At 40.6% G+C, this 57,671-nt stretch carries 50 protein-coding genes, 1 riboswitch and 1 other annotated feature (2 of these 52 cut by a window edge); of the genes, 48 read left to right on the top strand and 2 right to left on the bottom strand.

The genetic code is table 11. The features are described 5' to 3' along the window. The 26 genes from plsX to G603_RS0109540 form a co-directional block, all read left to right on the top strand. Positions 1 to 84, top strand: partial view of a phosphate acyltransferase PlsX gene (plsX, locus tag G603_RS0109665; protein WP_026525757.1) — the 3' end only. The gene continues 927 nt to the left of window position 1, outside the view; only the last 84 of its 1,011 coding nucleotides appear in the window; its start codon lies off the left edge, out of view; the stop codon is at positions 82 to 84. Positions 85 to 214: 130 nt separating this feature from the next. Next, the gene (gene acpP, locus G603_RS0109660; RefSeq protein ID WP_026525756.1) at positions 215 to 451 is read left to right on the top strand and encodes an acyl carrier protein; all 237 of its coding nucleotides are present in this window, start codon (positions 215 to 217) and stop codon (positions 449 to 451) included. A gap of 70 nt (positions 452 to 521) precedes the next feature. Then, positions 522 to 1,214, top strand: coding sequence for a ribonuclease III (gene rnc / locus G603_RS0109655; protein ID WP_026525755.1), 693 nt, complete (start codon positions 522 to 524; stop codon positions 1,212 to 1,214). Between the two features lies 1 nt (position 1,215). Further along, entirely contained in the window at positions 1,216 to 4,773 is a 3,558-nt protein-coding gene (gene smc / locus G603_RS0109650; protein ID WP_026670104.1) for a chromosome segregation protein SMC, read from the top strand. Continuing rightward, positions 4,773 to 5,687, top strand: a complete 915-nt coding sequence (ftsY, locus tag G603_RS0109645; protein WP_026494801.1) for a signal recognition particle-docking protein FtsY — start codon at positions 4,773 to 4,775, stop codon at positions 5,685 to 5,687. Before smc ends, ftsY begins: the two co-directional genes overlap by 1 nt. A 20-nt stretch (positions 5,688 to 5,707) precedes the next feature. Next, a complete protein-coding gene (ilvA, locus tag G603_RS0109640) occupies positions 5,708 to 6,934 on the top strand; it encodes a threonine ammonia-lyase (RefSeq protein WP_026525753.1) in 1,227 nt (408 codons plus the stop codon). Between the two features lie 3 nt (positions 6,935 to 6,937). Further along, positions 6,938 to 7,813, top strand: coding sequence for a YitT family protein (locus tag G603_RS0109635; protein WP_035792698.1), 876 nt, complete (start codon positions 6,938 to 6,940; stop codon positions 7,811 to 7,813). Between the two features lie 5 nt (positions 7,814 to 7,818). Further along, positions 7,819 to 8,925, top strand: coding sequence for a GH25 family lysozyme (locus G603_RS0109630; RefSeq protein ID WP_196808060.1), 1,107 nt, complete (start codon positions 7,819 to 7,821; stop codon positions 8,923 to 8,925). Position 8,926: 1 nt separating this feature from the next. After that, positions 8,927 to 12,205, top strand: coding sequence for a glycoside hydrolase family 2 (locus G603_RS0109625; protein WP_026670101.1), 3,279 nt, complete (start codon positions 8,927 to 8,929; stop codon positions 12,203 to 12,205). A 104-nt stretch (positions 12,206 to 12,309) separates the two neighbouring features. Next, positions 12,310 to 12,654: a YlxM family DNA-binding protein gene (gene ylxM, locus G603_RS0109620; RefSeq protein WP_026525749.1), complete on the top strand. Its 345-nt coding sequence runs from the start codon at positions 12,310 to 12,312 to the stop codon at positions 12,652 to 12,654. Between the two features lie 3 nt (positions 12,655 to 12,657). Next, positions 12,658 to 14,037: a signal recognition particle protein gene (gene ffh, locus G603_RS0109615; protein ID WP_026670100.1), complete on the top strand. Its 1,380-nt coding sequence runs from the start codon at positions 12,658 to 12,660 to the stop codon at positions 14,035 to 14,037. Between the two features lie 81 nt (positions 14,038 to 14,118). After that, complete coding sequence (gene rpsP / locus G603_RS0109610; RefSeq protein ID WP_026525747.1) at positions 14,119 to 14,361, top strand: 30S ribosomal protein S16; 243 nt, start codon at positions 14,119 to 14,121, stop codon at positions 14,359 to 14,361. 50 nt (positions 14,362 to 14,411) lie between these two features. Further along, a complete protein-coding gene (locus G603_RS0109605; protein ID WP_026494794.1) occupies positions 14,412 to 14,642 on the top strand; it encodes a KH domain-containing protein in 231 nt (76 codons plus the stop codon). An 86-nt stretch (positions 14,643 to 14,728) separates the two neighbouring features. After that, complete coding sequence (gene trmD / locus G603_RS0109600) at positions 14,729 to 15,514, top strand: tRNA (guanosine(37)-N1)-methyltransferase TrmD (protein WP_026670099.1); 786 nt, start codon at positions 14,729 to 14,731, stop codon at positions 15,512 to 15,514. 51 nt (positions 15,515 to 15,565) lie between these two features. Next, positions 15,566 to 16,099 carry a ribosome maturation factor RimM gene (gene rimM, locus G603_RS0109595; protein ID WP_026670098.1) on the top strand — a complete coding sequence of 178 codons (534 nt, stop codon included), beginning with the start codon at positions 15,566 to 15,568 and terminating at the stop codon, positions 16,097 to 16,099. A 56-nt stretch (positions 16,100 to 16,155) separates the two neighbouring features. Then, a complete protein-coding gene (udp, locus tag G603_RS0109590; protein ID WP_026670097.1) occupies positions 16,156 to 16,938 on the top strand; it encodes a uridine phosphorylase in 783 nt (260 codons plus the stop codon). A gap of 160 nt (positions 16,939 to 17,098) precedes the next feature. Continuing rightward, positions 17,099 to 17,446, top strand: a complete 348-nt coding sequence (gene rplS, locus G603_RS0109585) for a 50S ribosomal protein L19 (RefSeq protein ID WP_026494790.1) — start codon at positions 17,099 to 17,101, stop codon at positions 17,444 to 17,446. Positions 17,447 to 17,554: 108 nt separating this feature from the next. Next, the gene (gene lepB, locus G603_RS0109580) at positions 17,555 to 18,148 is read left to right on the top strand and encodes a signal peptidase I (RefSeq protein ID WP_026670096.1); all 594 of its coding nucleotides are present in this window, start codon (positions 17,555 to 17,557) and stop codon (positions 18,146 to 18,148) included. 12 nt (positions 18,149 to 18,160) lie between these two features. Next, positions 18,161 to 19,036 (top strand): ribosome biogenesis GTPase YlqF, encoded by an 876-nt coding sequence (gene ylqF, locus G603_RS0109575; protein ID WP_026525742.1) that lies wholly within the window; start codon positions 18,161 to 18,163, stop codon positions 19,034 to 19,036. Further along, positions 19,037 to 19,594, top strand: a complete 558-nt coding sequence (lepB, locus tag G603_RS0109570; RefSeq protein ID WP_026670095.1) for a signal peptidase I — start codon at positions 19,037 to 19,039, stop codon at positions 19,592 to 19,594. Between the two features lie 19 nt (positions 19,595 to 19,613). Then, complete coding sequence (locus G603_RS0109565; RefSeq protein ID WP_081669882.1) at positions 19,614 to 20,378, top strand: ribonuclease HII; 765 nt, start codon at positions 19,614 to 19,616, stop codon at positions 20,376 to 20,378. 23 nt (positions 20,379 to 20,401) lie between these two features. Next, positions 20,402 to 22,318 (top strand): flagellar hook-length control protein FliK, encoded by a 1,917-nt coding sequence (fliK, locus tag G603_RS0109560; protein ID WP_026670093.1) that lies wholly within the window; start codon positions 20,402 to 20,404, stop codon positions 22,316 to 22,318. Between the two features lie 17 nt (positions 22,319 to 22,335). Beyond that, positions 22,336 to 22,656, top strand: a complete 321-nt coding sequence (locus G603_RS0109555; protein ID WP_026525738.1) for an EscU/YscU/HrcU family type III secretion system export apparatus switch protein — start codon at positions 22,336 to 22,338, stop codon at positions 22,654 to 22,656. A 43-nt stretch (positions 22,657 to 22,699) separates the two neighbouring features. After that, positions 22,700 to 23,086, top strand: a complete 387-nt coding sequence (locus tag G603_RS0109550; protein WP_026525737.1) for a YraN family protein — start codon at positions 22,700 to 22,702, stop codon at positions 23,084 to 23,086. Between the two features lie 18 nt (positions 23,087 to 23,104). Continuing rightward, a complete protein-coding gene (locus tag G603_RS0109545) occupies positions 23,105 to 23,812 on the top strand; it encodes a response regulator transcription factor (protein ID WP_026670092.1) in 708 nt (235 codons plus the stop codon). After that, positions 23,812 to 26,361, top strand: a complete 2,550-nt coding sequence (locus tag G603_RS0109540) for a sensor histidine kinase (protein WP_026670091.1) — start codon at positions 23,812 to 23,814, stop codon at positions 26,359 to 26,361. The genes G603_RS0109545 and G603_RS0109540 overlap by 1 nt, the downstream gene beginning before the upstream one ends. Positions 26,362 to 26,463: 102 nt before the next feature. Here G603_RS0109540 and G603_RS0109535 read toward each other — a convergent pair whose 3' ends face one another. Continuing rightward, positions 26,464 to 27,642, bottom strand: a complete 1,179-nt coding sequence (locus G603_RS0109535) for a ribose-phosphate pyrophosphokinase (protein ID WP_026670090.1) — start codon at positions 27,640 to 27,642, stop codon at positions 26,464 to 26,466. Positions 27,643 to 27,750: 108 nt separating this feature from the next. Here G603_RS0109535 and G603_RS0109530 point away from each other — a divergent pair, with 108 nt between their 5' ends. From G603_RS0109530 to G603_RS0109495, 8 genes are all read left to right on the top strand, one after another. Then, the gene (locus tag G603_RS0109530) at positions 27,751 to 29,106 is read left to right on the top strand and encodes a DUF512 domain-containing protein (RefSeq protein ID WP_026670089.1); all 1,356 of its coding nucleotides are present in this window, start codon (positions 27,751 to 27,753) and stop codon (positions 29,104 to 29,106) included. Between the two features lie 18 nt (positions 29,107 to 29,124). Continuing rightward, a complete protein-coding gene (gene der / locus G603_RS0109525) occupies positions 29,125 to 30,453 on the top strand; it encodes a ribosome biogenesis GTPase Der (protein ID WP_026525732.1) in 1,329 nt (442 codons plus the stop codon). Between the two features lie 22 nt (positions 30,454 to 30,475). Beyond that, entirely contained in the window at positions 30,476 to 31,141 is a 666-nt protein-coding gene (plsY, locus tag G603_RS0109520) for a glycerol-3-phosphate 1-O-acyltransferase PlsY (protein WP_026670088.1), read from the top strand. 17 nt (positions 31,142 to 31,158) lie between these two features. Beyond that, positions 31,159 to 32,181: an NAD(P)H-dependent glycerol-3-phosphate dehydrogenase gene (locus G603_RS0109515; protein ID WP_026670087.1), complete on the top strand. Its 1,023-nt coding sequence runs from the start codon at positions 31,159 to 31,161 to the stop codon at positions 32,179 to 32,181. Positions 32,182 to 32,242: 61 nt separating this feature from the next. After that, positions 32,243 to 32,337, top strand: a riboswitch (THF riboswitch). Positions 32,338 to 32,404: 67 nt separating this feature from the next. Then, positions 32,405 to 32,983 carry a folate family ECF transporter S component gene (locus G603_RS0109510; protein ID WP_051207691.1) on the top strand — a complete coding sequence of 193 codons (579 nt, stop codon included), beginning with the start codon at positions 32,405 to 32,407 and terminating at the stop codon, positions 32,981 to 32,983. 198 nt (positions 32,984 to 33,181) lie between these two features. Further along, positions 33,182 to 33,856 (top strand): hypothetical protein, encoded by a 675-nt coding sequence (locus G603_RS0109505; RefSeq protein ID WP_026670085.1) that lies wholly within the window; start codon positions 33,182 to 33,184, stop codon positions 33,854 to 33,856. Between the two features lie 185 nt (positions 33,857 to 34,041). Then, entirely contained in the window at positions 34,042 to 38,043 is a 4,002-nt protein-coding gene (locus G603_RS0109500; protein ID WP_026670084.1) for a leucine-rich repeat domain-containing protein, read from the top strand. A 195-nt stretch (positions 38,044 to 38,238) separates the two neighbouring features. Further along, positions 38,239 to 39,990, top strand: coding sequence for a sensor domain-containing diguanylate cyclase (locus G603_RS0109495; protein WP_026670083.1), 1,752 nt, complete (start codon positions 38,239 to 38,241; stop codon positions 39,988 to 39,990). Between the two features lie 171 nt (positions 39,991 to 40,161). Here G603_RS0109495 and G603_RS21500 read toward each other — a convergent pair whose 3' ends face one another. Further along, entirely contained in the window at positions 40,162 to 41,220 is a 1,059-nt protein-coding gene (locus tag G603_RS21500) for a fibronectin type III domain-containing protein (RefSeq protein ID WP_026670082.1), read from the bottom strand. A gap of 367 nt (positions 41,221 to 41,587) precedes the next feature. Here G603_RS21500 and G603_RS19875 point away from each other — a divergent pair, with 367 nt between their 5' ends. The 14 genes from G603_RS19875 to G603_RS0109420 form a co-directional block, all read left to right on the top strand. Beyond that, positions 41,588 to 42,625: a DUF3089 domain-containing protein gene (locus G603_RS19875; protein ID WP_051207690.1), complete on the top strand. Its 1,038-nt coding sequence runs from the start codon at positions 41,588 to 41,590 to the stop codon at positions 42,623 to 42,625. A gap of 95 nt (positions 42,626 to 42,720) precedes the next feature. Further along, positions 42,721 to 43,025 (top strand) — a binding site (T-box leader). A 59-nt stretch (positions 43,026 to 43,084) separates the two neighbouring features. Further along, complete coding sequence (tyrS, locus tag G603_RS0109480; protein ID WP_026670081.1) at positions 43,085 to 44,308, top strand: tyrosine--tRNA ligase; 1,224 nt, start codon at positions 43,085 to 43,087, stop codon at positions 44,306 to 44,308. A 333-nt stretch (positions 44,309 to 44,641) separates the two neighbouring features. Beyond that, entirely contained in the window at positions 44,642 to 44,899 is a 258-nt protein-coding gene (locus G603_RS0109475; RefSeq protein WP_026670080.1) for a type II toxin-antitoxin system Phd/YefM family antitoxin, read from the top strand. Beyond that, positions 44,889 to 45,218, top strand: coding sequence for a type II toxin-antitoxin system RelE/ParE family toxin (locus G603_RS0109470; RefSeq protein ID WP_026670079.1), 330 nt, complete (start codon positions 44,889 to 44,891; stop codon positions 45,216 to 45,218). The genes G603_RS0109475 and G603_RS0109470 overlap by 11 nt, the downstream gene beginning before the upstream one ends. A gap of 429 nt (positions 45,219 to 45,647) precedes the next feature. Beyond that, positions 45,648 to 45,965 (top strand): ArsR/SmtB family transcription factor, encoded by a 318-nt coding sequence (locus tag G603_RS19870; protein WP_051198087.1) that lies wholly within the window; start codon positions 45,648 to 45,650, stop codon positions 45,963 to 45,965. Between the two features lie 99 nt (positions 45,966 to 46,064). Further along, on the top strand, positions 46,065 to 46,280 hold the full coding sequence (locus tag G603_RS0109460) for a cation transporter (protein WP_026525721.1): 216 nt from the start codon (positions 46,065 to 46,067) through the stop codon (positions 46,278 to 46,280). A gap of 98 nt (positions 46,281 to 46,378) precedes the next feature. Continuing rightward, on the top strand, positions 46,379 to 48,259 hold the full coding sequence (locus G603_RS0109455; RefSeq protein ID WP_026670078.1) for a heavy metal translocating P-type ATPase: 1,881 nt from the start codon (positions 46,379 to 46,381) through the stop codon (positions 48,257 to 48,259). 84 nt (positions 48,260 to 48,343) lie between these two features. Then, positions 48,344 to 50,359, top strand: coding sequence for a serine hydrolase domain-containing protein (locus tag G603_RS19865; protein WP_051207688.1), 2,016 nt, complete (start codon positions 48,344 to 48,346; stop codon positions 50,357 to 50,359). Further along, complete coding sequence (locus G603_RS0109445; protein WP_026670077.1) at positions 50,359 to 51,186, top strand: purine-nucleoside phosphorylase; 828 nt, start codon at positions 50,359 to 50,361, stop codon at positions 51,184 to 51,186. Before G603_RS19865 ends, G603_RS0109445 begins: the two co-directional genes overlap by 1 nt. 29 nt (positions 51,187 to 51,215) lie before the next feature. Next, positions 51,216 to 52,523 (top strand): amidohydrolase family protein, encoded by a 1,308-nt coding sequence (locus G603_RS0109440; RefSeq protein WP_026670076.1) that lies wholly within the window; start codon positions 51,216 to 51,218, stop codon positions 52,521 to 52,523. A gap of 12 nt (positions 52,524 to 52,535) precedes the next feature. Then, positions 52,536 to 54,224 carry a MutS-related protein gene (locus tag G603_RS0109435; protein WP_026670075.1) on the top strand — a complete coding sequence of 563 codons (1,689 nt, stop codon included), beginning with the start codon at positions 52,536 to 52,538 and terminating at the stop codon, positions 54,222 to 54,224. After that, positions 54,221 to 54,715 (top strand): ribonuclease HI, encoded by a 495-nt coding sequence (gene rnhA / locus G603_RS0109430; RefSeq protein ID WP_026525716.1) that lies wholly within the window; start codon positions 54,221 to 54,223, stop codon positions 54,713 to 54,715. Before G603_RS0109435 ends, rnhA begins: the two co-directional genes overlap by 4 nt. A gap of 145 nt (positions 54,716 to 54,860) precedes the next feature. After that, complete coding sequence (fsa, locus tag G603_RS0109425; RefSeq protein WP_026494758.1) at positions 54,861 to 55,514, top strand: fructose-6-phosphate aldolase; 654 nt, start codon at positions 54,861 to 54,863, stop codon at positions 55,512 to 55,514. A gap of 152 nt (positions 55,515 to 55,666) precedes the next feature. Next, positions 55,667 to 57,671 carry the 5' portion of a sensor domain-containing diguanylate cyclase gene (locus G603_RS0109420; RefSeq protein ID WP_026670074.1) on the top strand. Its footprint extends 1,130 nt past the window's final position, so 2,005 of the gene's 3,135 nt are visible here — the first part of the coding sequence; it begins with the start codon at positions 55,667 to 55,669; the stop codon falls past the right edge of the window.

Here is a 57,671-nt window from a genome sequence, read left to right as displayed (position 1 = left end):
AAGAACAGCATTCTTCAGTGCGTAACCTTTAAAGAGCAGAATATTGCTGAGAAGATTCAGCAGGCTATATCTTCAGAAGAATAAAGCGCTTGGGATCAGGCTTTTAGCGCATACTACAGAAAATACTTGTAAGGCTAATTAAATGGTATTATAGTTTTTGTTACTACAATTACTTGTAATAAATAAGAAATTTTGCAAAGGATGGACCAATAATATGGAATTCGAAAAGTTAAAGAAAGTTATTGCTGATGTACTTAATGTTGATGAGGGTGAGATCACTCTTGAGTCTACATTTACAGACGATCTTGGAGCTGATTCACTTGATGTTTTCCAGATCATCATGGGTATTGAGGATGAGTTTGATGTGAAGATCGATGCAGAGCTTGCTGAGAAGATCACAACAGTAGGCGAGGCAGTAGAGCTTCTTAAGAAGGCTAGAAACGAGGCCTAAGATAAATAAAGCGAGTAGGGTGTGATTTAATCTTCCCTACTCGAATTTTAGAAAAAAGTGGGAGTTGTTTATGATAGGGGAGCAGGAACTTACCGAACTTGAAAATAAAATAGGCTACAAATTTAAGGATAGGAACCTTCTTCTACAGGCTCTTACCCATAGCTCTTATGCTAACGAACAGAAGATCAATAAGCGCAAGGACTACGAGAGAATCGAGTTTTTGGGCGATGCTGTTCTTGAGTTAGTATCCAGTCATTATCTGTATGAGAAATATCCCGACAAAAAAGAAGGAGAGATGACCAAGCTTCGCGCATCCATGGTATGTGAGCCTGCGCTTTCTTATTGTGCACAGGAAATAGAGCTTGATAAATACATCTTCCTTGGAAAAGGTGAAGAGGCCACAGGCGGACGTCACAGAGAATCCATCATCGCTGATGTTATGGAGGCTTTGATCGGCGCTATCTATCTTGACAGCGGACTTGATGCAGCCAAGAAGCATATAGAGAAATATATCCTCGACAACCCGGAGGATAAAAAGATATTTTATGACAGCAAGTCAGTTCTTCAGGAAATGGTACAGAAGGACGACAAGGGAGAACTTCGTTATGAAATTTGTGGCGAAAAAGGTCCCGAGCATGATAAAATATTCGAGTCTGCCGTTTACGTGGGCAGTATCAAATTGGGAGAGGGGTCAGGAAAGACCAAGAAGGCAGCTGAACAGAAGGCGGCTTATCAGGCTATCCTGAAACTAAAAGAAAAGTAATATGTATTTAAAAAGCATTGAAATTCACGGCTTTAAGTCATTCGCAAATAAAATAAAACTTGAATTTCACAATGGAATATCCGGCATAGTTGGACCGAACGGATCAGGTAAGAGTAATGTCGCTGATGCAGTGAGATGGGTTCTCGGTGAACAGCGTATTAAGCAGCTCCGTGGCGGCACTATGACGGATGTTATTTTTGCAGGAACAGAGCTTAGAAAGCCTCTGGGCTATGCATATGTCGCAATTACGCTTGATAATTCAGATCATGCGCTTCCTATTGAATATGATGAAGTAACTGTCTCCAGACGCCTTTACAGGTCCGGAGAGAGTGAATATATGATAAATGGTAATACCTGCAGGCTCAAAGATGTAAATGAGCTTTTTTATGATACAGGTATCGGTAAAGAGGGCTATTCCATAATCGGACAGGGTCAGATCGATCAGATCCTTTCAAGTAAGCCCGAGGATAGACGTAATCTTTTTGATGAAGCTGCAGGTATCGTTAAGTTTAAATCAAGAAAAGATACCGCAATCAAGAAGCTTGAACAGGAGAAGCAGAACCTTACCCGTGTAAATGATATTTTATCCGAGCTTGAGAAACAGGTTGAGCCTTTAGAGAAACAGTCTGAGGTTGCCAAGGTTTATTTGAAGCACAAGGAAGAGCTCAAAAGCCTTGATGTGAATATGTTCCTTCTTGAAAACGAAGCTCAGAAGAAGAACCTTGCTGAGTCCGAGGAGAATCTGGAGGTTGCATCCAAGCAGCTTACAGAAGCTCAGGAGAAATACGAGGATACCAAGGCTGAGTACGAGGGAATTCAGGAGGAGATCGAGACTCTTGATCATGAAATCGAAGAGGCAAGAGCCAAGATCACAGATACCTCCGTTAAGAGAGAAAAGCTCGAAGGTCAGATTGGTATCATGAATGAGCAGATTCGTTCTGCAACCAATGACTCTGAGCATTTCGAGAGACGTAAAAAGGACGAAGAAGCGAAGATAGCTGAGAAGGAGAAGGAAAGAGATAAAGTCCTTGCCGAGAAAGAGGTTATTGATAAAGAGCTTGAAGTCCTCTCAGGAGACAGAGCAAAAGCCAGAGAGAAGCTCGATGGCATAATGACTCAGATAAATGAGATAAATACTGAGGTTGAGAATTGCAAGAGCAAGATTATCGAGACCTTGTCCGAGAGATCTACCATTAAGTCACGTATCAGTTCCCTTGATACCAGACAGGAGCAGATCAATATCAGAAAAGCTGAGCTTACAGGTAAACTCGTAAAGGCCCGTTCCGATGAATCTGCACAGGAAGAGATTATCCAGAAGCTGAATGCACAGTTCGAGCAGATCACAGATGAGATCAGAACCATGAATCAGAAACAGAAAGATTCTGAGAATGAACTGGCAGGAATAAGGGATAAGCTTTCACAGAAGGATGCAAAGCTCCGTGATGAGCAGAATCTTTACACCCAGGCTAAGTCCAAGCTGGATGCACTGAGTAATCTTACAGAGAGATATGAAGGCTACGGCGGCAGTGTTAAGAAGGTTATGGAGCACAAGGCAGACACCCCTGGAATCATCGGTGTTGTTGCCGATATCATTAAGACTCAGCCCAAATATGAGACAGCTATTGAGATTGCCCTTGGCGGTAATATTCAGAATATTGTAACGGATGATGAAGAGACAGCTAAGGAAATGATTGCTTTCCTTAAGAAGTCCAAGGCAGGACGTGCAACATTCCTTCCTCTTACAAGTATCCGTGATCCTCAGGAGTTTAAGGCTCAGGAAGCTCTTAATGAAAAGGGCGTTCTTGGTATGGCAGATGAGCTGGTTGATACCGAGGATAAATACAGAAGTGTTGCCAAGGCAATGCTTGGAAGAATTGTGGTTGTAGATACAGTTGATAACGCTGTTTTAATCGCAAGAAAATATAAGTACACTATTCGTATGGTTACTCTTGAAGGAGAACTTCTTGTTCCCGGCGGTGCCATCAGTGGTGGTACTTTCAGGAATAATTCCAATCTTCTCGGAAGACGAAGAGAGATGGATGAGCTTGAAGCTGATGTTAAGAAGCACAAAGAAAACATCGCTCTTTTCCAGAAGGAGATTGAGGATACCAAGAAGCACAGAAACGAACTTCGCGTAACTGTTGAGGAACTTAGAACAGCTCTGCAGACCAAGTTTATCGAGCAGAATACTGCACGTATAAATGTTGAAAATGAGAAGGAGCGCCAGGCTCAGCAAAAGGGCAACTACTCAGACCTTAAGGCTGAGAGCGAGTCCATCGAGCAGCAGATGCTGGATATCCAGAAGGAGCGCGAGGATTCCAAGGCAGCTCTTGAACAGTCTGAGAAAACTGAAGCAGAGCAGTCTGCAAAGGTATCTGAATTCCAGACCAGGTTAGAAGCTCTTCACGAAGAGGAAGAGAAGGAATCTGAGAATGTATCCGCCTGGGATATTGAATATGAGAAGATTCTTCAGAAGGAGACCTTCGAAAAGCAGAATCTTGATCGTATCGAAGGCGAGATCAAGACAGAGCAGGATGCTCTTGATGAAATAATTGCATCCATCAAACAGAATAACGAGATTTTAGAACAGCGTAAAAAGGACATCGAAGAGATTAAGCTCACAATCGAGAGCTCTAAAGATGTTCAGACTGATGTAAGTAAAGCACTTGAAGAAAAGAGAGCAAAGAAGGAAGAACTTACCGCATCTCAGAAAAACTTCTTCAAGATGACTGAGGAACTGAATCAGACTATCAACGGTCTTGATAAGGAAGTTACAAGACTTACTGCAAGATGCGAGAGAAGTAAGGAAGCAATCGAGACTCAGATCAACTATATGTGGGATGAGTATGAGATAACTCTTACAGATGCAGCATCCATGCGCAATGAGACCATGACAGACATGCCTGCGATGAAGAGAAAGATTTCTTTACTTAAGGATGCTATCAGAAAGCTTGGCGATGTAAACGTTAATGCTATCGAGGATTACAGAGTACTCATGGAGCGTTACACCTTCATGAAGACGCAGCATGACGATCTTATTGCAGCTGAGGAGCAGCTTCGCGAGATCATCACTGAGCTCGATGAGTCCATGAGAAAGCAGTTCATCGATCAGTTCCAGAAGATACAGACAGAGTTCGATAAGGTATTCAAGGAGATGTTCGGAGGCGGTAAAGGTACTCTTGAGCTTGTTGAGGATGAGGATATCCTTGAAGCAGGTATCAGAATCAACGCTCAGCCCCCGGGCAAGAAGCTTGTTAATATGATGCAGCTTTCCGGTGGTGAGAAGGCCCTTGCTGCGATTGCACTTCTTTTTGCAATTCAGAACCTTAAGCCTTCACCCTTCTGTCTACTTGATGAGATTGAAGCGGCACTTGATGAGAACAACGTTGTTCGTTTTGCACATTATCTTCATAAACTTAAATCCACGCAGTTTATTGTCATCACACACAGGCGTGGTACAATGGAAAGTGCTGACAGACTTTATGGTATTACAATGCAGGAGAAGGGTGTATCTACTCTTGTTAGTGTTAATTTGATTGATAAGGAGCTTACGGATTAATGGCAGGCGGTTTTTTTGCAAAACTACAGGATGGACTCACTAAGACCAAAGAAGGTGTGGTTAAGGGTATAAACAATGTTCTTAGCAACTTCTCAAGTGTCGATGAGGATTTCTACGAAGAGCTTGAAGAGACTCTCATAATGGGCGACATTGGAATCAATGCCACAAGCCGAATTATGGACAAGCTCAGAGAACAGGTCAGAGACAGACATATCACTGATACTGCTGAGTGTAAGGAGCTTCTCATAGAGAACATCCGCGAGCAGATGCGTACCAAAGAGAACGCTTATGAATTTGAGAATCAGAAGACGGTTATCTTTGTAATAGGTGTTAACGGTGTTGGTAAGACAACATCAGTTGGTAAGCTTGCTGCCCATTTCAGGAAAAAAGGCAAAAAGGTTCTTGTGGCTGCAGCGGATACATACAGAGCAGGAGCTACAGAACAGCTTAGGGAGTGGACAAACAGAGCCGAAGTTCCGCTTGTTGCAGGAAAAGAAGGTGCAGATCCCGCAAGTGTTATTTATGATGCGGTATCTTCATTCCGTTCAAAAGATATTGATATTTTGATGATTGATACTGCCGGAAGACTTCACAACAAGAAGAATCTTATGGAAGAACTTTCCAAGATGAACAGAATTCTTGATAAGGAGCTTCCCGGTGTAAGACGCGAGAACTTCATTGTTCTTGATGGAACTACAGGCCAGAATGCCATTTCACAGGCCAGAGAGTTTGGAGAGGTAGCTGATCTTACAGGTATCGTTCTTACCAAGCTTGACGGAACTGCCAAGGGCGGTATTGCAGTAGCTATCGTATCAGAGCTTAATATTCCGGTTAAATATATCGGAGTAGGTGAAGGTCTTGATGACCTTGAAAGATTTGAATCTGATCAGTTTGTGGATGCACTTTTTAGTTAATTTCGGAGGTCACAGTTACAATGGGGAAACAGGAGAGTTTGACGCTTCCGGCTTTTGAGGAAGCTTATGAATGTGTAAAAAAGGTAACACTGGATACAAAGCTTATCTACAGTGATTACTGGAGTCAGGTTACAGGCGGTAAGGTATACTTAAAGCCTGAGAACCTTCAGAGGACAGGCGCCTACAAGGTTCGCGGAGCATATTATAAGATAATGACTCTCAGCGATGAGGAGAGAGAAAAGGGTCTTATAACAGCTTCAGCAGGTAACCATGCGCAGGGCGTTGCCTATGCTGCTAAGGCTTACGGAGTAAAGGCTACAATCGTAATGCCTACTTCAACACCTCTTATCAAGGTAAACAGAACCAAGGCTCTTGGAGCAGAGGTTATCCTTCACGGTGATGTTTATGATGATGCCTGCGATATGGCACTTAAGCTTGCTGACGAGCATGGCTATACATTCGTTCATCCTTTTGATGATCTTGATGTTGCTACAGGTCAGGGCACAATCGCCATGGAGGTTATAAAAGAACTTCCTACAGTTGATATGATCCTTGTTCCCATCGGAGGAGGCGGCCTGGCAACAGGTGTTGCAACTCTTGCAAAGCTTCTTAATCCTAAGGTTCAGGTCATCGGTGTTGAGCCTGAGGGTGCAAGCTGTATGAAGGAGAGCCTTAAAAACGGAAAGGTAACAACACTTCCTTCCGTAAGCACAATTGCTGACGGTACAGCGGTAAAGACTCCCGGTGAGAAGATTTTCCCTTACATTCAGAAATATATTGATGACATCGTGACTGTTCCTGATGAAGATCTGGTTGTTTCCTTCCTTGATATGGTTGAGAATCACAAGATGGTAGTTGAGAACTCTGGTCTTTTATCTGTAGCAGCACTTAAGCAGATTGATACCAGGAATAAGAGAGTTGTCTGCGTGCTTTCCGGAGGAAATATGGATATTATCACAATGTCTTCCGTAGTACAGCAGGGACTTATCCTCAGAAATCGTATCTTCACTGTATCAGTGCTTCTTCCCGACAAGCCGGGACAGCTTGCTGCAGTTGCAGATATCATTGCTAAGACAAACGGTAATGTTATCAAGCTTGAGCATAACCAGTTTGTATCAATCAACAGAAGCGCAGCTGTTGAACTTCGTATTACTTTGGAGGCATTTGGCAGCGAACATAAAGAGCAGATAATGCAGACTCTTGAAGAGCATGGCTATAAGCCGAAGATTGTTCGCACCAATATTTAATTTATGACTTACGTAGAGAAAATCACCAAAAAAGGAACAGATTATTTTCTTATTACACTGGGTGCTTTGTTGTATGCGGTAGGAACAAGTTTCTTCAATGATCCCAATAATATTGCTCCCGGCGGAATTACCGGTGCGGCTATCGTGCTAAACAGAATTGTTCCTATAGGAACCGGTGTATGGTTCATGATCATTAATATTCCGATTCTGTTTTTGGCGATTTATAAGTTCGGTATCAGATTTACTATTTCAACGGTTTATGCAACTTCCATGATCTCTATTTTTACAGATCTTCTTGCTAAGTACTGCATGAGATTCGCGGTATATGACGTAATTCTGGGCGTGATTTTCGGAAGTGTTCTTGTGGCTGTAGGAATAGGTATTACATTTAAATGTCATGCCACCACAGGAGGAACGGATGTTATCATCAAACTTCTCAGACAGAAATATCCTCATATTAAGACAGGAGTGCTTTTCCTTTTGAGTGATGTTTTTGTTATATCCTTTGCGGGTATTGTACTTAAGGATATTAAAGTTGTCCTGTATTCGCTTCTTGGAGTTGTGATCACTTCTTACGTTATCGATTTTGTTCTGTACGGACGTGACGGCGCAAAACTCATTTACATTATTTCTGATAAGACGGATAATATTTCTGGAAGGCTCTTGTCTGAGCTTGATGTTGGAGCAACCCATATTTTTGGAGAGGGTGCTTACAGCGGTGAAAAGAAAAAGGTTATCCTCTGTGCCATCAAAAAGAGATTATCACCTCTTGCAGAGGACATTGTACGTGAAGAGGATCCCGATGCATTCATGATCGTAAGCAGTGCATCTGAAATTTTCGGTGAAGGATACAAGAGCTATTTTGACGAACGGATTTAATGCATATGAAAAAGAATGACCATCAAAACAGCAAAATGGTTCGAAAAACCAAAGATATAATATCTATAATTTTTCTAAGTCTGGTGAGCCTTCTTGCGCTCACCTTCTGTATAGGATTACTTCTTTCCAATGCTGACCTGCGAAGACGCATCGAAGCCAAGACAAGTGAGCTTGATGCTATCGAAAATGAGGGCTATTATACCACAGCCAGAGCAGAGCAAATGGTTGAAAGTGCTGTGGCTGAGACTCAGTCCGAGACACTTGAAAGTGTCAGAAACACATTTAAGGAGGAGCTTGGCAGCAAGGGAAGTCTTTCGGCTATCAGGGAGCTTTTTCCTGATGATCTGATAGTCGCATCTAATGGAGAATATCGTTTTTATCCAATTGATGAAAATATGGACAGACACATGTTTAAGGCTGAGGACTTTAGAGAAAGTTCCAATGGGAAGCTTGACTACATCGGTCCTGATGAAAGCGTTCAGCCTAAATTCGGAATTATGGTCTCAAGATATAATGGTGAGATTAATTTTGAAAATGTTAAATCAGCAGGTGTGGATTTTGTAATGGTAAGAGCAGGACTCCGTGGAAGCTCTGAGGATGCATCCCTTGTTGAGGATGACTTCTTCAGACAGGACATAAATGGTGCTCTTGCGGCAGGACTTCAGGTTGGTGTGTATTTTGATTCATCTGCCATCAATACAATGGAAGCTGAAGAAGAGGCGGAGTTTGTCCTTTCTCTTATAGCTCCTTATGAAGTTACTTATCCTATCGCCATAATGATCGAAGCTTCAGACAGCCCGGATTCGAGGACTATAAATCTTGAAACTGATGATTATTCAAAGATTATAGATGCATACTGCTCAAAAATTCAGGATGCAGGCTATAAGCCCATGGTTTATGGCAATATTCTGTCTTATGTAGAATATATAGATCTGGGGATACAGCAAAAATATCCCGTATGGTTTTCGTTTTCAGGTGACAGACCCTATTATCCTTACCACTTTGATATGTGGGAGTACACCAGAAACGGATATGTTTACGGTATTAACGGCGGTGCCAACTTCATAATGTGCCTTGCCGATTATTCAAATTCAGAAGAAACGGATGATTAAAATGGATAGATTTGATTACGGGATCATAGCTGATCCCAGGGCTTTTAAGATAAATACTTTGCCTGCTCACGCAGACTTTATTCCCTATGCAAGTGAAGCTGAGTGCGATTCAAAATCTCACCTTGCAAAGGACAGAGTGCCCTATGACACTTCTCTTAGAATGAGTCTTAATGGTATTTGGAAGTTTTCTTATGCAAATAACATTAAGAGCGCTATAGCAGGCTTTGAGGTTCCGGACTACGATTGCAGCGGCTGGGATGATATAAGAGTACCTTCAAATATTCAGTTTGAAGGCTATGATGCACCCACCTATGTAAATACTCAGTACCCATGGGAAGGTCATGAGGATATTGAACCCGGTCAGATTCCTGAGATTTTTAATCCTACGGGCAGCTATATAAGATATTTTGAGATTCCTGCAGGTTGGAATAAGGATGATAAGGTTTGCATTTCTTTCCAGGGTGTTGAATCAGGCTATGCATTCTGGGTAAACGGAAGCTTTGCTGGATACAGTGAGGATAGCTTTACTCCTTCTGATTTTGATATCACTGAGCTTTTGCAGGAGGGCGTAAATAAGCTGGCTGTTCAGGTTTATAAATGGACTTCATCAAGCTGGCTTGAAGATCAGGATATGTTCCGCTTATCAGGAATTTTCCGTGACGTATATCTGTATACAAAGCCCACTGTTCATGCAGAGGATATAAGAATAGAGGCAATTCCTGACGAAACTTTTAAGGACGGTAATCTTAGCATCGAAGTAAAGACTAATGTTAAGACAGCAAAGGTTTCCTATGAGCTTTATATGCCCTTTGACTGCAATGATGAGATGGTAGCTGCATCAGGCGTTATAGAAGTTAAGGACGCTGAAGGCTCTGTTTTTGTGGCAGTAGCAAACGTTAAACTGTGGAGCGCAGAAAAGCCTGAGCTCTATGAACTTCGCCTTAAATTCATGGATGAGAATGACAAGGTATATGAAGTTGTAAGCGAGAAAATAGGCTTTAGAAAATTTGAGATGAAGGATGGCATCATGTGCCTTAACGGCAAGAGAATTGTTTTCTATGGCGTTAACAGACATGAGTTTTCCTGCGATTTTGGAAGAAGCCCAAGGCGCGAAGAGGCATATCTTGACCTTTGCACCATGAAGCAGAATAACATCAATGCTATAAGAACCTGCCACTATCCGGATGATGTTTATATCTATCATCTTTGTGATGAACTTGGAATTTACCTGATTGCAGAGAATAATATGGAGACCCACGGCAGATGGAATTCCATTATTGCCGGTGAGATTCCTATTGAGAAATCACTTCCTGGAGATAATGACGATTACAGACAGATGATGCTTGACCGCGTGGGTTCAACCTATGAGAGAGATAAGAATCATCCTGCAATTCTCATATGGTCTGTAGGTAATGAGTCCTTTGGCGGAGATGTTATTCGCGATATGGCAGATCTTTTCCGCAAGAAGGATAATGAGCGCCTTGTTCACTACGAAGGACTTTTCTGGGATAGAAGATATAATGAGACCTCCGACATGGAAAGTCAGATGTATACTTCTGTAGTTAATGTTGAGAAGTTTTTGGAAGAGCATCCCGAGAAGCCTTTTATCATGTGCGAATACATGCATGCTATGGGTAACTCAATTGGAGGCATGTTCAAATATATCGACCTTACTGAGAGGAATCCCAGATTCCAGGGCGGATTTATCTGGGACTATGTGGATCAGTCAGTAAGGACCAAGAACCGCTATGGAGTTGAATATCAGGCTTATGGCGGAGATATCGGAAGACGTCCCTGTGACTATAACTTCAGCGGTAATGGTATCGTTGATGGCACAAGAAAGCCCTATGCAAAAATGCAGGAGGTCAAGAGATGCTATCAGCCCTTTAGAATTGACTTTGTAACTGATGCAGACAGTGATGATAACTACCTTGCTGTAGCAGTTAAGCCTAAGAGTGTAAAGGCAAAGATCTATAACAGAAATCTTTTCACAGATGCAAAAGAACTTGATTTTTATGTGAAAATCTCAGCTTATGGAAAAGAGATATTAAATGAGCAGCTCGATATTTCCGTAAAGCCCGGAGAAGAAGAGATGTTTGACATCACTTCATATCTTGAAAGAGCAAAGGAAATCCTTAGAGTAAGTCCTGCCAGTGTTTCAAAGGACACAGGTCTTGTAAAGGATAGCACAGAGCTTGTTGTTCAGGTATCTGCTAAAAACAGGATGAAGACCTGCTATAGCGATGCGGGCTATGAGGTAGCCTTTGGAGAAAAGGCTGTAACTGTTGATGTCGCTACAGCTCCCGAAGGAAGCAGCTTTTATGCTCCGCAGCATACTTTCAAACTTGTTAAAAGCCATGACAATATCGGCGTAAGAGGCGATAATTTTGAAGTTCTTTTTTCAAAGCCTCTTGGTGGCATTGCATCTTATATCTATGCCGGAAAAGAGATGATAAGAACTGCTCCCAGGCCGAATTTCTGGAGAGCAGCCGTTGAGAATGATAATGGAAACAGAGATCCACTCAGAATGGCTATGTGGAAAACAGCCAGCTGCTTCCAGTCAAAGATGTCACCAAACGGCGAAAGTACTTATTCAGGTGCTCCGGATGACGGACAGTATCCTAAGGTTACGGAGAACAGTGATTCTGTAGAGGTCGTATTTAGAAGATATATCGCAACTTATCCTGTTACCTGCTGCTATGCGACTTATACAGTATTTAAGGATGGCACAGTAAGGGTCAGCCTTGATTATGATAAGGCAGAAGGCACTCCCGATATGCCTGAATTTGGATTCATGTTCTTTATGGATGCTGATTATGACCATGCTACCTGGTACGGAATGGGACCTGAGGAGACCTATTGCGATAAGAACCTTGGCGGAAAGCTTTCTGTTTACAGCAATTTGGTAAAGGACAATGTTCAGCCTTATCTTGTACCGGAAGAGACAGGAAACAAGACAGGAGTCAGATGGGCTAAGGTTACTGATGTAAAGGGTCGCGGTCTTATTTTCAGAGGCTATGATGATGGCACTAAGTATTCTGATAAATATATGAGCAGACCCGGATCAATGGAGTTCTCAGCACTTCCTTATACTCCGGATCAGCTTGACGAAGCAAAGCATCCTTACGAGCTTCCACCTGTAAATCAGACGGTTGTAAGATGTATTCTTAAGCAGATGGGTGTTGGCGGAGATGATACATGGGGAGCGAGACCTCATGAAGAATTCAGAATAAGCGGCGGCCAAAAGCTTCATTTCACCTTTGAATTCAAGGGAATTTGAAGATGTAAAGTAAAAATACTTGACAGCTGATTATATATGCGGTACTATATCACACGTGCGATTAGTACCGCATTTCTTTTTGCGTGAAATAGTTCGGAGATGAGATGGAGAAGATTGTAGAACAGGGTCTTTTATACGACTACTATGGTGAGCTTTTAACTGAGCACCAGAAAAATATATATGAAGATGCAGTCTACAACGACATGTCTCTGGTAGAGATAGCCGAACAGTACAATATCAGCAAGCAGGGCGTACACGATATTATCAGACGCTGTACCAAATCTCTTGAAGGATATGAAGAGAAGCTTGGAATGATACAGAGAACAGGGAAGATTCGCGAGCAGCTTGATTTTTTATCCAAGGCTGCTGATGATGAGACCATAGATCAGAAGACACTTCGTGACAGAATCATGAAGACAATAGATGGTATTACCAGGGAGTTGTCATAATATATGGCTTTTGAGAGTTTATCAGATAAATTACAAAACGTATTTAAGAATCTCCGCGGCAAAGGTAAGCTTACTGAGGAAGATGTAAAGGTAGCCATGAAGGAAGTTAAGATGGCGCTACTTGAAGCCGATGTAAACTTCCGCGTTGTTAAATACTTTGTAAATAAAGTGCAGGAGAGAGCAATCGGTGAAGATGTGCTTAATGGTCTTAATCCTGCGCAGATGGTTATTAAAATAGTTAACGAGGAACTGACAGAGCTTATGGGCTCTGAGATTACAGAGATTCAGTTCCAGCCCGGCAAGAGCATCACAGTCATTATGATGTGTGGTCTTCAGGGTACAGGTAAGACCACTACTGCAGCCAAGATTGCAGGAAAGGTCAAGCTTAAGGGCAAAAAGCCCCTGCTGGTAGCCTGCGATATTTACAGACCTGCGGCTATCGACCAGTTAGAGATAAATGCTAAAAAGCAGGAAGTTGATTTCTTCTCAATGGGAACAGATGTTAATCCCGTTGATATTGCTAAGGCAGCCATTGAGCATGCCGAGAAGAATAACGAGAACGTAGTTATTCTCGATACAGCAGGACGTCTTCAGATTGATGAAGACATGATGCAGGAGCTTATCAATATTAAGAATGCCGTTACGGTTCATCAATCACTTCTTGTAGTTGATGCAATGACCGGTCAGGCGGCAGTAGATGTGGCAGTTCAGTTCAATGACCGCATAGGCGTTGATGGTATCATCCTCAGTAAGATGGACGGTGACACCAGAGGTGGTGCTGCATTATCAGCAAGACAGGTTACAGGTAAGCCTATTTTATACGTTGGTATGGGTGAGAAGCTCTCAGATCTTGAGCCTTTCTATCCCGACAGAATGGCGAGCCGTATACTTGGAATGGGCGATGTGCTCAGTCTTATAGATAAAGCTGTTGAAGCTAATCGCGAGATGGATGAACAGAAAGAACGCGAGATGGCTTCCAAGATGAAGAAGGGCAAGATTGATTTCGAGATGTATCTTGAATCAATGAAGCAGATGCGCAACATGGGCGGCCTCGGAGCCATCATGGGTATGCTTCCCGGAATGGGTAAGATAAGCGATGACAGCCTTCCCGATGAGAAACAGCTTGCTAAGATGGAAGCGATTGTGCTTTCAATGACACCTGAAGAAAGACGTAATCCCAAGCTTATGAATCCTCAGAGGAAGTACAGAATAGCTAAGGGTTCAGGTAATGACATCGCTGATGTAAACCGCTTTATCAAACAGTTTGACCAGATGCAGAAGATGATGAAGCAGATGCCCGGTATGATGGGCAAGAAGGGCAGACGAGGCTTCGGCGGCGGTTTCCCCGGAATGGGAAAAGGCGGTTTTGGTAAATTCTTTTGATATGAGAGTTCGGTAACACCATCCGAATTTTACATATAGCTACTACATTTTATTTATTTTTTATATGGAGGATTATTAAAAATGGCAGTAAAAATTAGACTTAAGAGAATTGGTAAAAAGAAGGTTCCTTTTTATCGTATCGTTGTTTCTGATTCTAAGTTCCCTGTAAGCGGCAAGTTCATCGAGGAGATCGGAACTTACGATCCTAACACAGATCCCAGCACATGCAAGGTTAACGAGGAGCTCGCTAAGAAGTGGCTCAGCAACGGTGCTCAGCCTACAGACGTAGTTAAGAAGATCTTCAAGCAGGCTGGTATTAAATAATTACCGGACGAGACTTTTTAGCTTAGTATAATAAAACTAGGGGAAAATTCATGAAAGAATTGGTAGAAGTAATTGCAAAGTCTCTGGTTGACAATCCGGATGAGGTTGTTGTAAACGAGAAAAAAGATGGCCGAAACATCATTTTAGAGCTGCATGTTGCACCCTCTGACATGGGTAAAGTTATCGGCAGACAGGGAAGGATTGCAAAGGCTATTCGCTCTGTTGTTAAGGCAGCATCTACCAGAGAGAATCTTAAAGTTGATGTCGAGATAGTTGATTGATTATCAATTGGACAGAAACCGATAATACTTACAGCCGGATAAAGTTTGTGCTTTATTCGGCTGATTTAAATTAAAAGAGGTTTTTAATGAATTTTTATATTATGACACTTTTTCCCGATATGGTTCTTTCGGGACTTAAGACCAGCATAATCGCCAGAGGCATCGATAATGGATATATCAATGTGGAGGCCTACAATATCAGAGATTATGCTGATAATAAACATAATAAGGTGGATGATTACACCTATGGAGGCGGTGCCGGAATGCTTATGCAGGCGCAGCCTATTTACAGCTGCTATCAGGACATAATGAAGCATATAAAAGAGAAGGATCCTGATGCTGAGGTAAGAGTTGTGTATGTAACACCTCAGGGAAGTGTCTTTAATCAGAACATGGTAAGAGAGTTTTCAGGTTCAGAGAACATCATCTTTTTATGCGGACATTATGAAGGTATAGATGAGAGAGTCTTAGAAGAGATTGTTACTGATTATGTTTCAATCGGTGATTATGTGCTGACAGGCGGTGAGCTTCCGGCGATGGTTATGATAGATGCCATATCAAGGCTTGTTCCCGGAGTTTTGAATAACGAAGAGTCAGCTCAGACAGAATCATTTGATGACGGACTTTTGGAATATCCTCAGTATTCAAGACCTGAAGTATGGATGGATAAAAAGGTTCCTGCTGTGCTTTTGTCAGGTAACCATGCCAATGTTGACGTATGGCGTTTTGAGAAATCTCTTGAAAGAACTAAAGAGAGACGCCCTGAATTATACGATAAATACGTGGAGACACATCCCGATGAATTCACTCCGAAAAATCTAAAGAAGAGACGGAAGATTCTTGACAGAATAGCAGAAGCGGAAGAAAATTAATTTATATTGTAACAGTGTGTTTTACATAAATACGAGCATAGGAGCGATAATTTGACAGAATATTTTGTTGTTGGTGTTATAGCATCTACTCATGGTCTTAAGGGAGAAGTTAATGTTTTTCCTACAACGGATGATCCCCAGAGATTTAAGAAGCTTAAGAAGGTAATTCTTGATACAGGCCGTGAGGGTAAAAAAGAACTTAATATCGAGAAGGTTCGATTTGGTAATAAATTCGTTATCGTTAAGTTCAAGGAATTTAATGATATTTCTGAGGTGGAGCGCTTTAGGAGCAAAGAACTCATTGTAAGCAGAGAGGATGCCATAAAGCTTGAACCCGGTGAATACTACCTTGCAGACCTCGAAGGCATGAAGGTGGTTGACGAAGATGGAAATGAACTTGGAACCATTATCAGGGTTATCCAGACCGGAGCCAATGATGTATATGAGATGAAAAAGGCAGATGCATCCGCGGTTTCAGAGGGGGATGACACTGTGATGATCCCCGGAATCAAAGAGTGCGTTAAAAATATTGATATAGAAAATAAAGTAATGACCATTCATATTATGGACGGATTATTTGATTAATACAGGCTATCGTGACTTAGACCGCGATGAGCTGTCATTTTACAGGAGGAAAAGCTATGGTTGATTACACAGAAGGTGCCGGCTATCAGTATCATATTCATTTAAAAGAAGGAGATGTGGGACGTTACGTGATTCTTCCCGGAGATCCCGGACGCTGCGAGAAAATCGCTGCATATTTTGATGATGCCAGGCAGGTTGCTTATAACAGAGAGTACAATACCTACACTGGCTATCTTGATGGCGAGAAGGTCAGTGTTGTTTCTACAGGTATTGGCGGTGCTTCTGCATCCATCGCTGTGGAAGAGCTCCATAAAATCGGAGCAGATACCTTTATCAGAGTTGGTACCTGCGGCGGAATGCAGCTTGATGTAATGGGCGGAGATCTTATTGTGGTTAACGGTGCTGTTAGAGCCGAGGGCACTTCAAAAGAGTATGCGCCTATTGAATATCCTGCTGTTGCAACCTTTGAGATTACTGATGCTCTTAAGAGAGCTGCAGAAGAGCTGGGACTTAGGCATCACGTAGGTGTGGTTCAGTGTAAGGATGCTTTCTATGGACAGCACGAGCCTGAGACAAAGCCTGTTTTCTATGAGCTTGAGAATAAATGGGAAGCTTGGAAAAGATGCGGCTGCCTTGGATCAGAGATGGAATCTGCTGCACTGTTCATCGTAGGCCAGTGGCTCAGAGCCAGATGCGGCGCTGTGATGCTCACTGTAGCCAATCAGGAGAGAGCAAAAGCAGGGCTTGATAATCCCCAGGCCCATGATACAGACAGCGCTATAAGAACAGCAATCCTTGCCATTAGGAAGCTTATCGCTGAGGATAAGAAAAATAAATAAAATTTCGTATTAAAAACGGCGTTTTTAGGGATAAATAAAGTAAAAAACCTTGACGCGGCAGGAAGATATATGTTATCATCTTGTATGTTGCGAAAATGACGGTCCTCTGGTATGTAACAATATTTAAGAACGTCCATTTATATAGTATAGGAGAAAGCAAATGAATACAATCATTGCAGAGATCGAGAAGGAACAGCTGAACGCACAGGCTCCTGAGTTCAACACAGGTGATACAGTTCGTGTTCACAACAAGATCAAAGAAGGAAACCGTGAAAGAGTACAGGTTTTCGAAGGAACTGTTAAGAAGATTCAGGGCGGAAGCAACCGTTGCACATTTACAGTTCGTAAAATTTCTAACGGTGTAGGCGTTGAGAAGACATGGCCCCTTCACTCACCTCTCATTGAGAAGGTTGAGGTTGTGAGAATGGGTAAGGTTAGAAGAGCTAAGCTTAACTACCTTAAAGGCCTCACAGGTAAGAAGGCAAAGGTCAAGGAAAAGGTTCGCTAAGAACATTCCACGAAAAGGCAGTTACTATTATAGTATCTGCCTTTTTTTATCTTATAGCTTCGGAATTTCTATAAGATAAGAACTCCATATCTTTGATAGGAAAATGCGATGTTTAGACGAAAGAAATATCATTCACTTTTTCATGAGAAGAAAAAAATAGTTACCCCTGAGCTCCTTAGGGAGATTTTTTCATGGGGATTTTATACAGTATTTGCGGTATTTATTGCTTTGCTGCTGGTTATGGCTTTTGGTAAAAGAGTAAGAGTTATTGGTGATTCCATGGAGCCTTCTCTTTTCAACAGCCAGAGCGTTCTTGTGGACAGAGTTATATTTAAATTCTTTGCGCCGAAAAAAGATGATGTAATAGTTTTTTTGCCAAACGGTAATGAGAAATCTCACTACTATATCAAGAGAGTTGTGGCTGTCCCCGGCGAGACCGTGAAGATCACAGACGGTAATCTTGTGGTTAATGGCGAAGTAGTGAGTAATGATGAGCACGAATATGATAAAATGAAAGAAGCAGGAATTGCTGAAAACGAAATTAAACTTGATAATGGCGAGTTCTTTGTGCTTGGAGATAACAGAAACAGCAGTGAGGACAGCAGAAGTGCCAATATCGGTGTAGTTAAGCAGTCCATGATAGCCGGAAAAGCCTGGTTTTGCTATGGTAAAAGCGAAGGCAAGGGCGGCTTTGTGAATTAAAGGAAGATTTAGATGAATAATTATCAATGGTATCCGGGACATATGACCAAGGCTATGCGAATGATGCAGGAGAACATCGGCCTTGTTGATGTCATCATTGAACTGACTGATGCCAGAATTCCAATGGCAGGCAGGAATCCTGATATTGATAAGCTTGGTCAGAACAAATCAAGACTTGTAATACTTAATAAGTGCGATCTTGCAGATCCGGAAGTTAATAAGGAATGGGTTAAGTACTTTGAAGATCAGGGTATCCGTGTAATGGAGATGAATTCCAAAGAAAACGGCCGTGTCAGACAGGTACTTGATCAGGTAACAGAGAGCTGCCGAGAGAAGATTGAGAGAGATAAAAAAAGAGGTATCGTCAACAGGCCCATTAGAGCTATGGTCGCTGGTATACCCAATGTTGGTAAGAGTACCTTTATCAATAAGATTTCAGGCAAAGCTGCAGCCAAGACCGGAAATAAACCCGGTGTTACCAAGGGTAAACAGTGGATAATGCTCGGTAAGAATTTGCAGCTTCTTGATACTCCCGGTGTCTTGTGGCCTAAGTTTGAGGATGAGGTAGTAGGACTTAACCTTGCGCTTATCGGTTCCATGAATGATGAGAATCTTGATAAGAATGAGCTTGCAGTTGAGCTCATTAGGAAGCTTGAAAAATGGTATCCTCAGACCATAACTGAGAAGTATCAGGTAACTGAGCAGCAAAAGCTTCTCTATGAAGAGGATCAGTACGAGACTCCCGAGTCATCTATTCTGACTGCCATAGCGCAGAACAGGAAGCTGATAAAGCAGGGAGGAAAGCCTGATATAGATAGAGCTAGTGCACTGCTTCTGGATGATTTCAGAAACGGAAGACTTGGAAAAATATCATTGGAGAGACCATAAATGGGAGCAAGAACTAAAGAATTTTTAAAAAGTGCCGGAAGTACAATATTAACAGTAGTAGTCATTGTTCTGCTGACTATGCTGTTTATGAAATTTGTAGCTCAGAGAACTGATGTTGACGGTGAATCTATGATGTACACCCTTCATGACGGAGATGCGCTCATAGCTGATAAGCTTACTTACAGATTCAGTGATCCCAAGAGATTTGATATTATTATTTTCCCTTATGCAGGAGATCCTGAGAGTTATTTTATCAAGAGAATTATCGGACTTCCCGGCGAGACAGTTCAGATCGATTATGATGGCAATATTTATATCAACGGCGAACTTCTTGAGGAATCCTACGGTGCAGAGGTTATAAAAGACCCCGGAAGAGCGGCTGAGCCTGTGACACTGGGTGAAGATGAATACTTTGTAATGGGTGATAACCGAAACTACAGCTTTGATTCCAGAGAACCGGCTGTAGGTAATATCAAGAGAGAAGATATCATCGGAAGAACCTTTATAAGAGTATTTCCGTTCTCCTCATTTGGTTTTATAGACAAAAAACAAAAATAAATTATTACAGGATGAGATTATGGCTATTCAAATAGCAGAGATTAAAAAAGAACTGGCATCGATTGGTGAGATTGATGCCTATCGTTCTTTTATTGAGAAATATAGTGATGATGAGCGTCAGGGTGTTAAGAACCTGATAGAATCCGCTAATAAAAAAATAGCAGCTGTTCAGGCTGAATTGGCTAGATTAGAGAAGATGCGTGAATTTGAGAATGCGCATCCGGATCTTCAGTTTATCTGCGGCATTGATGAAGTTGGAAGAGGACCTTTGGCAGGACCTGTGTACGCAGCAGCTGTTGTACTTCCCAAAGATTGTAAGATCTTATATATTAACGATTCTAAGAAATTATCCGAAAAAAAGAGAGAAGAGCTTTACTCTGAGATTATGGAGAAAGCTGTATCTGTTGGCATAGGTTTTTCCACCCATGAGAGAATTGATGAGATAAATATCCTGCAGGCTACCTATGAGGCTATGGCTAAGGCTGTATCCGAGCTTACGGTAAAACCTGAGTTACTACTTCTTGATGCTGTACATGTTCCTCAGCTTGAAGAGTACAAACAGGAATCAATCATCAAGGGTGATGCTAAAAGTGTTTCCATTGCAGCAGCAAGTATCGTTGCCAAGGTTACAAGGGACCACCTTATGGAAGAATATGACAGACAATATCCCGGTTATGGTTTTGCCTCCAATAAAGGCTATGGAGCTGAGGCACACATAAAAGCCTTAAAGGAAATCGGACCCTGTCCTATTCACAGAAGAAGCTTTATAAAGAACTTTATCTAACAAGACTACGAAAGAGAGCCTGAATGAGCAATGTCAGTGGATTAACTTCAAATAGGCCTCTGGTGCAGGTTGATGGAAGAATAGTTAATCAAAATGCGTCAAGAGAGCAGACATCGGCGCGCTCGCTGGAAACAGGTGAGAGGATAAATGGCAAGATCATATCTCTCACAGACGAGGGCGGTACTAAAAATGCCCAAATCAGGCTGGGTGACGATTCAGTCATAAGTGCCAAGCTTCAGGAAGGCATGTCTCTGAAAGAGGGACAGTATGTCTCCTTTGAAGTAAGAGGGACATCTAACAGTCAGATCACTCTGACTCCTTTATATGAAAATACTTCTATAGATCCTACAGCGCTTAAAGCTTTGACCGCTGCAGGACTTGAGCCTACGGAAAGCAATCTTGAGATGGTTAAGACCATGATGGAGAACGGAATGTCCATTGATAAGGATTCCGTCATTTCCATGAACCACCTCATAGCTTCCAATCCAGACACACCGGTATCATCTTTGGTACAGATGAAGGCTCTGAATATCCCCGTTAATGATCAGAATATTCAGCAATTTGAGAGCTACAAGAATTATGAGCATCAGGTAGTGGAGACCATGGACTCCATTATGGATGAGCTGCCTTCAGCTTTTAATGAGCTTGTACAAAAAGGGGACGGCGAATCAGCAAATAAACTTTATGGCGATATTCTGAAAATGATTTCGGATGGCATGGAGCAAATGGAAAATACCGCCGCAGCTGCAGATGGAGCAAAGGCCCATGGCGCTGCAAACGCCATGGAGGCTGCTCAGAATCCGTCAGGTGGAAATGCTGTAAATCCTGAGAGTGCAGAGCTTTTACTTAATCCTGAAGCAGAAGAAAACGCCGAAACTTTTGCAAATGCAGAGACTACTAAAAATGGTGCATTGCAGGGAGAAATATCCTCAGAAACTCAGCAGGTTCAGGAGAAAAATCCCGGTACCAATTCTGTTCTTGGATCCCTTGAAGAACTAGCTGAAGAAGAGCAGGATGCCGGCCAGGGCAAAGCTGTGCAGAATCAGTCTGATGCCGGTAAAGCACAGCAGGCAGAGGTAAATCCCAAAAACGTCACACTTAGTAATGATTTCGCTAATCTTGTTAAAAATATACAGACAGAGACCAAGTTCGCAGGCCCTGAGATGATGAAGCTTGTAGCCCAGGCAGGTGGTCAGGGCACAGCAGAAATTGATGAAGCTGCGCTTATGAAGGAGCTGGCAAAAGCATATTCCGGAAGTGAAAATACCAATGATGCTACCGCAAATGCTTTTCAGAAGCTCTTTGGCAGCAATGAATATAATAAGCTTATGAAGGATGCAATCCGCGATCAGTGGATGCTTGAGCCTTCTGATGTAAGCAGTAAAGAGAATGTCGAGAGTCTTTATAACAGACTTAACGCCCAGGCTAAGCAGCTTGGAGAGACCCTTACCAATACCCTTGGAGCTGAGTCAAAGGCAGCTCAGAGCGCTAATTCACTGATGAACAATATTGACTTCATGAATGAGCTTAATCACATGTTTAATTACGTACAGCTCCCTCTTAAGATGGCTGATCAGGATGCCCACGGTGATCTTTATGTATACTCCAACGGCAAACGGAAATTCCAGCCGGGAGAAACAGTAAGTGCGATACTTCATCTTGATCTCGATAATCTGGGACCTTTGGATGTCTATGTAAAAATGAAGGACAATAATGTTAAGACCAATTTTTATGTGGCAGATGAGAGCGTTCTGGATCTTATTGAAGAGCATATAGATATTTTGAATGAGAGATTAAATAAACGCGGCTACAACATGGAAGCAAGGATGATGCTTCATACAGATATGGATAACGACAGTGATGATGCTGCAGTTAGTGAGATGCTCGATGTGCGTAAAATGCCTGTGATCTCAATGCAGTCATTCGATGCGAGGGCATAACTTTAGGAAGAGGAAACATGGCTGAGAGCGGAAAAAACAAAGACGGAAAACCAAAACAAGCCATAGCGCTTGCATACGATCCAAACGAAGATGGCGCTCCCAGAGTCATTGCCAGTGGTAAAGGACAGCTTGCGGAGAAGATTATTGAGGCTGCCCAGGAGAAGGACATCCCGGTTCACGAGGACAGTAAGCTGGCAGATACGCTGTCCAAGCTGGAAATAGGCGAAATGATACCTCCTGAGCTCTATGAGGTTGTGGCTGAGATCCTGGTATTCGTAGATGCTATGGACAAAATTAGGGCCAAAGAAAAGCAAAATGTTGATATTTCGCAGTTTTAGGCCATAAAAAGCAAATTTGGAGTTATGTGATATAATTTTTTATATGAACAAAAGAGAAAAAGGAAACTATTTCGAAGAGCTTGCTTGCAGACACCTTGAAGAAAACGGTGCGCAGATCCTGTTTAGGAACTACAGATGCAGGTCAGGAGAAATAGATATAATTGCTAAAGACGGTAGATATATTTCATTTATTGAGGTAAAATACAGAACCGGAACTAAATTTGGTGTAGCCGAAGCGGCAGTTGATCTGCGCAAGCAGAAAACAATATGCCGCGTTTCTGATTTTTTCAGAAAGCAGAATAAAATGACGGCAGACACAGCGCAGCGATTTGATGTTGTTGCGATGATGCAGGACGATGACGGCATTGTGCATATTAAATGGCACAAGAATGCTTTTACATACATTCCTTTGAAAAAAGCATTTTATTGATTTACGGAGGTTAATGATTTGAAGCAAAATATTCTTGTTTGTGATGATGATAAAGAAATTGTTAATGCCATAAGCATCTATATGCAAAAGGAAGGCCTTAATGTCTTCACAGCATATAACGGACTTGAGGCAGTTAAGATTGTTGAGAATAATGACATTCACGTGGCTATAATCGATGTCATGATGCCTGTGATGGACGGCATTCAGTGCACCATGAAGATTCGAGAGATCAGCTCACTTCCCATAATCATGCTTTCTGCAAAATCCGAGGACGCAGATAAGATCCTTGGTCTTAATATTGGTGCAGATGATTATGTAACAAAGCCCTTCAATCCCCTTGAGCTTATTGCCAGAGTTAAGTCCAACCTTAGAAGATATACTCAGCTTGAGGTGAAGGAGCCTGAGGTTGAAGAGGAAGGAATTTACAAAGCAGGCGGTCTCGTGCTTAATGATAATATCCGCGTTGTCACTGTAGATGACGAGGTTATTAAGCTTACCAAGATCGAATACAATATTCTTTTGCTTTTGTTAAAAGATAAAGGCAAGGTTTTCTCTATCAATGAGATTTATGAGAATATCTGGAATGAAAACGCAGTAGCAGTAGATAACACTGTGGCTGTACATATCAGACATATTCGAGAAAAAATTGAAATAGATCCCAAGAATCCCAAATACCTTAAGGTAGTATGGGGTGTTGGTTATAAGATCGACACCGAGGGGAACTGATGCTTAAACGTTTATTTAGAAAAGATTCATTAACATGGTTCAGCAGAACTATACTAAGAACTTTCCAGCACCTCTGCCTTGCAATAGTTGTAGGTGCTATTTTCTATGTGCAGCACGGCTCAGTAATAAAAGGTGTGGATGGAACGGAGTATTCACTAAGAGAAGGTGATGCCGCTCCCAAATATGAGGATTCCGATTTCTTTAATACCATCCTCACTAACAAACTCCACGGAGTCGCAGAACTTGTGGGAATCAGTACCATGATCGAAACGGATGGACTGTATAATTCCGACAAGAAAATCGACGTTACAGCATTTGTTAACAGAAATTCCATGCTTCAGAGCGATTACATTACAGGTGTCTACAGGGTATCAGACCTTATCAAGTGGTCTCAGAACGGCTTTGAGTACGAGGAGAGAAGCTTCAGCGACAGTGATAGCAGCAAGTTCCTTGCTAATACCACGATTTATACTCACCTTATGAAAAATAACGCAGAAGGTGGTATGAACAGCTTTCTAAATTCCCAGATTGATAATAATACCGTCAGGACCAATATAAATGTTCCCACAGAAGGCAGTGACGCAGGAACCCATACGATTCTTTTATCCAGATATAAGACTATAAATGATGAGAATATCGAGGATATCGTTTCAACCTGGGAAGGCTACAATGAGCTTTGCGCCAACATCACAGAAGCCGCATCTACCATGGCTCTTAACTATGATACTTATTTTAATATTAAGGGCAAGCTGAACTTCGATAAGAGCAATTTCAGATATTACATCACAAGGACCATCAACGGTAAGACCGAGACCTATACCAATATTGAGGAACTAAGGAAAAATCCCAACGGTATAGATATAGGGGAGAAATTCAGATCCTACGGAAAATATATTTATTTTTGCCCATACGATCTACAGTATTCATCCAATACCAAAATCGATGAGGCGAAGCTTAGAGAGATCTTAAGTAACTATGATTACGCTTTCCCTGATCAGATGAAATATTACTTCGCAGTTGATACTGAGAAGTACCCAAGCAGTGATGATTTCACCATTGGCCGCGACGCATTTCGCAGATATATTCCTTACTATAAACAGCTCTATGTGATGATAATCATCTTTATGTTTATCTATTTTGTTATTATAGTTCATCTGATAATCTGCGAAGGACATGTGGAATATCAGGATGGTACCTATGGCGGAGTAGAAAGACTGGATGTTTTTCCTATAGAGATCACGATAATTCTTGCAGCACTTGGAACCTTCTTCTTTTTCTGGGGATTCCATTATGTTTTTGAATTCTCGCCTATTGTTGCTGCAAGTACCACGTATTCTGCTGTATTATTGGGCTTTTTCACTTTCCTTGCGGATAATGCGTTTTCATATGGTTTATACGGACTTGTAAGGAAGATAAAAACAAAGACCTTATATCGAACTTCTCTTGTTAAGAAAGGCGTAGATCTTTTCCATAAGGTGTCAGAGAAAATGAGTATGCGACAGAACATGTTTATAATTACTGTCGTACCTTATGTACTGTCAACCTTTATGAATTTTTACCTCGTAATTTATCATGGGTTTGCCGGTATTATTATTGCGCTAATCCTGGATATCGTCATCGGTATTTATGTCGTTAACATAAACAATGACAAGGTTATCATCTACGAAGCTCTAAAGAAGATAGGAAACGGTGAGATTGATGTAAAAATTGATCTGAACAAGGTTCATGGCGGTAATCTGTTTATTGCAAAGGAGCTTAATAATATCGTTCATTCCGTTGAGGATGCAGTAAACAGAAGTATGAGAGATGAGAAGCTAAAGGCTGACCTTATCACAAACGTATCTCATGATATTAAGACGCCTCTTACTTCCATCATCAACTATGTTGATCTTTTAAAGCGAGAAAATATTGAGGATGAGAGAGTACGAGATTACATCAGTATTCTTGAGAATAAATCACAGAGACTGAGACAGCTTACAGACGATCTGGTGGAAGCTTCTAAGATTTCTTCCGGAAATATCACGCTCCATATGGAGAGGATCAATTTTGCGGAGATTATAAAACAGACTCTTGGCGAATTCTATGAGAAGCTTGAAGACAGCGATCTTACAGCAATACTTAAATGTGAAAAGTATAATGTGATGATCGATGCCGATCCAAGACAGCTTTTCAGAGTAATTGAGAATCTTATCAATAACGTATGCAAGTACGCACTTACGAGTACCAGAGTTTATCTTGATCTTGATGTTACAGAGGATGAAGAGGGCAAAAATCTTGCCACATTCTCAATCAAGAACATTTCAAGAAATGAGCTCAATATAAAAGCTGAAGAATTAACTGAGAGATTTATTCGAGGTGACATTTCCAGAAGTACAGAGGGCAGCGGACTTGGACTTTCAATTGCACAGAGCCTTACAGAAGCTATGGGTGGAAAATTCAGCATCATCCTTGATGGAGATCTTTTTAAAGTTAATGTCATGTTCTATACCGATGAATTCGGAGATGGAAATCCTTCCACTGAGCAGATAGAAGTTACAAAAACAAAATAATGGAAAATAAAATAATAGAAAATAAAAATCGGGAAGCATATCACAATGCCTCCCGATTTTTGTCAGATAAAGATTTTGCGAACAAAATCCGATTTTTTGATTTTAGATTTCTGCCTTATCATTAACCTTTTTAAGGAGATCCTGAATGGACTCTGTAGGTGTGATAACATAGCTGAGACTTGCATCATGGTTAACGAAATCGATCACAGTTGCAAGGAACTTACTCATATCTGCTACGATGTAGTAAGGTCTGTCAGCATATTCAGGGTTCTGGTAGATAAGATTGGTTGTAATAAGAGCATCAAAAGCGCCTTCTTCATAACCCTTATCAAATATGTCTATACCATTTGTGAAAAGACCGAAGGTAGTGCAAATGTAAACACGCTTAGCTCCTCGTTTTTTCAGCTGCTTTGAGGTATCGATCATGCTTGAACCTGAGGAGATCATATCATCGATGATGATAACATCCTTGCCTTCGATGTCGTCGCCCAGGTACTCGTGAGCAACGATGGGGTTGGAGCCGTTAACTACCTTGGAGTAGTCACGTCTTTTGTAGAACATACCTGTATTTACACCAAGAACGTTGGCGAAATATACGGCTCTGTCCAAAGCTCCCTCATCAGGACTTATTACGGTAAGATTGTTTTTATCTACAACAAAGTCTTCAATGTTTGTAATAAGTGATTTGAAGAACTGAGGTGATGCCATGAAGTTATCAAAGCCTGAAATAGGAGCAGCATTTGAAATTCTGGGATCATGAGCATCAAAGGTCAGGAAATTGGTAATTCCCATTTCGTGAAGCTCTTTGAACATTACTGCTGCATCGAGAGATTCACGGTTATTTTTGTGGTGCTGTCTGCCCTCATAGAGGAAAGGCATAATGATATTGATTCGTCTTGCCTTACCGTTGATGGCAGCGATGACACGCTTAAGATCCTGATAGTGGTCATCCGGTGAATAGTAGTTGGTGTAGCCATGCATCTTGTAGGTAAGAGAGTGGTTCATAACATCAGCTAAGATGAAAACATCCTTACCTCTAATTGATTCAGTGAGAGTAACCTTACTTTCACCGCTTCCGAATCGGGGATTCTGATATGATACTCTGTAGTCATCCTTAACATAATCCCTGAATGCAGGATCACTTGGCAGAGTATGAAGTGCATGTCTGAATGAACAAAGATGTTCATTTACTTTATCGCCCAGATCTTTTGCTGAATCCATAACGATCAGTGCAAGAGGGGCTACTGGAATAAGTGATTCTAATTTATGAAAATCCGGCATTTTGACTCCTATCAAAATAATTCATATTTTTCCGAGTACTATCTTATGTTATATTATACTGACACGTCAAGAAAATTCATGTATAATCGTGTGATGAAGGGATAATATATGAACAATAACGGACATCTTATCAAAAGTGTATTAAAGGGAAGTATTGCCGAGGAGATGGATATCACTCCCGGTGACAGACTTATTTCCATTAATGGTACTTTGATTGAAGATATATTTGATTATCAATATATGGTTCAGGATGAGGAGCTGGTTCTTCTCATAAGGAAACCTGACGGTGAAGAATGGGAAATTGATGTAGAGAAATACTATGACGAGGATCTGGGTATCGAATTTGACAACGGTCTCATGGATGACTACAGATCCTGCAGCAATAAATGTATTTTCTGCTTTATAGATCAGATGCCTCCCGGAATGAGGGAGACCCTGTATTTTAAGGATGACGATGCGAGACTTTCTTTTTTACAGGGGAATTATGTTACACTTACCAATATGAGTGATCATGATATCGACAGGATTTTGAAATATCATTTATCACCTATAAATGTTTCTTTCCAGACCACTAATCCTGAGCTTCGTTGCAAGATGCTGAACAACAGATTCGCCGGAGAAGCCCTTAAAAAGGTGGACAGACTTGTGGCTGGGGACAGCGGCATAGAGATTAATGGTCAGATTGTTCTCTGCAAAGGTGTTAACGACAAAGAAGAGCTTCACAGGTCCCTTTCAGATCTGTATAAATACAGACCCAATCTTAAGAGCGTTTCAGTTGTACCTGTGGGCCTTTCAAAATTCAGAGAAGGCTTGTATCCACTTGAACCCTTTGAAAAAGACGATGCCCTTGAGGTAATCCGTGAAATAGAATACTGGCAGAATAAAGCCTTTGAAGAATACGGAGACCACTTTGTTCATGCATCTGATGAATGGTATATGATAGCACAGCTTCCGATTCCCGGCGCTGAGATTTATGATGACTACGGTCAGCTTGAGAATGGCGTGGGAATGGTAAGACTTCTTTTGGATGAGTTTGATGAGGCGCTTGCGGAGCTTAAAAGCGGTGCTTTTGAAGGCTTTGATCCAGGCAGCTTTAAGAGGAAGGTTTCTACAGCCAGCGGAAGACTTATTTATCCTTATATCTGTGAGATGGCAAGACGCCTTTCAGAGGTGGTTCCAGGGCTTGAAATTCATGTAAATGAGATAGTGAACAATTTCTTTGGTGAGAGAATCACTGTTACAGGCCTTCTTACAGGACAGGACATAATCGCTCAGCTTAAAGGCAGAGACCTTGGAGATACTCTGTTTTTACCACAGAATGTTCTTAGAGCAGGGGAGGATTATCTCCTTGATGATGTTCATATCGCTGATATCGAGAGAGAGCTTGAGATTAAGGTGGATATCCTAAAAAGCGGCGGAAGAGATTTCATTTTGGGTCTTCTTGGCCTTGATGGAAGTAATTGATAGCAGGATGGTAATTTTATGAAGAGAAAAAATATTGTAGCGGTCGTAGGTCGACCGAATGTAGGAAAAAGTACATTTTTCAATGCGGTAGCAGGTAAGAATATCTCTATTGTAGAGGATACTCCCGGTGTTACCAGAGACAGAATATATATAGATGTGGAATGGCTTGACTGGAATTTCACTCTTGTGGATACAGGTGGTATTGAGCCTGATTCCAATGATACGATTCTCACGCAGATGAGAGATCAGGCAGAGATAGCGATCGAGACTGCTGATGTCATTATTTTCATGTGTGATGTTAAGCAGGGACTTACCGATGCGGATTCTCAGGTTGCAGATATGCTTAGGAAATCAGGTAAGCCCATCGTTCTTTGCGTAAACAAGGTTGACAGCTTCAAGAGAGATAATCTTGATGTTTACGAGTTTTATAATCTTGGAATCGGTGATCCCTTCCCTATAAGTGCTACCAATAAGCAGGGAATCGGCGATCTTCTCGAGGAGGTTGTTAAGAATTTCAGCTCCAAGGGAAGCGAAGAGGAAGAAGATGATTCAATTCGCGTTGCTGTTATAGGTAAGCCCAATGTTGGTAAGAGCTCTATCATCAATAAGCTTTGCGGAGAGAACAGACTTATCGTATCGGATGTTGCAGGTACCACAAGAGATGCCATTGATACGGAGATCAAATATAATGGCAAGAAGTATACCTTCATTGATACTGCAGGACTTCGCAGGAAAAATAAGGTAAAAGAAAAGCTTGAAGAATATATGATCCTTAGAACCGTTACAGCAGTTGAGAGAGCAGATGTGGCTATCATCGTTATCAATGCAGATGAAGGTGTTACGGAGCAGGATGCCAAGATAGCAGGTATCGCCCACGACAGAGGTAAGGCAGTTATCATCGCTGTTAATAAGTGGGATCTTATTGAAAAAGATAACAAGACAGTGAACGAGTTCACTAAGGATGTCAGAAATACATTATCTTTCATGCAGTATGCAGAGCTTATATTCATTTCTGCAGAGACAGGTCAGCGTCTTGTTAAGTTGTATGATATGATAGATATGGTCAGCGAGAACCATGCTATGCGTGTTGCTACAGGTGTTCTTAACGAGATCATGATGCAGGCGGTTGTAATGCAGCAGCCTCCGTCAGATAAAGGTAAGATGCTTAAGCTCTATTACATCACACAGGCTGCGGTTAAACCACCGACCTTTGTTATTTTCGTAAATGATAAGAAACTGATGCATTTCTCATATACCAGATATATTGAGAATCAGATCAGAGCATCATTTGGCTTTAAGGGGACGCCTCTTAAATTCATTATAAGAGAGCGTAATAACGACAAATAAATCCGTGGGGGAGGAAAAAGAAGTGATAAGATTGTTGTGTCTGCTGATAGGATATGTTTTTGGCATGTTCCAGACAGCTGTATTGTACTGCAGACTTAAGGGGGTTGACATCAGGAATGTTGGAAGCGGCAATGCCGGAACTACCAACACTTTGAGAGTCATGGGAGCCAAAGCCGGATTTACTGTGCTTTTTGGCGATATGCTTAAGTGCTATCTTGCTGTTAAGCTGGTTCAGCTTTTTGTGGGACCGATGCTTCTTGGAGACAGCTTTCCACAGATGAAGTATCTCCTTATGATTTATACAGCATGCGGAGCTGTTCTTGGACATGATTTTCCCTTCTATCTGAAATTCAAAGGAGGAAAGGGAATCGCCTGCACAGCAGGAAACATCATTGCTTTTGGTTGGAAATACGTTATTGTAGGCCTTTTGGCTTTTCTTGTTCCTTTTAATATTACACACTATGTATCTTTGGGATCTTTGATTTTATATTCAGGTTTCTTTATTGAGCTCGTAATCATGGGGCAGCTTGGATTTTTGGGAATGCCTCAGAATTATCTTATAGAGATGTACATAATAGCTTTCCTGATGACAGCCCTGGCTTTTTATCAGCACAGAGCCAATATCAAGAGACTATTGCAGCATTGCGAGAGAAAAACTTATATTTTCAAGAAAAATAAAACAGAATAACCTGTAAGGAGAAAAACGTGGACTCAAAAAATGTAGCAGTCATAGGCTCCGGAAGCTGGGGTATTGCCCTTGCCTGGAGGCTTCACAAAAATGGTTTCAATGTAACACTTTGGGCCAGAAGGGAAGAAACTGCAAGTAAGCTAAGGTCAGAAAGGGAAGACAAGGATAAGCTTCCCGGAGTTATTCTTGATAAGGACATCAAAATTACTTCCAATATGGAAGAAGCACTTAAGGATGCAGGAATGATAGTTGTTACTGTGCCTTCTGTGGCTATCAGAGAGGTATGCGTCAAAATGAGACCATATCTGGCTGAGGGAGAGGAAAAGAGGATCATTGTCAACTGTTCAAAGGGTATTGAAAAGGATACTCTTATGGTTATGTCAGATGTGATTCTGGATGAGCTTCCGGGCAGTGAAGTGGCTGTTCTCTCAGGACCTTCACATGCTGAAGAGGTAGGTAAGGGCTTACCCACTACAATTGTTGTAGGTGCATTCTCCAAGGAAAGTGCAAGAGAAGTTCAGAATGTATTTATGGCTGAGGAATTCAGAGTTTATATAAGCCCTGATATGCTCGGCATAGAAATCGGTGCAGCCCTTAAGAATGTAATTGCGCTGGCGGCAGGTATTGCAGATGGTCTTGGATATGGAGATAATGCCAAGGCTGCTCTTATCACCAGAGGTATAGCTGAGATGTCAAGACTTGGCGCTGCCATGGGCGGTGACTATGAGACCTTCTCAGGACTTTCCGGAATGGGAGATCTGGTTGTAACCTGTGCTTCAATGCATTCAAGAAACAGAAGAGCAGGTATCCTCATTGGACAAGGGAAAACTGCAGCTGAAGCTACCGCAGAGGTAAAGATGGTAGTTGAGGGTATCAACAGTGCTGAGGCAGCGCTTGCCCTTGCAAAAAAGTATGAGGTGGAAATGCCCATCGTAGAGCAGATAAACGAAGTACTGTTTAATGGCAAAGAGCCCAGAGAAGCTGTGAAGGAGCTTATGCTTCGTGAGAAGAAGGCTGAAAACGAATTGCAGGAATGGTAAAATTCCTGTTGACGGCGCCGACTTTGTTGCTATAATGAATCTGGAAACTAAAATATTTATTAGCAGAGTAGAATTTGACGCGTTAAGTGCTGTCTGTACAGGGAGTTGACAGATGGACGAAGGGAAACCGCGGTGTCAGGTTCGCATCCCGCTGCTGCATATAGAATGTGCTGATTGGCACCTCTTTGTGCAGAATGCGTGTCTGCAAAGGAGGTGTTTTATTATGTCACAAAATTATCTATCAAAAGAAACAAACGAAGTAACTGTAAACAGATGGATAGCATCACTGAAGGAATTCAAACATCTTAAAAATGTTACATTCTGCGGTATGCTTGCAGCTATAGCAATTATCCTTGGCTATGTTGCTACTTTTAACATCGGAAACTACATTAGGATTGGTTTTTCAGGACTCCCCAATCAGATTGTGGATTATCTCTTTGGACCTGCTGTAGGAGCGATTTTCGGAGCTGCTCTTGATGTGATCAAGTGGTTTCTTAAACCCACAGGTGATTTCTTCCCGGGCTTTACCATTAGTGCAGCCCTTGGCGGAATAATCTACGGTTATGCCTTTTACAAGAAGAATATCACTATTGTGAGAGTTCTGGTTGCACAGCTTATTGTAAAGGTATTTGTAAATATCTGTCTCAATTCTATATGGCTTAAGCTCCTGTATGGTCAGGCACTGCTTGCCATGCTTCCCGGAAGAATTATTTCAAACTCCGTAATGCTTCCGATTGATACCTTTATTACTTTTGTAATGTTAAAAGCTATCGATAAAACGATAAGACCGATGTTCCGGTAATGTTCGCCGGCATGCAGTTGTTCAAGGAAACGATTGGATGCCGGTTTCTTTTATTAAGAAATAATAAATAATTAGTTCACACAAACGACACATTTTATGTTATTATATTTTACGTTGTGAATATAATTCAAAAGGGATTCTCGTGTTATACAAGGAGATCTTGTGAAAAAGTTTTGAGGATTTCGGAAAGAGGGTAAAATGAAGAAAACATTAAAAACAATTGTGGCTATGTTTCTTGCACTTGCAATTGCATTAACATGTGTACCGCAGACAGCTGAAGCTGCAGCTAAGATTACTACAGCAGGCGTTGGTAAGACAAAGAACGTACAGATGAAGCTTTATAAAGGTGCCGGCAAGCATACAGCTAAGGTAAAGTTCAACGAGATGTCTTATGTTGGAACAACAAACGGTTTCAATGTTTATCACGTAACTATTACAGTTAAGAACACAAAGATTTCTCAGGCAGAAGCTAACGGACTTAGCAAAGAGTACAGAAAGAAGTGGTTCAATAACTGGTATTCAACAGCTCTTGTACTTACAGACAGCCAGGGTAACGATATCAATGGTGTAAAGGCAGCAATTGATTCTTATGATTATCAGGTTAAAGATTCCGGTAAGTATAAGAAGACATCTAACTACACAAAGGGCTGGTACAGATATCATGATACATTCCGTTATCCTAAGACAAGAACATTCAGCTTCTATGTAGATGTTCCTGCTTATGAGACAGATGTATATGTAGGTATTGCAGGTCTTAAGAACGGTCAGCTTACTTCAACAAAGGAGATCCAGTATAAGTATGGTACTATCAACTGGAAGCAGGCTGGATTTGGTGGCAACAAGAAGAACATCGTAGCTACAAAGGTTCAGTAATTTCGACTAAAATATTTATTGCTTTAGAATTATAAACTGTCACCACGAATGTTACGTGGTGGCAGTTTTTTTGATATAATTTGCATTGATAATACGAATAGGCATTGGAAAGTAATAGCAGTGTATATGGGGATATATTGCTGAACCAGCAGCGCAATGCCCGATTACTTTTATGGGAGGTTAAAATGAAGAAAAGGTTTCTTGCGATGGCAATTTCTTTGTCATTGGCTACTCAGGCTGTCATTGGTTCCGGCAGCATTTCAGCTTCAGCTGAGTCAGGAGCCACATATCAGTCTGAAGAATCAGAAAATGTATCCACTGAAGAAAACTTAAATAACACAGAATCTGATACTGAAGACAGTTCATCATCTGATTCTGAAAGTTCGTCCGGAAGCTCTGATGAGCAGAATAATGAAGGCGCATCAGACGGAACTACTAGAGAAGCTCCGACAGAAGATGCTTCAGAAGGATCAACTAGAGAAGCTCTGACAGATGATAATTCAGGTGATGGAGCTTCAAATAGAGATACATTTGAGGATGGTACTTCTAAAGATGATAGTACCAAAACAGATAAGGTAAACGATGAAACTCAGGCAGATGAAAATTCTGAGAAATCTGAAGGCACGGATGAAACCGCAGTTGCGGAACCTGATGAAAATAGCGAACTACCTACTGTTAATGGTACTGAGGGGGATTTTGACAGCTATGAGGATTATGAAAAATACCTTAAAGAACTCTATGCATCAAATCCATACTATAGTGAGACCGGAACACCCTGGCTTAGAAACTTTGAGTACCATATAGAAGGTGATACATTAGTTCTTGATAAGAATACATCCTTCGAATTTGGTGATGGTCTTATGATCATACCTTCCGGGGCTGTAGTTGATGGAAATAATTATAATGTTGAGATCAATTTATCAAGTGATTTCTTTTGTGATGAAACAAGAAATAACGCCATTGCAGTTTGCTTTGGCGGAAGCTATTCTTCAACTCTTGGGATGCTCAAAGAATTGGAAAATAGTCCATATGCTCACGAATCAGGCATAGACTTTTCACGAATTACAGCAGTAGCACAATCAATTTTTCCTAACTGGTATGACCAACCTGATCCCCTACCTATGTCTGTAGGATCACGTTGGGGTGATGTGTGCGGCTCTAATAATATGAGTGCATATGGTAATGCTGAATTGTTATTTAGAGGATTTGTATCAGAGTTCTATAATTTGAGTGATTGTAATTTCTATAATGTCGAATCCGTTTCACAGATGTTTATGGAATCAGGCATTAAATATGTTTGTGGATCCACAATTCCACAAACAAACAATTATGGTTCGATGTTCGCAGGAGCTCAGAACTTAAGCAAAATATCAGAATTATATCTTAATGATGGTAATTATGACCATATGTTTTGCAAGTGTGATGGCCTTAGGGAAGTTAGGCTTACATATGGCAGCGGAACTGTTTATGCAAACGGAATGTTTGAAGGTTGTCAGAATCTTGAAAATGTGGATATAGGATGTAGTTATTCGGATTACGCCTATAATTATGATGATGGCTATTACATGACTGTAGGAGGAATGTTTTCAGAATGCGTGAACTTGAATTCTGTAAATATAAATGGAGTTAATATCGCTGGTATTGAAGGCATTTTTGCAGGATGTCCAAATCTTAACGTAGTTAGCTTTAAAGAATCTAAATGGATAATAGATTGTTTGCCTGAAGAATATGAATATAGTTTTGGAAATTTATGTTCAAGATATATGAAAGAGGGTGCTGAGAATTTTAAACTGTTTGATGAGAGAGCTCAGTTATCAATGTTTGAAAACTTTGAAGATATTATCATCAAATGCGAAGATTGCCGTAATCCTTATATCTTTTTAACCGGTTCTTTATTCAACGAATACGATGGAGATAGTCAGAAATATTATAGGGGAATTGACTTAAATACCCCCAAAAACTGCATTTTACAGGCCGTACACCCGGCAGATGAAAAGCGCATAGAGTTTTATGATGATGAAAACTCTGAGCCATTTTCCTTCCAATACTTGGATAAAATCGATATACTGCCTAATTACAAGCCATATGATTATTATATGTATGGCAGTGATGGCTATACAGTGAGCGGATGGTTTACAAAGAAGAGATTCGGTAGAAAAATAGAAATAGGTGATAGCGCAGAGGATTACGGGAAGGTATATGGCTTTTACCAGTTCCCTTATGAGATACAGTACAATGATGAAATGGCTAGTTTTTACAATGGTGATTTTAATCGTAGTACATATAACGTATCTGATTTAAAGTGGAAAGAGCTTAAGAGCAAGTTAAGCAAGACTGAATACAAGAATTTAAAAGATATCTTCAAAGTTATGATGAAGCCTGATTATAAAGGCATATGCTTTGGTATTTCACTTGCGCAATTAGGTGCACATGCAGGACGATTGAATTCGAATAAGAAAATACATGATTTTGACCCTAAAAATGCGAAAGATAGTGAAATTCTTACTCTGTTGCAAATGTCCCAGAATACAACTGCATTCAAAAATGTATTAAAAGAGTACAGTAAATATGATGGTGAATATAAACTAATTAAACTTGTAAATAGGGCACTGAAGGTAAAGGAAGAGGGCCCTGCGATGCTAGTATATAATGTTCCAGGATACAAAGCAGAAGGGATGACTGTAGAAGGAGGAGACCATGCTGTTGTTATCGATGGATGTGAAGCAGTAAACAAGGTTATAGAGGGAACAAAATATACGTGGAAAATTAGTGTATATAATATTGAGAGTTGTGAAGGGATGGAACTTTCTGATTTATATGCATCGAATAAAGGTAGTTTATCTGATTACGATATATATGTAAGTGAAAACTATTTGAAAATGACTAATACTTGCGGCGGGGAACTTGATTCTCGACCAATAGATGGCTCCAAAGTATTAGCGATATTTGATGATATCGATCAGCTGTACTTTTTTGGAACTTTCAAAGCTAAGAAAAATGGTTACAACATCATCAGTGTCGCTAAGGGTACTATCAAGAAAATCGGTGACTTCTTAACAAAGATTGGAATAATCTCTGGTGATGAAGCGGTTGCTAATGAAGAGTACTTTGTAGATTATACTGATGAGTCTTACGACAGCAGCGAGCCGATAGAGATTACTCCCGGTGAGGATGGCGTAGAGTTTACATATGAAACTCAGAATCAGGTTATAACCTTTAAGTCAGATTCCAAAGAGCCAGTTAAGGTATTTTATGATGTAAATACTGATGATTACAGAATCGAGGCTGTTGGTGGAAGTTCTATAGAAGTTGAGACTGTAAATGATAATGGTGCTTCATTTGGAACTGTGCTTAAGGGAAATGTTAAGGAATCAGGAAAAGCTATAGAAGTATCAACTAATAATGGTCAGGTACTTATAAATAGTGATGCAGAGCTTGATGCTGAATTATATGTAGAAGACAAGGACGGTAAAGTAGCTGATATAGATGCAAAAACCGTTACAATTAACGATTCAGCAGCTGATAGCAAAGTAGAAATCAAACTGGATTCTGATAATGATGGAGAATGTGATGACAGAACCATTGATGTAAATTATACAAATGATTCTGTATCTTCAGTTAATGATTCTGAGAGCCAGAATTCAAATAATGGGGATAGCGAAAATAAGCCTAATCAGAACCAGAATGGCGAAGCTGCTAATGTACAGCAGAATACAGCTGAAACTGAAAACAGCAGTAATGCTCAGGTAAATAATGAGGCTGTAGTTGAAGTAGGAACTGAGTTCACAAGCGCTGGAAAGTTTTATAAAGTTACCGGTGAGGGTACTGTGAAGATCACAGGGCTTGAGAATAAAAACGCTAAATCACTTACGATTCCTTCATCAGTTGTATATGAGAATAAGGCTTATTCTGTTACTGAAATAAATTCAAAAGCCTTTAAGGGACTTAAGAAGCTTCAGAAAGTGACCATACCTTCATCAATTACAAAGATTGGAAGCAAGGCATTTTATGGCTGTTCAAAGCTTAAGAGTGTCACACTCAAAGCAAATAAATCACTGACAGTTGGCAAATCTGCATTTAAGAAGGTGAATTCTGATTGCAGTATTAAGGTAAAAGGCCTTAAGAAGAAAGACAAGAAGAAGGTAGTAGAAAAAGTAAAGAAGCAGACAAATGGTTCTGTAAAGTAAATTATGGTATTTAACGGAGGCTGCTGCACTATGTGTGGCAGCCTTTTATGTCTAGGGGATAATCAGACTTTTTGATGGGGACAAGCGCTTTGGGTTACACATAAAATATATTTTAGACTTATTTTATCAATATATACCATGCTTTTGAGTTACAATATATTTGTAATATAGTGTATTTAAGCGGGAGAGACCGGTTTGAAACTATTACAGACATCTTTAAATGACATATTTGAGACAACGATTCAAAGTTGGGTAGATCATATTAATTCAAATAATAGGATTGCTTTATTCCATGTTTATGTTCCTTATGATTATAAAAACAAATTTGAAAAGCTGGAGTATGTCAGAAGTGTTTTGAAAGAAAAGGCTCCTGCAATTCCTGTTATCGGATGCAGCGCAACCGGTGAAATTTTGAATGGTAAGATAAATGATAAAGATATAGTAGTTACAGCCATGGTTTTTGATGATCCCGGTACCGGCATAGAAGTTCGTACAACCTATGATCATACTGAAGAATTAGATGCTGACGCTGTATTTAATGAGGTAAAGAGTATACCTCACATCAAGGGCATTGAAATCCTTACAGTTGCTACTAATGATGAGTTTGAGAATGCCGCTGAAATCGTTGACAATCTACCTGAAAGTATTGTTATTTATGGCGGCGTAGCAGTAGGTGATGATAATCATAAGCCCTTTGTTTTTGCAGGTGATGGAACCATTAGCTATACGGGCTCTGCATATGTTATTTACAAGGGAAAAGACCTGCATATCCAGGCAAACAGAATGTTTGGATGGAAGCCTATAGGTTATCCGCTAGAAGTTACCAAAGCCGAAGGCTGTGTTGTTTATGAACTTGATGGTAAGCCGGCCTATGAGGTTTATAACCATTATCTCCATATAAAAAAAGATCAAAACTTCTTTTATGATGCCTTAGAGTTTCCCTGGGAAGTTAGTGTAGGTAAAGATACTGCCTATATAAGGCATGCTAAATCCGTAAATCCTGACGGATCTATTGTGATGTCATCTAACATTCCGCAAGGTAGTTGCGTCAGATTGACATTCGGTGATCCCAGACGAATCATCAAGCATACTAAGCAGACTATTCAGATGATACTTGAATTTGCACCCCAGGTAGTAAATATGGTTAACTGCATGGGACGAAAGCTTTTTTGGGCAGAAAATGAAGATATTGAAGTATCACTAATATCCAAACATATGGAATCAACAGGTTTTAGCGCACTTGGTGAGATTCTCAGGTACAAGGGAATGTCACTAATTAATAATCTTTCCATCGTGACTGTAGCTATGAGAGAAGGTCCGCCCGGTATTGTGCCGAATTTTGATTTTCACGAAGCTGAGCTAAGTACAAACCTGCCGGTTACTGCAAGGCTGGCAATATTTATCAATACAATTACTGAAGAAATAATGGAAAAGAATGAGCAGTTAAATGAAATGCTCTATAAAGCGTCACATGATGCACTGACAGGTCTTTTAAACCGTGGTGCAATAGAACGGCTTATATATGAGAATAATGAATCGGTTTCGGGTGAAGACCTTAACTGGCATCTTATAATGTTTGATGTGGATGATTTTAAGAAAATAAATGATAGGTACGGACATTCTAAAGGTGATGCAATTTTAAAATACATTGCTGATACACTTTCAGATTATATTTCTGATATCCCAAATGCAGAAGCCGGGCGCTGGGGTGGTGAAGAGTTCATGGTATTTATTTCAGGTCATGAAGTATCCAAGGTAAAAGAAATTGCTGACACAATCCACAGTAGAGTAAGAGAAAATTCAAAAAATGATATGTTGGTCACCATCAGTGTTGGTGCTACTAGCCATCACAGCGATGAAGCTATACAGGACACACTGGATAGAGTAGACAAGTTCCTGTATGAAGCAAAAGAATCAGGAAAAGATCGGGTTTGTACCGATTTATGATGGATGATCAGAATTTTTGATAGCTTGAAAAACTGTGAGAGTATGTCAAGTTAAGAGTGTATGTTTTTTGAATTTAGGCATTAAAATACCGCCCGGATGAAATTCATCCGGGCGATGTTTATGTTCGTTTGCAATACATGATTTTGCAGTTTTAGCCGCAGGAAATCAGAATTACTTGTAACTGCCATCTGAATTAGAATAGATATAAGAGGTGCTGTTTCTCTTAAGTACTGTTATGTAGTTAACACCTGTTGTGAAGGTCTGGCCATTTACTTTCTTGTAAGCCTGAACATATACGTAGTATGTCTTGTTCTTCTTGAACTTCTTCTTGCCATACTTGCTAACTGTTACAGAGCCCTTGTTTGCTTTTACGCTCTTAACCTTCTTATAGCCGGAATTAGCTTTATCAGATACATATACGTTATAGCCTGAAACACCGTCCATCTTCTTCCATGAAACCTTGAGCTTGGAACCGCTGATCTTAGCACCAACTACAGCATCTCTTGCTCCCTTTGAGGGCTGTGTAAAGAAGAATGCAGTCGGGCTCCAGTCACCATAGTATGTAACACCATTGATGGTTGCATAAGAACGAACCTGTGCCTTATAAACGACATAGTTCTTGATTTTCTCTGAGAAGCCTGTGCCTGTTGTTATTCCTGAATCAATTGTCTTGCCCTTGTGATTCTGGAACAGGTATTCATAACCATCAGCAGCGGTCTGTCTATCCCAACCAATGTCAAGCTCTTCGATGAAACGGTACCAACGAAGCTGGTTAAGACCTGTTACCTGACCGGGAGTGGTTTTAATGGTTGCGGAATCCTGAAGTACAGCAGTTTTGTTTTCAATAGTACTTTCATATCTTCTTGTTTTACTATTGTATTTTCGAACTGTCCTTGAATAATCGCAATAAAGATATACTTCATATTTTGTTCCGGGCTTTAATCCATTAAAAACATAGCTTGTAGCATTTGTGTTAGCGATGGGAATCTGTCGTGCTAAAGCATTGCTTGAGGCAGTTTTAGAATCCTCTGCATAACCAAGATATAAAGATTTGATTGTTATGTCCTTACTTCCAATCGCATTCCAGTTAATTGTTACTGAATTCTGTGTTTGTGCTGTTTGTGTTATAGTGGTGTAAGCTTTAGCAGATGTAGCACGAAGACCAAACACGAGTAAAAATGCTGCCACGTATAAAACTAAACGTGACAAGGTTTTGAGTTCTTTCTTCATTACCCCTTTTCCTCCATTAACTTTCCTTCGAAAACTATTTTCTTCAAAATGTTTTCCTATTTATAGTACGCTATCTATTAAAACGTATAATAGGTCTATCGTCAAGGAAAAATTAATAAAAATTTAATAATATTAATAATTAATTAATTATTGCAGGAAGTGACATTGTATATGTTTTTCTCAGAAATAAGGATTATATAACATAAACCCGGTAAGGAGAGTTGTAAGTGATGGAAAAAGAAGCGATCCGGATCATCAGTAAGGAACAATAATTACTTTTGAATCTTATATGATTGATTTTATAGATATTTAAGAATGTGGATAAGCGGTTTACAGTAAAATGAATATATCTGAAAGGAGGCATTTTATGAGGAGAATAGTTTCTTTCGTCACATCTTTTATAGTTATAGCTTTTACTGTCTTTAGTCCTTTTAATGCTACAAAGGCATCCGCTGTTGCAGGCTTTACAAGCTCTCTTGATTATTCCAAGACTGAGAACTGGCTCTACGACGGGGCATATCCCGAGAATGAAGTCGATGTTTTTATAGTCGCACCTACGGTGGATACTCTTAGTCAGTACAACTCCCAGATCACCCCGGGATATAAAAAGATATTCAGAAATGCCATGAATCAGCAGCAGGCTATTTATGCATATACATGCAGGATATATGCGCCATATTACAGACAGGCATCCATGAATGTTTACGGACTCTCTGATGCAGCAGAAAGAGAAAAGGCCTTGAGTAATGCTTATGTAGATATTTCCGCAGCCTTCAAGTATTACATAGAGCATAAAAATAATGGCAGACCATTGATTATTGCAGGTTTTTCCCAGGGAGCTGATATGTGCTACAGAATTCTTCAGGAATATTACGGAGGTGACTCGGAAAGAGCCGTAAGTCTTAGAGAAAATCTTATTGCTGTCTATGCTATTGGATGGTACATGACAGAAGATATGATAAGTAAATATCCTCAGATAGTTCCTGCCAAGGGCGAGACAGACACAGGCGTAGTTGTTAGCTTTGACTGTGAGGACGGAACAGTAACAGACTCGATGTTTATGCCTGCAGGTTCTAAGGGCATTTCCATAAATCCGCTTAACTGGAAAACAGACAGCACCAAGGCTGACAAGTCTCTTAATAAAGGATCTGTAACACAGGATAGTAAAACCGGTGCCATTACTTCTGTAGAAAAGGGAAAGTATGGAGCATACATTGACCCTGAAAGAGGCAGTCTTGTGGTAACAGGGATAAATACAGAGGAATATCCACCTGTACTTTCAATTTTCCCTGAAGGATGTTTGCACCTATATGACAACTTCCTGTTTTTTGTTAATCTCCAGGAAAATGTTCAGAAGAGAACAGATGCATTTTTACAGAAAATAGCTGCCCTTGATGCAGCTTGAGCTTAGGACATTAAGCGGGAATACTTGGCAATTCAATTGCATGGGAGCGCACAGAATTGACTTGACATCACAGATAAAATATAGATAATTATTATTTAAAGGCTTTGAACGGAACAAGTAGTTCATTGTACCGGCCACAGAGAGCAGCCGTTTGGTGAGAGGCGCGGACACGGACTTTGAATGAATACCTCCGGGAGCTGCATGGAAGAATGATGAAACTTATCTAGTAAGCCATGACGAGAACCGAGCGTTAGTCGGAAGAGTATGAAGTAAATGCAGATTTTTAGATGCTTTGTTTATCCTAATAAATTATGATCTAGCATGAGCGGAGTACTTGCTGAGGCATGCAGCGTGAGCTACATGTGAATGAAGGTGGTAACACGAATTTTTCGTCCTTCGTAACTGTAATTGGTTGCGGAGGACTTTTTTTTCGCAGCCTAAGTAAAAGGAGGCAAAACAATGCAAATCTATGAGGAACTCAAAAGAAGAGGTCTTATCGCTCAGGTAACAGATGAAGAGCAGATCAGAGATCTCGTAAACGCAGGAAAGGCTACATTCTACATCGGCTTTGACTGTACAGCAGACAGCTTAACAGCCGGTCACTTCATGGCACTTACACTTATGAAGAGACTTCAGATGGCTGGAAATAAGCCCATCGCTCTTATCGGCGGTGGTACAACCATGATCGGTGATCCTTCAGGAAGAACCGACATGAGAAAGATGCTCACAAGAGAAGATATCGATCACAATGCTGAGTGCTTCAAGCGTCAGATGGAGAAGTTCATCGACTTTGGCGAAGGCAAGGCTATCATGCTTAACAACGCTGACTGGCTTCTTGACCTTAACTACATTGATCTTTTAAGAGAGGTTGGAGCTTGCTTCTCAGTAAACAACATGCTTAGAGCAGAGTGCTACAAGCAGCGTATGGAGAAGGGACTTTCATTCCTTGAGTTTAACTACATGATCATGCAGTCCTACGACTTCTATTACATGTTCCAGAAGTACGATTGTAATTTAGAGTTTGGTGGTGACGACCAGTGGAGCAACATGCTCGGCGGTACAGAACTTATTAGAAGAAAGCTCGGCAAGGACGCTCACGCAATGACCATCACACTTCTTACAGATTCTCAGGGTAAGAAGATGGGTAAGACAGCAGGTAACGCTGTATGGCTTGATCCCAAGAAGACAACACCTTACGATTTTTACCAGTACTGGAGAAACGTTGGCGATGCCGATGTTGATAAGTGCCTTAAGATGCTCACTTTCCTTCCCATCGAAGAAATCGAGGAGATGGAGAAGTGGGAGGATTCCAGAATCAACGAGAAGAAGGAAATCCTTGCATTCGAGCTTACAGAGCTTGTTCATGGAAAAGAAGAAGCACAGAAAGCACAGGACGCTGCAAGAGCACTTTTCGCAGGTGGCGGAGATCTTGCAAACGTTCCCGCTGTTGCACTTAAGGAAGAGGACTTTAGAGATGGCGTAGTTGACATCCTTCAGGTTCTTGTAAGCTCAGGTCTTTGCCCTACAAGAAGCGAAGCTAGAAGAGCAGTTCAGCAGGGCGGTGTTATGTTCAACGACGAGAAGGTAACAGACTTTAAGACCACTTACACAAAGGATACCTTCGCAGGTGAAGGCATAATGGTTAAGAAGGGCAAGAAGTCCTTCAAGAAGGTTACACTGTAATAAATGATTCAGGCGGCGAGCTTGATTTACCGGATATTTGAATATAGTAGATATGTGATATTGGGGCCGGCAATATGCCGACCCTTAATCATTTCGGTAAAGCGGAGTCAGTATCTCTCCATAAATACCTATTCTTTTTGGTATACGCGAGACTTTGATATTTTTTCTGTAAATAAGGAAATCCTATGATAATTTAGGTTCATGAAGGATGTGGTCAGATTGGCTACATCCTTTTTTGAATATACAGTCTGCTATCTTATATGGCAATGATTTTCTTATATTGTTTTGTGGCTATACTTGGTATATAATTTAGTCACAAAGGAGGTGCACGTTATGCAGATAGTTCCAATGAGAGATTTAAAAAACACTGTAGAAATAGAACGCAGATGTGCTGAATCAAATGAGCCTGTCTTTGTTACCAAAAATGGATATGGCCGGCTTGTTGTGATGGATATAGATTATTATGAACGTACTATGAGAAAGATTGATGAGGCTTCTCTTGTCAACAAGGGTATTTCAGACTACGAGAACGGCCGGACTGTCGATGGAAGGAAATCTTTGAAGAAGCTGAGGAAAAAACATGGTCTTTGAAGGATATGATTACGATTTTACCGAAATTGCAGAAGCTGATATCGATGAGACCCTTTCGTATATCGACGATGATTTAGCAAATCCAGATGCAGCGGCTGCATTTGCAGATACTCTTGAAGATAAGCTTGAAGAAATATGCAAGAATCCCAAAACAGGGCGACCTGTCGAGAATCCTTTCTTAAAGCGTGATGATGTTCGCAGATTCCTTGTTGATAACTACATTGCCTACTACATTATTGACGATGAAAATGCAAGGGTTGTCGTTCTTAGAGTGGTTTATGGTAAACGTGATCAGGATAAGATTTTGAAGGATTTATGACACCACAGCCCTTGCTATATAGCACATAATATATCTAAAAATCGGAGATGCTCATATTGAACACCTCCGATTTTACCGTTTTATTTAACCTTTACACTCTTAGATTTGCTCCACTTGGAGTATATATCTTTTCTCCGCCAGATTTCTTATATGTTCGGATTCTGACATAGTATTTTTTCTTAGACGTAAGTATTCTTGCTTCTGATCAAAAGAAGTGATTTAACATAATATTCATTAAAATTCTCAATGAAAACTCAATAAAATGTTGACATAAGGAATAAAGAGTAGTAATTTATAATCATACATATGAACAAATATTCATATGTAAATATAAAACATAATCATACTTGAAATAAAACACAACATAACATAAGTAATTTGAAAGAATGACAGTTTGTGCTGATGATTAATAAAGAGTAAGGAGGGCAAATGGAACACTATAGCTGCAAATTCGACGAACTTCCAAATGAGGAAGAGATGTATGACCTTGCTGAACTGTTTAAGGTCTTTGGTGATTCCACCAGAATTAAAATATTGTTTGCGCTTTTTGCAGATGAGTTCTGTGTGAATGATCTTGCTGATAAACTTCGTATGACTCAGTCGGCGGTATCACACCAGCTTAAGATACTTAAAGTGAATAAGCTGGTAAGAAGCAGACGAGATGGAAAGCAAATGTATTACGCCCTGGCAGATGAACATGTAAGAACCATAATCGCCATGGGACGAGAACACATCGAAGAAGGATGATTAATTTAATACTTAATCAACCCGAATGATAGATGAATCAGTTAACATATCGGAGATCACCTCCGCAAAAATATTTAAATCAAGAAGGAGAAATGAACTATGAAAAAGACCTACAAATGTGAAGTTGATTGTGCTAACTGTGCAGCAAAGATGGAGGATGCCATCAAGAAGCTTGATGGTGTTGTGGATGCCAGAGTTAATTTTATGACTCAGAAGCTCACACTTGAAGCTGCAGATGATGTTTATGACACAGTTCTTAAGGAAGCTGTTAAGGCCTGCAAGAAGGTTGAGCCTGACTGTGAAATTGAAATCTGATTAATAGATAACCACTGTAACTATCTACACTATATTTTCGACCTTTATTGGAAATGCCAAAGGAAGATTAAAAAAAGACACAGGACCGGAGATATGTTATGACTAAGAAAATGAAAAAAACCAGAAACAGAATAATTGCTGTACTTATAGTGTTTGCAATACTTCTTGTATGTGAGCACACAGGACTTATGGACAGCCTTCCAAAGGTGGCGGTATTTGTGATTTTCCTTATACCTTATCTTGTAATCGGATATGACGTTCTTAGAAAAGCAGCAATAAATATATCTCACGGACAGGTTTTTGATGAAAACTTCCTTATGATGATCGCTACCTTTGGTGCTTTCGGAATAGGCGAATATTCAGAAGCTGTGGCAGTTATGCTGTTCTATCAGATCGGTGAGCTTTTCCAGAGCTACGCTGTTGGAAAATCAAGAAAGTCTATAGCTGATATGATGAGCATCGCTCCTGAGTATGCAAATCTTGAAAATGAAGCAGGAGAAATCGAGGAGGTTGACCCTTCTGATGTAGAGATTGGAAGCATTCTGGTTATTAAGCCCGGTGAAAAGATTCCTGTAGACGGTATTGTTGTGGAAGGTGATTCGTTCATTGATACTTCATCCATTACAGGTGAATCCGTACCCAGAAGAATTACTGAAGGTGCTGATATAATCAGCGGATGTGTAAATAAGGACAGCGTTCTTAGAATTAAGACTACAAAGAAGTACGAAGATTCTACAGTTGCGAAGATCCTTGAGCTCGTTGAGAATGCCAGCAACAAGAAATCCAGGATGGAGAACTTCATCACCAGGTTTGCAAGATATTACACACCTGTTGTAACATTCGGCGCTGTACTTCTTGCACTTATCCCTCCGATTCTTGGTCTTATGCCATTTTCGGATTCAATAAAAAGAGCATGTATTTTCCTTATAGTATCCTGCCCCTGTGCACTGGTTATTTCAGTTCCTCTTGGATTCTTTGGAGGAATCGGAGCAAGCTCCAAGAAGGGTATTCTTGTTAAGGGAAGTAACTACCTTGAAGCCATTGCCAATGTAAATACCCTTGTTATGGATAAGACTGGAACCATCACAAAGGGTGAATTCAAGGTTAAAACAATAGCTGTAAATCCTTCCGCAAATATCGATGAAGAGCAGCTTCTTAAAATGGCAGCTCACCTGGAAGGATTTTCAAATCATCCAATCGCAAAGTCTATTCAGGAAGCTTACGAAGAAAAGTTTTCTGCTAAGCCGGAGCTTTCAAAGGTAACTGATGTTAAGGAATATGCGGGACTTGGAATAAGTGCAAAGTATGAAGGCGATGAGTATTTTGCAGGTAACTTCAAGCTTATGTCTGAAAATGGCATAGAAGCAGATGAAACCACTGAGCCAGGAACCATAGTATATATCGCCAAAGATAAAAAATATCTTGGATGCATCATAATATCTGATACAATAAAAGAAGGTGCGGCGAAAGCTATTTCAGATGTTAAGACATCGGGAGTATCAAGAGTTGTAATGCTAACTGGTGACAGTAAGAAGACAGCAGAGAGCGTTGCATCAGAGATTGGTATTGATAAAGTGTACTACGAGCTTTTGCCTGCTGATAAGGTAGAAAGGGTTGAAGAACTCCTGAATGATGCTTCTAATAAGGTTGCATTTGTGGGAGATGGAATAAATGATGCACCTGTTTTGATGAGAGCAGATGTAGGTATTGCAATGGGATCCCTTGGTTCCGACGCTGCCATCGAGGCAGCTGACATAGTTCTTATGGACGACGATATCAGGAAGATATCCGATGTCATTAGAATTGCCAGAAAGACTCTCAGAATAGTTAAGCAGAATATCGTATTCGCCCTTTTTGTAAAACTACTGATTCTTGTTCTCGGAGCGCTTGGAATTGCGACCATGTGGCTTGCGGTATTTGGTGATGTAGGTGTTGCGGTAATTGCCATTCTTAATTCCATGAGAGCCCTTGAGGACTAAAAGCCCGCGGGTATTTAGGAAAAATGGATCAAATAGCTTTACTGACTCATTTCCTGCGGGACTAAATGGGATAGGAGTCAAAATATGGCTAAGCAGGAACGTGATATTTTAAAGTTACTTATGAAGCTTATCGGTCACAAGACCGGTGAAATCAGTAACGTAGAGTACTCTCCGCAAAAGCCTCTTTTTCCTGAGGATAATGAGGGAGAGACATTTCTTCCAAGGTCAACACCTGAAGAAATGGGAGTTGATTCAGCTTTTCTTCTTGGTTTATTTGAAAAGCTCTATTGCAATAACAGTTGCCACATACATAAAGTGATGGCAATCAGAAATGGGCATGTAATAGGCGAGTTTTGTGCATCACCTTTCGAAAAGGATGTGTGGCATGTGACACACTCCATGTGCAAAAGCGTAACAGGGATGGCAATCGGCTTCCTTGTTACAGAAGGAAAACTTAAACTTGATGACAAGGTAGCGGATATTTTCAGTAGAAGGAAAAATCCGCTACAGCTTGTGTTCTCAAACGGTATGACCGTTAGACACCTGCTGACCATGACAAGCGGTGTATCTTTTAATGAATCAGGTGCGATTTCAGGAAATGACTGGCGTAAGCTTTTTCTTGAAGCTCAGCAGAAAAATGCGCCAGGTTCTGTCTTTGAATATAATTCCATGAACTCATATATGCTTTCAGCCATAGTCACTGAGCTGACAGGGGAGAGCATGCTTGAATATTTAAAACCAAGACTTTTCGACCCCCTTGGAATCAAAAGAGTGTTCTGGGAGACCTGTCCGCAGAATATTACCAAGGGCGGCTGGGGTATGTTTATGCGCATTGAGGATATGGCAAAGCTTGGAATCCTCTATCTTAATAAGGGCATGTATGACGGAAAGCAGATTTTACCTGAGGAATGGGTATTGGAAGCAACAAAGCCTCAGGTTGAGACGAAAAACGAATCATCACCGGGATACGGCTATCAGCTTTGGACAGGTGCTGACAGGGAAGGGGCTTATACCTTCAACGGAATGCTGGGACAGAATGTATACTGCTATCCTGACCTTAATATGATCATCGTTACAAATGCAGGAAATGACGATCTTTTCCAGGCAGGTAATATGTCAAGGATCATAAGAGGCGAGATGGCAGAAATAAAGGTATCGGATGCTGCCATAGAAGTGGATGAGAAAACTCTTGCAGCCCAGAAAAAGCTTAATGACTTTATCCTTGAAGCAGAAGGAAAGAAATTTAAAAATGCTCTTATTTATAACCATGGCTTTAAAAACAGAAAGCTTGTTATGACAAAGGGTTCATCAAAGAGACATTACAGAAACGTACCTTTGAGCAGAGAGCAAAAGCTCCAGGGTGATAGCGAACAGGGCTTTGAGAGGATTTTGAAAAAATGCCTGAATGGATGCATCTATGATATGGACGATAAGGGTGTTGGCGTTATGCCGCTTCTTATGCAGGTAATGCACAATAACTATACAGATGGAATCTCAAGTATAGGCTTTGAGTATGATGACAGAAGCGATGCCTTTTACATGATCATCAAGGAAGGCGAAAAGGAGATAAAGCTTAAGTGCTGCTCCAGAGAGAACCCTACTTACACAGATGTGGATGAGCACGGCGAGAGCTACAGGCTTTCAGTGATTTCAGAGTTTTCTACAGATGAGTACAACAGACCCGTTCTTAGAAATGAGTTCTATTTTGTTGAAGACTCAACCACCAGAGTAATGAATATTTACTTTGGAAAAAGAGAACCCCTTCAGCATGGTATCTGTTTTGATAAGAACAGGCCTGCTGCCCCTGACAACATAGGAATAAGGTTCGATGAGATACCCGGAAGCGGAATGCTTTTTGGAATCCTTGATCAGTTTGGAAGCCTTGAACAGATTAAGGGAATAACCGGAATTTTCGTAAGCTTTATAAATGATTACGGAGCTATAGATGCCCTTACCCTTGCAATAAGAGATACAGTTCGTCCCAAGCTCCATGGCAAATTGCGGGATGCTGTGGGAATTTCACAGGATTTAGGGTATTATATAAATACTGATGAAAATAGTATCAGTTCAGAAAATGAAGCGATAACGGAGGATGACTAATGGCTACAGCTAAAGAAGTTTTTGAAAAGGTAAATGGATGCGTAGAAGCAATAAGAAAGGTTACGGATTTTAAGCCGAAGGTAGCTCTTACACTTGGTTCAGGCCTTGGAAATTATGCAAGTCAGATTGATATAAAATGTGAGATTCCTTACTCAGAGATTCCGGGATTCCCTGTTTCTACAGTTCCCGGACATGATGGAAGATTTATTTTCGGATATGTGGGAGAGACACCTGTAGTATGCATGAAGGGTCGCGTTCACTACTACGAAGGCTATGATATTAGCGATGTTGTACTTCCTACAAGAGTAATGAAAATGCTTGGTGCAGAGATTCTTTTCCTTACAAATGCATCAGGTGGTATCAACTATAGCTTTAATGCAGGAGACTTCATGCTCCTTACAGATCATGTTTCTGTTTTTGCACCGAACCCGCTTATTGGTCCCAATGTGGATCAGTTTGGCACAAGATTCCCGGACATGAGTAATGTATATGATAAAGACCTTATGAAGATTGTAAAGGATACAGCAATCGAGGATAAGATTTATCTCCATGAAGGAGTTTATGCACAGCTTACAGGTCCTTCCTTTGAATCACCTGCTGAGATCAGAATGCTCAGAACTCTCGGCGTGGATGCTGTTGGTATGAGTACCGTTGTAGAAGCTATCGTTGGTAATCATATGGGTATGAGAATCTGTGCAATTTCCTGCATCAGTAATCTTGCAGCAGGAATGGGCGATCCTCTTTCCCATGAGGATGTACAGAAGGCTGCTGATAAGTCAGGGAAATTATTCGAAAAGCTTGTTACGGACTGCATTAAGAAATTCTAATCAAAAATTAAACTATAAAGAGGTGCAAAATGAGAATCCGTTTTTACAATGCCAGAATCCTTTCTATGAAGGATGGACAGGACATATTTGATGGTGAGCTTTGGACAAATGACGACAAGATCATCTACTGTGACACCACGTCTCAGATAGAGGGTTACTACAAGGATCACCCCGATGCAATGCTTGTATTTGACAGAGAGATAGACTGTAAGGGCAATCTCCTTATGCCCGGATTTAAAAATGCACACACTCACTCTGCAATGACTCTGCTTCGTTCAAGAGCAGATGATCTACCCCTTGCGCAGTGGCTGAACAATCAGGTTTTCCCTGTGGAAGCAAAAATGACTGCAGAGGATATCTATTATCTTACTCAGCTGGCGATTCTGGAGTACCTTGACGGCGGTATCACATCAATTTTTGATATGTACCTTACTCCCGAATCCATAGCGGATGCCTGCAGAGATGCCGGAATGAGATGCGTACAGGTTGGCGCTGTAAACAATTTCAGTCAGTCGGTTGAGCTGGTTGAAAAGTGCTACAACGAGCTTAATGGAAAAGATCCATATAACTCATACATGATCGGATTCCATGCAGAATACACCTGCTCAAAGGAGCTCCTTGAGAAAATAGCAGAGCTTGCTCATAAGTATAAGGCACCAGTTTATACACATATTTCCGAGACTGCTCCTGAAACAGAGGAGTGCAAGGGACGCTACGGCATGAGCCCTTTGCAGTTCCTCGACAGTCTTTCAATGTTTGAATATGGCGGTGGCGGATATCACCTTGTTCATACAGATGAGAAGGATATGGAAATCCTTAAGAAGAGAAATATGTTCGCAGTTACCAATCCCGGCTCCAACACCAAGCTTGCCAGCGGAATTGCACCTATAAATGATTACCTGAAAAGAGGTATTCCTGTTGCTATTGGAACAGATGGACCTGCCAGCAACAACTGCCTCAATATGTTCCGCGAGATGTTCCTTGTAACAGGACTTGGAAAGCTTAAGGAGAACGATGCTTCCTGTATTGATGCCATGGAAGTCCTTAAGATGGCCACCGTAAACGGCGCACACGCAATGGGACTTAATGACTGTGACGTTCTTGAAGAGGGCAAGAAGGCTGACGTTATCATGATCGATCTTAATCAACCCAATATGCAGCCCATAAACAATATTTGCAAGAACATTGTTTACAGCGGAAGCAATTCAAATGTTGTTCTCACCATGATCGGCGGAATAATCCGTTATGAAAAGGGCGAATACAATATCGGAATAGCTCCTGAAGAGATTTATGCTAAGGCAAATGAGATCAAGAGCAGAATAGATAAAGAATTATAATTGGGGAATTTAATGAACGGAGTTTATTTTTTGCTTGGCATTTGCGCATTTCTGTTTGTCCTTTCCTTATTTGGACTAAGGAACGCAAGGGCGGAAGAGAAAAAGTTTTGTAATAAGTTTAAAAAAGAGTTTGGACAAAGGCCTGACAAAAGGCTTTTGTCCAAAAATTCGCATATAGGCGGATATCATGAAAAGCACAAGGGTACGTACTTTGTGGATGATATCACTTTCTCTGATCTTTCCATGGATGAAGTTTTCGACAGAATTAATTACTGCGAGTCATCCTCCGGAGAAGAGTATCTTTACTATATGCTAAGGAATCCTGTTTATACAGATGACTTTTCTGAGCTTGAGCAGGAGCTTGATACTCTTAAGTCTAATGAATCAGAACGTATCAGATTAAAATCTGTTTTTCGAAAAATCGGTAAATCCGGAAAATATTCTATATACGATTACCTGGATCTTTTAAACGGAGCAAAGAGGATATCTGCAGTGCCGCATTATCTGGCGCTTTTCCTTATGGCGGCAGCAATTATTTATATGTCGTTCTTTGGATTTACTGTAGGCTTTATAGCGCTTCTTGTAATTGTCAGCTATAACATCGTGACCTATTTCAGGATAAAAGCACAGATCGAACCATATCTTGTGACCTTTGCGTATATATGCAGGCTCATCAGATGGGCAAATGAAATAGCTGATGAAAAAAGCGAAGCCTTTTCCAGGGAAACTGAAGAGCTAAGAAGCCTTACGGCTACGTTAAGCGGCTTTTCGAGGAATTCCTGGATCGTTATATCAGGTGCCGGAAGGACAGGCAGTGGTAATCCCCTTGATATTCTTGCTGATTATGTGAGAATGATCACTCATGTGGACCTTATAAAGTTTGGAAGAATGTTCGATAAGCTTGAACCCAATAAGGACAGCGTGGACAGACTTATTACACTGATGGGTAAGATGGATGCAGTGTTATCCATCTGTTATTACAGAGCTTCCCTTGATGGTAAGTATTGCACACCTGAATTTGTATCAGATGAAGAATACAGGATAGAAGAAGGATATCATCCTCTTCTTGAGAGTCCAGTGCCTAATTCAATCACACTGAAAAGAGGACTTCTTCTTACCGGATCAAATGCTTCGGGAAAATCAACATTCCTTAAAATGAGCGCCATAAACAGCATATTTGCACAGACTATCCATACATGTACAGCTTCTGCATATAGAGGAAAACTGTATCGGATCTATAGCTCAATGGCACTGCGTGACGACCTTAATCTTGGCGACAGCTATTACATGGCAGAGATAAAATCCTTAAAGCGCGTGATTGATGCAGCTAGAGATAAAGAAGCTGCCCCGGTTCTTTGCTTTGTGGATGAGGTGCTAAGGGGCACCAATACTACAGAGCGAATCGCCGCATCTTCAATGGTTCTTGATTATTTTACAAAGGAAGGTGTTTTCTGCTTTGCAGCTACCCATGACGGTGAGCTGTGCGGTATTTTGGCTGATAAATATGATATCTATCATTTTGAAGGTGATATGACAGGCGGAGATGTTATTTTTGACTATCGGATACGCACAGGACCTGCCACCACAAGGAATGCCATAAAGCTCCTTGAATCAATAGGCTATGATAAGTCCATAGTTAAGGATGCGGAAGCAATGGCAGAGTATTTTGACAAAGAAGGAATTTGGAAGAGGTGTAAATGAAAGTAACTATTTATTCAGATGGTTCAGCAAGAGGGAATCCGGACGGCCCTGGCGGATACGGCACAGTACTTCAGTTTATTGATGCTAAGGGTCAGCTCCATGAAAAGGAGATAAGCGCAGGCTACGATAAGACCACCAATAACAGAATGGAGCTTATGGGCGCCATTATGGGGTTAGAGGCTCTTAACAAGCCCTGCGATGTGGACCTTTTTTCTGATTCTAAATATGTGATAAGTGCCTTTAATGAGCACTGGATAGACAGCTGGATCAAAAAGGGCTGGAAAAAATCAGACGGTAAAGCTGTTAAAAACGTTGAGCTTTGGAAGAGACTTCTTAGTGCGGTCGAAAAACATAATGTGACATGGCACTGGGTTAAGGGGCATGACGGACATCCTGAAAACGAGAGGTGCGACAGCCTTGCAACAACAGCGGCAGACGGCGATCCATCGACGCTTTTACATGATGATGGCGGAGATTTACGCAATTATTGAACAAAATGTAGTAAAAGCAATTTTTAATATTAAAAGGGCATATTTACGTTTGAAATTAGATTCATCTATGCTATTATTTTCAATGTATGAAAAAATCTTATAGTTGTTTAAGCTTAAGTCGTTCTTAAGCGGACAGGAGTGTATTATGAAATTCTTTTTGGATACTGCTAATGTAGAAGACATCAAGAAAGCCAACGATATGGGCGTTATTTGCGGTGTTACCACAAACCCTTCCCTTATCGCAAAGGAAGGCAGAGATTTCAAGCAGGTAGTTGCTGAGATCGCATCTATCGTTGACGGACCTATCAGTGGTGAGGTTAAGGCTACAACAGTTGATGCTGAGGGCATGATTGCTGAGGGACGTGAGATTGCTAAGATTCACCCTAACATGGTTGTTAAGATTCCTATGACAGAGGAAGGTCTTAAGGCTTGCCACACACTTTCAGCTGAGGGCATCAAGATCAATATGACTCTTATTTTCACAGCTAACCAGGCACTTCTTGCTGCAAGAGCAGGCGCTGCTTTCGTAAGTCCTTTCCTTGGAAGACTTGATGATATCAGCACAAGAGGTACAGACCTTATTTCTGAGGTTGCTCAGATCTTTGACTTACACGGTATTGATACAGAGATCATCGCTGCTTCAGTTCGTCATCCTATGCACGTAACAGACTGTGCACTTGCAGGTGCTCACATTGCTACAGTTCCTTATGCTGTAATCGCACAGATGGTTAATCACCCTCTTACAACAGCAGGAATTGAAAAGTTCCAGAAGGATTACAAAGCCGTTTTCGGTGAATAATATAAAGTGATTCAGGGCTGCCTTTTTTAGGCAGCCTTTTTTCTTAAAATTCTATAATTTTTCTATAACATTTCGGATTTTTTATAGTTTTATATTTTGTATTTTGATAACATTAATTAGTAATATGAATAAAGGACCAGGCAGGTATCGACGTGGAAAAAGATACTAACAAGTGGTTGATCACAGACCTATACCTAAAAGATTCACTAATCAATGCTATTAACGAAAAAGCAGAAAATGGTGATTTTGCTGCTTCTTTTTGCTGTGTATTTTTCAGTATTAAAGGTTTTGATTCATATTACATGAGAAATGGCTTTGACGAAGGGTATGAAGTTCTGCTCTTTGTGGCTAATAAGATAAAGAATTGCTTCCCCGTTGATCTAGTCGGGAAATTCGAGGACGATCAGTTCGTTGTTTTCACAGATATAGATGATATAGAGCGCTTCATTAAGAAGATTCGAATGGATTTTGATGAAGTATATATTCATACCGGAATGGAAATAAAAGCCGGTATATATGCTATCAATCCCGATGACAGAAACGGTCTCGAAATAGTGGAGAACGCAAAGATTGCATGTGATCTTTGTGAAAAGAACGAATCCGAAATTTCAATTTTTGACAAAAATGATGTGGATGAGAAAATCCTTATGCAGCACTATGTTGTGCACCATTTGGAGGATGCTCTTAAAAACGGAGAAATAGTGGTTTACTATCAGCCCATATTCCACACATTATCAGGAAAAGTATGCGGTTTGGAAGCACTTGCCAGGTGGAAAAACGATGAGTATGGATTCCTTTTGCCTTACGATTTTGTACCAGTTCTTGAGAATGCAAGAAAGATTCATTTACTTGATGAATATGTTATAAGACAGGTATGTAAGGATCAGAGAACTGTTATCGACAGAGGAATGGAGCCGGTTCCTGTTTCGATTAATCTCACAAAACTCGATTTTCTCCTTATAGATGTACTGGAACTGTTTAAGGAGGAACTGGAGAAAAATAATCTGACAAATGACCTGATCCAGATTGAGATAAGTGAAGCTGAAATAACCAGAGACAAAAAGGGCATACAGAAAGAACTGGAAAAATTTAAAGAAAATGGTTTCCACATAGTATTTGATGATTTCGGAAGTGAGTATTCTGCGCTTCAGGCTATCAGAGATATGCCTTTTGATACCATCAAGATTAATAGTAATTTCCTTTCCGGATTCAATAATGACCTGACATCAAGAATTATTCTGAAAAACATCCTTAATCTTTCGAAGGAGCTTGGCATGACCACAATGATGGGCGCCGTTGAGGATGAGGAGGTTTTGGAGTTCCTTAAGCAGACCGGCTGCGAGAAGACCCAGGGACATCTTTATTCAGAAGCAAAGCCTATAGATTATTACGATGAGGGTATTTATCCATACGAATATGAGACCTTTGAAGAGAGAGATTTTTATCGTGAAATCGGTAAAGTTAATATTCTTTCTCAGACACCCATTGAGAACAGAAATTCTAATCATGAGGACGAATTTACATATCTGAATCAGCTTCCGCTTGCTATTATGGTATTTAACGGAAGGAAGTTCAGGATACTGATGACCAGTCGCGGCTTTGACGAGGTCATTTCAGACATGTTTATTGATGGTCTTTATAATGTTGAAATGGTATTTAACGACAAGCTAAATCCATTCTCAAAGCAGCTACGAGATCTTGCCCGTAATTCATCTAAAGATGATGAAATCCATGCTATGGAATTTGTTACAGGCAAAGGTTTCCACAGGATTATGCTCAGAAAAATCATTGATGACAGCGTAGGCAAAGCTGCCTTGATTGCAACAATTGAGACTTTGACGAAAAATGATCCTGAGACCAGAGCGGCAAAGCTTAACAATTCTCTGAGATTTTTGTATCCGTTATATACGAGAATTGCAAGAACGCAGATAGATACGGATGAATTCGATATAATCTATGAGAATAAGACAAAATATGGTGTTTCTCTGTCTGATTGTAAATACTCAGAGGCAATTGTAAAGTTTGCCAATGAAGCCATTTACAATGAAGACAGAACCGCCTTTATTTCATTTTTCGATTGCAGTACACTCGATGAACGACTTGCGGAATTTGGCACTGACCATTTGACGGATTACTTTAGAACAATAGATGTTAACG

Origin of the sequence: Butyrivibrio sp. AE3006, from assembly GCF_000424165.1 — a bacterium.
GTDB lineage: Bacteria > Bacillota > Clostridia > Lachnospirales > Lachnospiraceae > Butyrivibrio.
This window is presented reverse-complemented; position numbering and strand designations above follow the sequence as displayed.

What these genes read in the sequence shown, in the direction of transcription:
- acpP (WP_026525756.1), top strand. Translation starts at nt 215, where the DNA reads ATGGAATTCGAAAAGTTAAAGAAAGTTATTGCTGATGTACTTAATGTT.
- rnc (WP_026525755.1), top strand. Translation starts at nt 522, where the DNA reads ATGATAGGGGAGCAGGAACTTACCGAACTTGAAAATAAAATAGGCTAC.
- smc (WP_026670104.1), top strand. Translation starts at nt 1,216, where the DNA reads ATGTATTTAAAAAGCATTGAAATTCACGGCTTTAAGTCATTCGCAAAT.
- ftsY (WP_026494801.1), top strand. Translation starts at nt 4,773, where the DNA reads ATGGCAGGCGGTTTTTTTGCAAAACTACAGGATGGACTCACTAAGACC.
- ilvA (WP_026525753.1), top strand. Translation starts at nt 5,708, where the DNA reads ATGGGGAAACAGGAGAGTTTGACGCTTCCGGCTTTTGAGGAAGCTTAT.
- G603_RS0109635 (WP_035792698.1), top strand. Translation starts at nt 6,938, where the DNA reads ATGACTTACGTAGAGAAAATCACCAAAAAAGGAACAGATTATTTTCTT.
- G603_RS0109630 (WP_196808060.1), top strand. Translation starts at nt 7,819, where the DNA reads ATGAAAAAGAATGACCATCAAAACAGCAAAATGGTTCGAAAAACCAAA.
- G603_RS0109625 (WP_026670101.1), top strand. Translation starts at nt 8,927, where the DNA reads ATGGATAGATTTGATTACGGGATCATAGCTGATCCCAGGGCTTTTAAG.
- ylxM (WP_026525749.1), top strand. Translation starts at nt 12,310, where the DNA reads ATGGAGAAGATTGTAGAACAGGGTCTTTTATACGACTACTATGGTGAG.
- ffh (WP_026670100.1), top strand. Translation starts at nt 12,658, where the DNA reads ATGGCTTTTGAGAGTTTATCAGATAAATTACAAAACGTATTTAAGAAT.
- rpsP (WP_026525747.1), top strand. Translation starts at nt 14,119, where the DNA reads ATGGCAGTAAAAATTAGACTTAAGAGAATTGGTAAAAAGAAGGTTCCT.
- G603_RS0109605 (WP_026494794.1), top strand. Translation starts at nt 14,412, where the DNA reads ATGAAAGAATTGGTAGAAGTAATTGCAAAGTCTCTGGTTGACAATCCG.
- trmD (WP_026670099.1), top strand. Translation starts at nt 14,729, where the DNA reads ATGAATTTTTATATTATGACACTTTTTCCCGATATGGTTCTTTCGGGA.
- udp (WP_026670097.1), top strand. Translation starts at nt 16,156, where the DNA reads ATGGTTGATTACACAGAAGGTGCCGGCTATCAGTATCATATTCATTTA.
- rplS (WP_026494790.1), top strand. Translation starts at nt 17,099, where the DNA reads ATGAATACAATCATTGCAGAGATCGAGAAGGAACAGCTGAACGCACAG.
- lepB (WP_026670096.1), top strand. Translation starts at nt 17,555, where the DNA reads ATGTTTAGACGAAAGAAATATCATTCACTTTTTCATGAGAAGAAAAAA.
- ylqF (WP_026525742.1), top strand. Translation starts at nt 18,161, where the DNA reads ATGAATAATTATCAATGGTATCCGGGACATATGACCAAGGCTATGCGA.
- lepB (WP_026670095.1), top strand. Translation starts at nt 19,037, where the DNA reads ATGGGAGCAAGAACTAAAGAATTTTTAAAAAGTGCCGGAAGTACAATA.
- G603_RS0109565 (WP_081669882.1), top strand. Translation starts at nt 19,614, where the DNA reads ATGGCTATTCAAATAGCAGAGATTAAAAAAGAACTGGCATCGATTGGT.
- fliK (WP_026670093.1), top strand. Translation starts at nt 20,402, where the DNA reads ATGAGCAATGTCAGTGGATTAACTTCAAATAGGCCTCTGGTGCAGGTT.
- G603_RS0109555 (WP_026525738.1), top strand. Translation starts at nt 22,336, where the DNA reads ATGGCTGAGAGCGGAAAAAACAAAGACGGAAAACCAAAACAAGCCATA.
- G603_RS0109550 (WP_026525737.1), top strand. Translation starts at nt 22,700, where the DNA reads ATGAACAAAAGAGAAAAAGGAAACTATTTCGAAGAGCTTGCTTGCAGA.
- G603_RS0109540 (WP_026670091.1), top strand. Translation starts at nt 23,812, where the DNA reads ATGCTTAAACGTTTATTTAGAAAAGATTCATTAACATGGTTCAGCAGA.
- G603_RS0109535 (WP_026670090.1), bottom strand. Translation starts at nt 27,642, where the DNA reads ATGCCGGATTTTCATAAATTAGAATCACTTATTCCAGTAGCCCCTCTT.
- G603_RS0109530 (WP_026670089.1), top strand. Translation starts at nt 27,751, where the DNA reads ATGAACAATAACGGACATCTTATCAAAAGTGTATTAAAGGGAAGTATT.
- der (WP_026525732.1), top strand. Translation starts at nt 29,125, where the DNA reads ATGAAGAGAAAAAATATTGTAGCGGTCGTAGGTCGACCGAATGTAGGA.
- G603_RS0109510 (WP_051207691.1), top strand. Translation starts at nt 32,405, where the DNA reads ATGTCACAAAATTATCTATCAAAAGAAACAAACGAAGTAACTGTAAAC.
- G603_RS0109505 (WP_026670085.1), top strand. Translation starts at nt 33,182, where the DNA reads ATGAAGAAAACATTAAAAACAATTGTGGCTATGTTTCTTGCACTTGCA.
- G603_RS0109500 (WP_026670084.1), top strand. Translation starts at nt 34,042, where the DNA reads ATGAAGAAAAGGTTTCTTGCGATGGCAATTTCTTTGTCATTGGCTACT.
- G603_RS21500 (WP_026670082.1), bottom strand. Translation starts at nt 41,220, where the DNA reads ATGAAGAAAGAACTCAAAACCTTGTCACGTTTAGTTTTATACGTGGCA.
- G603_RS19875 (WP_051207690.1), top strand. Translation starts at nt 41,588, where the DNA reads ATGAGGAGAATAGTTTCTTTCGTCACATCTTTTATAGTTATAGCTTTT.
- tyrS (WP_026670081.1), top strand. Translation starts at nt 43,085, where the DNA reads ATGCAAATCTATGAGGAACTCAAAAGAAGAGGTCTTATCGCTCAGGTA.
- G603_RS0109475 (WP_026670080.1), top strand. Translation starts at nt 44,642, where the DNA reads ATGCAGATAGTTCCAATGAGAGATTTAAAAAACACTGTAGAAATAGAA.
- G603_RS0109470 (WP_026670079.1), top strand. Translation starts at nt 44,889, where the DNA reads ATGGTCTTTGAAGGATATGATTACGATTTTACCGAAATTGCAGAAGCT.
- G603_RS19870 (WP_051198087.1), top strand. Translation starts at nt 45,648, where the DNA reads ATGGAACACTATAGCTGCAAATTCGACGAACTTCCAAATGAGGAAGAG.
- G603_RS0109460 (WP_026525721.1), top strand. Translation starts at nt 46,065, where the DNA reads ATGAAAAAGACCTACAAATGTGAAGTTGATTGTGCTAACTGTGCAGCA.
- G603_RS0109455 (WP_026670078.1), top strand. Translation starts at nt 46,379, where the DNA reads ATGACTAAGAAAATGAAAAAAACCAGAAACAGAATAATTGCTGTACTT.
- G603_RS19865 (WP_051207688.1), top strand. Translation starts at nt 48,344, where the DNA reads ATGGCTAAGCAGGAACGTGATATTTTAAAGTTACTTATGAAGCTTATC.
- G603_RS0109445 (WP_026670077.1), top strand. Translation starts at nt 50,359, where the DNA reads ATGGCTACAGCTAAAGAAGTTTTTGAAAAGGTAAATGGATGCGTAGAA.
- G603_RS0109440 (WP_026670076.1), top strand. Translation starts at nt 51,216, where the DNA reads ATGAGAATCCGTTTTTACAATGCCAGAATCCTTTCTATGAAGGATGGA.
- G603_RS0109435 (WP_026670075.1), top strand. Translation starts at nt 52,536, where the DNA reads ATGAACGGAGTTTATTTTTTGCTTGGCATTTGCGCATTTCTGTTTGTC.
- rnhA (WP_026525716.1), top strand. Translation starts at nt 54,221, where the DNA reads ATGAAAGTAACTATTTATTCAGATGGTTCAGCAAGAGGGAATCCGGAC.
- fsa (WP_026494758.1), top strand. Translation starts at nt 54,861, where the DNA reads ATGAAATTCTTTTTGGATACTGCTAATGTAGAAGACATCAAGAAAGCC.